This is a genomic window from Pseudomonas sp. Leaf58, from assembly GCF_003627215.1.
In the GTDB taxonomy this organism is placed as follows: domain Bacteria; phylum Pseudomonadota; class Gammaproteobacteria; order Pseudomonadales; family Pseudomonadaceae; genus Aquipseudomonas.
Genome location: NZ_CP032677.1, coordinates 2,684,159 through 2,741,569, shown reverse-complemented (window position 1 = coordinate 2,741,569; position 57,411 = coordinate 2,684,159). Strand labels below are relative to the sequence as shown.

At 62.5% G+C, this 57,411-nt stretch carries 50 protein-coding genes and 1 pseudogene (2 of these 51 only partly in view); 35 read left to right on the top strand and 16 right to left on the bottom strand.

From position 1 onward, the window contains the following. From galE to DV532_RS12730, 3 genes are all read right to left on the bottom strand, one after another. On the bottom strand, positions 1 to 25 hold the start of the coding sequence (galE, locus tag DV532_RS12740; RefSeq protein WP_056804190.1) for a UDP-glucose 4-epimerase GalE. It extends 950 nt beyond the left edge of the window; 25 of the gene's 975 nt are visible here — the first part of the coding sequence; it begins with the start codon at positions 23 to 25; its stop codon lies off the left edge, out of view. A 109-nt stretch (positions 26 to 134) separates the two neighbouring features. Beyond that, positions 135 to 2,756: a cellulase family glycosylhydrolase gene (locus DV532_RS12735; protein ID WP_372339970.1), complete on the bottom strand. Its 2,622-nt coding sequence runs from the start codon at positions 2,754 to 2,756 to the stop codon at positions 135 to 137. Then, positions 2,756 to 4,282, bottom strand: a complete 1,527-nt coding sequence (locus tag DV532_RS12730; RefSeq protein WP_056804195.1) for an O-antigen ligase — start codon at positions 4,280 to 4,282, stop codon at positions 2,756 to 2,758. Before DV532_RS12730 ends, DV532_RS12735 begins: the two co-directional genes overlap by 1 nt. A 312-nt stretch (positions 4,283 to 4,594) precedes the next feature. Here DV532_RS12730 and DV532_RS12725 point away from each other — a divergent pair, with 312 nt between their 5' ends. The 11 genes and pseudogenes from DV532_RS12725 (at position 4,595) to DV532_RS12675 (ending at position 14,346) form a co-directional block, all read left to right on the top strand. Next, complete coding sequence (locus DV532_RS12725) at positions 4,595 to 4,741, top strand: hypothetical protein (protein WP_236707547.1); 147 nt, start codon at positions 4,595 to 4,597, stop codon at positions 4,739 to 4,741. Then, positions 4,738 to 6,204 carry an FAD-dependent oxidoreductase gene (locus DV532_RS12720; RefSeq protein WP_056804197.1) on the top strand — a complete coding sequence of 489 codons (1,467 nt, stop codon included), beginning with the start codon at positions 4,738 to 4,740 and terminating at the stop codon, positions 6,202 to 6,204. Before DV532_RS12725 ends, DV532_RS12720 begins: the two co-directional genes overlap by 4 nt. Positions 6,205 to 6,309: 105 nt before the next feature. After that, entirely contained in the window at positions 6,310 to 6,927 is a 618-nt protein-coding gene (locus DV532_RS12715; protein WP_056804200.1) for an acyltransferase, read from the top strand. Continuing rightward, the gene (locus tag DV532_RS12710) at positions 6,920 to 7,876 is read left to right on the top strand and encodes a glycosyltransferase family 2 protein (RefSeq protein WP_056804204.1); all 957 of its coding nucleotides are present in this window, start codon (positions 6,920 to 6,922) and stop codon (positions 7,874 to 7,876) included. Before DV532_RS12715 ends, DV532_RS12710 begins: the two co-directional genes overlap by 8 nt. An 8-nt stretch (positions 7,877 to 7,884) precedes the next feature. Next, positions 7,885 to 8,409 carry a serine O-acetyltransferase gene (locus DV532_RS12705; RefSeq protein WP_056804207.1) on the top strand — a complete coding sequence of 175 codons (525 nt, stop codon included), beginning with the start codon at positions 7,885 to 7,887 and terminating at the stop codon, positions 8,407 to 8,409. Positions 8,410 to 8,414: 5 nt separating this feature from the next. Next, the gene (locus tag DV532_RS12700) at positions 8,415 to 9,392 is read left to right on the top strand and encodes a glycosyltransferase family 2 protein (protein ID WP_056804210.1); all 978 of its coding nucleotides are present in this window, start codon (positions 8,415 to 8,417) and stop codon (positions 9,390 to 9,392) included. Positions 9,393 to 9,397: 5 nt separating this feature from the next. Beyond that, positions 9,398 to 9,565 (top strand): annotated as a pseudogene (locus DV532_RS30910) (DUF535 domain-containing protein); the annotation flags it as partial. A gap of 37 nt (positions 9,566 to 9,602) precedes the next feature. Continuing rightward, on the top strand, positions 9,603 to 10,805 hold the full coding sequence (locus DV532_RS12690) for a glycosyltransferase family 4 protein (RefSeq protein WP_056804213.1): 1,203 nt from the start codon (positions 9,603 to 9,605) through the stop codon (positions 10,803 to 10,805). After that, on the top strand, positions 10,802 to 11,989 hold the full coding sequence (locus DV532_RS12685) for a glycosyltransferase family 2 protein (protein WP_056804218.1): 1,188 nt from the start codon (positions 10,802 to 10,804) through the stop codon (positions 11,987 to 11,989). Before DV532_RS12690 ends, DV532_RS12685 begins: the two co-directional genes overlap by 4 nt. Beyond that, positions 11,989 to 12,747 carry a WecB/TagA/CpsF family glycosyltransferase gene (locus DV532_RS12680; protein WP_056804222.1) on the top strand — a complete coding sequence of 253 codons (759 nt, stop codon included), beginning with the start codon at positions 11,989 to 11,991 and terminating at the stop codon, positions 12,745 to 12,747. Before DV532_RS12685 ends, DV532_RS12680 begins: the two co-directional genes overlap by 1 nt. A gap of 177 nt (positions 12,748 to 12,924) precedes the next feature. After that, positions 12,925 to 14,346: an undecaprenyl-phosphate glucose phosphotransferase gene (locus DV532_RS12675; protein WP_056804225.1), complete on the top strand. Its 1,422-nt coding sequence runs from the start codon at positions 12,925 to 12,927 to the stop codon at positions 14,344 to 14,346. Positions 14,347 to 15,275: 929 nt separating this feature from the next. On the opposite strand, the gene DV532_RS12670 is transcribed toward DV532_RS12675, so the two are convergent. Further along, entirely contained in the window at positions 15,276 to 16,217 is a 942-nt protein-coding gene (locus DV532_RS12670) for a LysR substrate-binding domain-containing protein (protein ID WP_056804228.1), read from the bottom strand. 146 nt (positions 16,218 to 16,363) lie between these two features. On the opposite strand from DV532_RS12670, the gene DV532_RS12665 reads away from it, so the two are divergent. Continuing rightward, positions 16,364 to 17,740 (top strand): L-serine ammonia-lyase, encoded by a 1,377-nt coding sequence (locus tag DV532_RS12665; RefSeq protein ID WP_056804232.1) that lies wholly within the window; start codon positions 16,364 to 16,366, stop codon positions 17,738 to 17,740. 85 nt (positions 17,741 to 17,825) lie between these two features. Here the strand turns inward: DV532_RS12665 and DV532_RS12660 are convergent, their stop codons facing one another. The 4 genes from DV532_RS12660 to DV532_RS12645 form a co-directional block, all read right to left on the bottom strand. After that, on the bottom strand, positions 17,826 to 18,506 hold the full coding sequence (locus tag DV532_RS12660) for a DUF3313 domain-containing protein (protein WP_056804235.1): 681 nt from the start codon (positions 18,504 to 18,506) through the stop codon (positions 17,826 to 17,828). A 131-nt stretch (positions 18,507 to 18,637) separates the two neighbouring features. Then, positions 18,638 to 19,933 (bottom strand): FAD-binding oxidoreductase, encoded by a 1,296-nt coding sequence (locus tag DV532_RS12655; RefSeq protein ID WP_056804237.1) that lies wholly within the window; start codon positions 19,931 to 19,933, stop codon positions 18,638 to 18,640. A gap of 13 nt (positions 19,934 to 19,946) precedes the next feature. Beyond that, positions 19,947 to 21,035, bottom strand: a complete 1,089-nt coding sequence (locus DV532_RS12650; protein WP_056804239.1) for a polyamine ABC transporter substrate-binding protein — start codon at positions 21,033 to 21,035, stop codon at positions 19,947 to 19,949. 166 nt (positions 21,036 to 21,201) lie between these two features. Beyond that, on the bottom strand, positions 21,202 to 22,560 hold the full coding sequence (locus DV532_RS12645; RefSeq protein WP_056804242.1) for a glutamine synthetase family protein: 1,359 nt from the start codon (positions 22,558 to 22,560) through the stop codon (positions 21,202 to 21,204). A gap of 183 nt (positions 22,561 to 22,743) precedes the next feature. Here DV532_RS12645 and DV532_RS12640 point away from each other — a divergent pair, with 183 nt between their 5' ends. Both DV532_RS12640 and DV532_RS12635 read left to right on the top strand, forming a co-directional pair. Beyond that, positions 22,744 to 23,643: a helix-turn-helix domain-containing protein gene (locus DV532_RS12640; protein WP_056804246.1), complete on the top strand. Its 900-nt coding sequence runs from the start codon at positions 22,744 to 22,746 to the stop codon at positions 23,641 to 23,643. Positions 23,644 to 23,770: 127 nt separating this feature from the next. Beyond that, a complete protein-coding gene (locus DV532_RS12635; RefSeq protein WP_056804248.1) occupies positions 23,771 to 25,681 on the top strand; it encodes an AAA family ATPase in 1,911 nt (636 codons plus the stop codon). 36 nt (positions 25,682 to 25,717) lie between these two features. Here the strand turns inward: DV532_RS12635 and DV532_RS12630 are convergent, their stop codons facing one another. Continuing rightward, positions 25,718 to 27,103, bottom strand: coding sequence for an aldehyde dehydrogenase family protein (locus DV532_RS12630; RefSeq protein WP_056804251.1), 1,386 nt, complete (start codon positions 27,101 to 27,103; stop codon positions 25,718 to 25,720). Between the two features lie 107 nt (positions 27,104 to 27,210). Here DV532_RS12630 and DV532_RS12625 point away from each other — a divergent pair, with 107 nt between their 5' ends. The 4 genes from DV532_RS12625 (at position 27,211) to DV532_RS12610 (ending at position 30,146) form a co-directional block, all read left to right on the top strand. Next, positions 27,211 to 28,077, top strand: coding sequence for a LysR family transcriptional regulator (locus tag DV532_RS12625; protein WP_056804254.1), 867 nt, complete (start codon positions 27,211 to 27,213; stop codon positions 28,075 to 28,077). Positions 28,078 to 28,201: 124 nt separating this feature from the next. Continuing rightward, positions 28,202 to 28,645, top strand: a complete 444-nt coding sequence (locus DV532_RS12620; protein WP_056804257.1) for a hypothetical protein — start codon at positions 28,202 to 28,204, stop codon at positions 28,643 to 28,645. Between the two features lie 53 nt (positions 28,646 to 28,698). Further along, positions 28,699 to 29,445, top strand: coding sequence for a phytanoyl-CoA dioxygenase family protein (locus DV532_RS12615; RefSeq protein WP_056804260.1), 747 nt, complete (start codon positions 28,699 to 28,701; stop codon positions 29,443 to 29,445). Between the two features lie 179 nt (positions 29,446 to 29,624). Then, positions 29,625 to 30,146: an acyloxyacyl hydrolase gene (locus tag DV532_RS12610; RefSeq protein ID WP_056804262.1), complete on the top strand. Its 522-nt coding sequence runs from the start codon at positions 29,625 to 29,627 to the stop codon at positions 30,144 to 30,146. A gap of 52 nt (positions 30,147 to 30,198) precedes the next feature. On the opposite strand, the gene DV532_RS12605 is transcribed toward DV532_RS12610, so the two are convergent. The 3 genes from DV532_RS12605 to DV532_RS12595 all read right to left on the bottom strand — a co-directional run bounded on the left by DV532_RS12605 (position 30,199) and on the right by DV532_RS12595 (position 34,758). Then, positions 30,199 to 31,446 carry a hypothetical protein gene (locus DV532_RS12605; RefSeq protein ID WP_056804266.1) on the bottom strand — a complete coding sequence of 416 codons (1,248 nt, stop codon included), beginning with the start codon at positions 31,444 to 31,446 and terminating at the stop codon, positions 30,199 to 30,201. Positions 31,447 to 31,534: 88 nt separating this feature from the next. Further along, positions 31,535 to 33,658, bottom strand: a complete 2,124-nt coding sequence (locus DV532_RS12600) for a TonB-dependent siderophore receptor (protein WP_056804269.1) — start codon at positions 33,656 to 33,658, stop codon at positions 31,535 to 31,537. Positions 33,659 to 33,867: 209 nt separating this feature from the next. Then, on the bottom strand, positions 33,868 to 34,758 hold the full coding sequence (locus DV532_RS12595; RefSeq protein ID WP_056804270.1) for a universal stress protein: 891 nt from the start codon (positions 34,756 to 34,758) through the stop codon (positions 33,868 to 33,870). 146 nt (positions 34,759 to 34,904) lie between these two features. Here DV532_RS12595 and hisN point away from each other — a divergent pair, with 146 nt between their 5' ends. The 14 genes from hisN (at position 34,905) to DV532_RS12525 (ending at position 49,139) form a co-directional block, all read left to right on the top strand. Continuing rightward, a complete protein-coding gene (hisN, locus tag DV532_RS12590) occupies positions 34,905 to 35,696 on the top strand; it encodes a histidinol-phosphatase (protein ID WP_056804273.1) in 792 nt (263 codons plus the stop codon). A gap of 205 nt (positions 35,697 to 35,901) precedes the next feature. Further along, on the top strand, positions 35,902 to 36,633 hold the full coding sequence (locus tag DV532_RS12585; RefSeq protein WP_056804276.1) for a hypothetical protein: 732 nt from the start codon (positions 35,902 to 35,904) through the stop codon (positions 36,631 to 36,633). A gap of 280 nt (positions 36,634 to 36,913) precedes the next feature. Beyond that, complete coding sequence (locus tag DV532_RS12580; RefSeq protein WP_056804279.1) at positions 36,914 to 37,870, top strand: AraC family transcriptional regulator; 957 nt, start codon at positions 36,914 to 36,916, stop codon at positions 37,868 to 37,870. A gap of 221 nt (positions 37,871 to 38,091) precedes the next feature. Further along, a complete protein-coding gene (gene benA / locus DV532_RS12575) occupies positions 38,092 to 39,450 on the top strand; it encodes a benzoate 1,2-dioxygenase large subunit (RefSeq protein WP_056804282.1) in 1,359 nt (452 codons plus the stop codon). Continuing rightward, positions 39,447 to 39,932, top strand: coding sequence for a benzoate 1,2-dioxygenase small subunit (benB, locus tag DV532_RS12570; protein ID WP_056804285.1), 486 nt, complete (start codon positions 39,447 to 39,449; stop codon positions 39,930 to 39,932). Before benA ends, benB begins: the two co-directional genes overlap by 4 nt. 72 nt (positions 39,933 to 40,004) lie before the next feature. Then, the gene (gene benC, locus DV532_RS12565) at positions 40,005 to 41,015 is read left to right on the top strand and encodes a benzoate 1,2-dioxygenase electron transfer component BenC (protein ID WP_056804287.1); all 1,011 of its coding nucleotides are present in this window, start codon (positions 40,005 to 40,007) and stop codon (positions 41,013 to 41,015) included. A gap of 149 nt (positions 41,016 to 41,164) precedes the next feature. Further along, the gene (locus DV532_RS12560; RefSeq protein ID WP_056804290.1) at positions 41,165 to 41,926 is read left to right on the top strand and encodes a 1,6-dihydroxycyclohexa-2,4-diene-1-carboxylate dehydrogenase; all 762 of its coding nucleotides are present in this window, start codon (positions 41,165 to 41,167) and stop codon (positions 41,924 to 41,926) included. 57 nt (positions 41,927 to 41,983) lie between these two features. After that, entirely contained in the window at positions 41,984 to 43,333 is a 1,350-nt protein-coding gene (locus tag DV532_RS12555; RefSeq protein WP_056804293.1) for an aromatic acid/H+ symport family MFS transporter, read from the top strand. 30 nt (positions 43,334 to 43,363) lie between these two features. Beyond that, entirely contained in the window at positions 43,364 to 44,278 is a 915-nt protein-coding gene (gene catA / locus DV532_RS12550; RefSeq protein WP_056804296.1) for a catechol 1,2-dioxygenase, read from the top strand. Between the two features lie 98 nt (positions 44,279 to 44,376). Continuing rightward, the gene (locus DV532_RS12545) at positions 44,377 to 45,576 is read left to right on the top strand and encodes a benzoate/H(+) symporter BenE family transporter (RefSeq protein ID WP_056804298.1); all 1,200 of its coding nucleotides are present in this window, start codon (positions 44,377 to 44,379) and stop codon (positions 45,574 to 45,576) included. A 54-nt stretch (positions 45,577 to 45,630) separates the two neighbouring features. Next, positions 45,631 to 46,881 carry an OprD family porin gene (locus tag DV532_RS12540; protein WP_056804302.1) on the top strand — a complete coding sequence of 417 codons (1,251 nt, stop codon included), beginning with the start codon at positions 45,631 to 45,633 and terminating at the stop codon, positions 46,879 to 46,881. An 80-nt stretch (positions 46,882 to 46,961) separates the two neighbouring features. After that, positions 46,962 to 48,038, top strand: coding sequence for a metal-dependent hydrolase (locus DV532_RS12535; RefSeq protein WP_056804303.1), 1,077 nt, complete (start codon positions 46,962 to 46,964; stop codon positions 48,036 to 48,038). Positions 48,039 to 48,041: 3 nt separating this feature from the next. Beyond that, positions 48,042 to 48,734, top strand: coding sequence for a TraX family protein (locus tag DV532_RS12530; protein WP_056804306.1), 693 nt, complete (start codon positions 48,042 to 48,044; stop codon positions 48,732 to 48,734). Positions 48,735 to 48,926: 192 nt separating this feature from the next. Beyond that, positions 48,927 to 49,139, top strand: coding sequence for a cold-shock protein (locus DV532_RS12525; protein WP_056804309.1), 213 nt, complete (start codon positions 48,927 to 48,929; stop codon positions 49,137 to 49,139). 92 nt (positions 49,140 to 49,231) lie between these two features. On the opposite strand, the gene DV532_RS12520 is transcribed toward DV532_RS12525, so the two are convergent. Together DV532_RS12520 and DV532_RS12515 are read right to left on the bottom strand one after the other, a co-directional pair. Continuing rightward, a complete protein-coding gene (locus tag DV532_RS12520) occupies positions 49,232 to 50,773 on the bottom strand; it encodes an FAD-dependent oxidoreductase (RefSeq protein ID WP_056804310.1) in 1,542 nt (513 codons plus the stop codon). A gap of 199 nt (positions 50,774 to 50,972) precedes the next feature. Next, a complete protein-coding gene (locus tag DV532_RS12515) occupies positions 50,973 to 52,304 on the bottom strand; it encodes an MFS transporter (RefSeq protein ID WP_056804313.1) in 1,332 nt (443 codons plus the stop codon). A gap of 163 nt (positions 52,305 to 52,467) precedes the next feature. On the opposite strand from DV532_RS12515, the gene DV532_RS12510 reads away from it, so the two are divergent. Continuing rightward, positions 52,468 to 53,565 carry a sugar diacid recognition domain-containing protein gene (locus DV532_RS12510; protein WP_056804316.1) on the top strand — a complete coding sequence of 366 codons (1,098 nt, stop codon included), beginning with the start codon at positions 52,468 to 52,470 and terminating at the stop codon, positions 53,563 to 53,565. Between the two features lie 158 nt (positions 53,566 to 53,723). After that, positions 53,724 to 54,863: a glycerate kinase gene (locus tag DV532_RS12505; protein ID WP_056804319.1), complete on the top strand. Its 1,140-nt coding sequence runs from the start codon at positions 53,724 to 53,726 to the stop codon at positions 54,861 to 54,863. Between the two features lie 63 nt (positions 54,864 to 54,926). Here DV532_RS12505 and DV532_RS12500 read toward each other — a convergent pair whose 3' ends face one another. Further along, on the bottom strand, positions 54,927 to 55,838 hold the full coding sequence (locus DV532_RS12500) for a LysR substrate-binding domain-containing protein (RefSeq protein WP_056804322.1): 912 nt from the start codon (positions 55,836 to 55,838) through the stop codon (positions 54,927 to 54,929). A 126-nt stretch (positions 55,839 to 55,964) separates the two neighbouring features. Between DV532_RS12500 and DV532_RS12495 the strand changes: the two genes are divergently transcribed. After that, the gene (locus tag DV532_RS12495) at positions 55,965 to 56,957 is read left to right on the top strand and encodes an SMP-30/gluconolactonase/LRE family protein (protein WP_056804324.1); all 993 of its coding nucleotides are present in this window, start codon (positions 55,965 to 55,967) and stop codon (positions 56,955 to 56,957) included. Here DV532_RS12495 and DV532_RS12490 read toward each other — a convergent pair. Further along, on the bottom strand, positions 56,947 to 57,411 hold the 3' end of the coding sequence (locus DV532_RS12490; protein ID WP_056804328.1) for a site-specific integrase. Its footprint extends 486 nt past the window's final position; 465 of the gene's 951 nt are visible here — the last part of the coding sequence; the start codon falls outside the window, past its right edge; it ends in the stop codon at positions 56,947 to 56,949. The genes DV532_RS12495 and DV532_RS12490 overlap by 11 nt on opposite strands.

Here is a 57,411-nt window from a genome sequence, read left to right as displayed (position 1 = left end):
CGCCGCCTACAACCAAAAACTTCATCCATGCCTCCTGGACTTCGCTGTTGTACAGCCGCAGTGAATCATCCCTGGTCAAGGCCGGGCGAGTGCTTCAGCTACAGGTCTGTTGTGAGGGTAGATGGCCACATGCCCTATTTCAAGAACAGCCAGTTGGACATGTACTTGCCATCGAACGTAATACGGTAAGCCCCGTCTTGGTAGGCCGCTGACAGCGGCTTCAATTGCGCCTGGGCATCCCGGGCAAACAGCTGCAGGCCGGCGGGCGCCTTGATGGTCAACGTGCCTGCAAGCGGCTCGACGGTGAACGGTGTCTTGTAATCGGCCTTGGGCATGGCACGGGTACCCAGCGACACCAACAGTTGGCGCGACTGGCCCAAGGGTTGGCCATCCAGGCTTTGCACCACGACGCTGGCGTACGGCGTTTGTGCCTGCACCTGGATGGCCGCTAGGTTGATCGAGCGGCCACCCAGCCAGCCGGTGGCGGCCTGGGTCAGCGCGGTGTCGATGGTGTAGATGCCCTGTTGCCAGTTGCGCTTCAGTTGGCCGGTGTCGGTGACCGATTCTGTGGCGTCGGCGGCCAGCAGTGATTGCCCTGGGTCCTGCAGCACCTGCGCATCGGCCGGGATGGCGGCGGGTTTCAGCCAGGGCAGCTCCGGTGTCTGCGGCAGGGCGATCTGCAGTTGGCCTTTTTCCATGGCCGTGCGCAGCAGCGGCGAGTTGCGCGGGGTGATTGCTTGGTTGTATAGCGTGGCTGGCGTTGGTGCGAACACATAGCGGGTGGTGGCCGGCTTCACATCCGCACGGCGATAGAGCAGGGCGGCCGCGGGCAAGGTAGCGATCATCGCCGGGTCGTTGTAGGCATGCCAGTTATCCGCCGTGCGCCAACCGGGATTGAAGGCCTGCTGGCTGTAGGCATACTGCATCATCGCGTCCCAGCCCTGGTGGCTGGCGGTGCCGGCCACATACAGCGGCAGCGAGTGGCGGTCGGGCAGGGGAAACGGCTCGGCGTTCCACTCGGTAACGGTCAGCGGTTTGCCAACCACCTGGGCGGCGGCCAGCCAGTCGATCATGCCGTCGCTGGTCAGTGGGTTTTTCTCCAGCTGGCCATTGGCACCATAGCTGTGGGCATCGATCACATCGCCTGCGGTCAGTGCTGGCAGCGCACTCAGGCCATTGCCACCCCAGGTGCTGGTAGTGGCGATCGGTACTTTCACCCCCAGGCTGCGCAGGTGCGCGATCATGTCGGCGTTGAAGCGTTGCTCCAGGTCATTCAGGAACAGCTTCGACGGGCCATGCTCCCAGGCACGCCAGGTAAGGTCGGCGGGCAGGTTGTGCTGCCGGGCGAAGGCCTTGGCCGCATCCATGTACCGCTGGCTGTGGCGGGGTACGTTCTTGTCCGGCAACAGGGCGTTGCCAAAATGCTGGGTAAGGTCGTTTTCGTTGGTGAGCAACACCGCCGCGATGGCCGGCTCGTCCTTGTAGGCCAGGCCGGTGTTGGGGTTAACGTGGGTCAGGTACTGCTCGGCAAAGCGCTTCATCGCCTGTTGGATGCTGCGGTTCACATAGGCGTAACCCTTCAGGTCGACGTGGCTCGCGCCCTTGGCCAGTTCGTTGAAATCGTCGATGTTGTCATTGGCGGTAAGCGCCCGCTGCACGTGCATGTCCAGCCAGATATAGATGCCTTCGTCCTTGAGTGCCTTGACCCACAGGTCGAGCTTGCGCAGCGACTCGGCGCTGAGCTGCTGGGTATCGCGCACCAGGGTGCCGTCGCCGAACACGTTCGGGCTGACCCAGGGCGAGTCGTGGTGGTGCAGGCGCACCAGGTTGAAACCCAGTGCCGATAGGCGTTTGGCTTGCTGGCGGATCTCTTCGTCGGGGCTCTTGAACAACGAATAGGCCGACAAGTTAGTGCCCCAGAAGCGCACCGGGGTGTTGTCCTCGAACACCAGTTGCTCGCCAACGGCCTTGACGAAACCACGCTTGCCGGCAGGTTTTTCCGGGGCATTGAGGAACGACAGGTCGACCGGTGAGGTACGCCAATCCAGTTGATCGTCGGGCCAACTGGCGGGGTCGGCCAAGCCGAAGCGTTCGCTGGGCGTAGGGCCCAGGTCGATGTCGCCGGTAATGTTCAGCACCGCCTTGATCTGCTGCCGGCCTGCGTTAATGGGGTCCTTGTAGATGAACGCACGGAGTTCGGACGGGTTGTTGCGCTCGAAATATACGTTAGCCAGCGGTGGGTCGAAGCGCATCTCGATGCGCCGGCCCTGGTCAGCCTTGCCCCACGACCAGCCGCGGTTACCGGGCAGCAACTGTGGGGCGCCCATGGCCCCGGCAATGGCGACCGGGTCGAACTGGAACACCATGCCGCCGCCCATTACCCCGGCCTGGCGGCTGTGGGCGTCGAGGTCGAAGGCCCAGCTCAGGGTTTGCGCCTGCTCCTTGCGGATATCCGCCGTTAGGTCGAAGTCCAGCGCTTTGTTCTTGCCCTGCAACGTGTAGGCGAAGGGGCCATTGACCTTGAATGTGGTTTCGAAGCCCGTCCAGCTCCAATTGGCTGCCCAGAAGTCGAACTTAGCTTGCATCACCGGCCCACCGCCGTGGGTCACCATGGGTAGGCCATTCTGTTCATCGACACTGACCTGCCATTCCGAGGCCCAGCTGGCCCACGGCAGCACGGCCAGGCCAGCAATGGCCGAAACCCGCAGCAGGGTTTGAATACCTGAGCGGCGCAGGGTGAGCACGTTCATAGACATTACCTGGGTTGAAGACCGGTTTCGGCAAGCTCGGGGGCCTGGCTGTCGTGAAGCCTGCGGACCATCTGGATATAGGCCACGCCCACCCCAGCGACAGTCCAGTACACCACCGGGATGAAGCTGATGCTGCTGACGGTAAAGATGATCACCAGAATACCGATTAGGGTTGCCAGTAATACCCGGCCAAGCTGGCGTCGTTCGTCGTCCCTGTCGGGGAAGCTGTGCATGGCCTTGCGAATGCCGTGCAGTACCGTGGCGAAGAACGCCACGAACAGGCCGAGGCCGACCAGCCCAACCCGCAGTGCCAGGTTGATATAGGTGTTGACGATGTCGATGATGCCTTCACCCTGGATCATCGATTGCATTTCGGGCGTGTTGCGGAAGTCGAACGAGCCAAACAGCGGGTTTTGCTGGATGACAATCCACGAATTGTCCATCAGCCGTTCGCGGTAGGTGATGTTTTCTTTTTCCAGGTTGCCAATGAACGGCAGCAGGTCCAGTACCTTGTCACCACCAGGCACGGCGGCCAGCAAGGGTAGGGCCAGCACGCCGGCCGCCGCGAGCAGCGCCAGGCGCCTGACCGCCCCCTTGCCCAGGGCAATGAACACCACCACGATGACCACGGTGCCGATCCACGGGCCACGGGACAGCGGCGCGAACAACCCGGCAGCCAGCAGCAGGGCGCCCATCGCCCGGTGCAGTGGGCGGCGCACATAACCCTGGACGAACAAGAACAAACCAATCGCCACGCTCATCACATAGCCCAGCGCAATGGCTTGCCCGGTGGTGACGCTGGCGCGCAGCGAACCGCCACGGCTGAGGTAGCCGGACATGCTCCACGGCACGCCCATGGCGTCGATCAGGGCGCTGTACAGCAGCCAGTGACGCACGTACTCGGCAACGCCAATCAGGGCCAGCACGAAGGAAGCAAGGACGAAGGCCAGCAGGGCGTCCTTGAAGTCGCTGATGTGGCGCAGGCCACGGCTGGCGACGTAATACGGCAGGAATACATCGACATACAAGTACAGCGTCTGGCGCAGGGTGTCGGTCAGCGTGGTTTCGCGCAGGTACAGCACGCTCATCAGCAGCAGCGCCGCCGCCAGTAGTTTGTCGGGCCAAGTGCGGCCAAAGCGCAGGTTGTCGCCTTGCCGGCGCAGGGCAAGGGCCGCCGGCAACAGTACGCACAGGGTTAGCAGGCGGATATGGTTGAGATCGACCAGGTAATTGACCACGCCAAACCCTGGCACCTGTACCGCAGCCGGCGGGATCAGGAACAGCAGCATGTAAAACAGCGCCATGGGGTTGTGCTCGCGGCGCCCGGCGATGTACAGGATGACGGCGCCTGCGCCCAGGTACAGCCAGAAACTGTGCGAGGCAAAGGCCAGCACGGTGAGCAGGAACCACAGATTGCGCCGGCGCTTGAAGTCGCCCAGCGGAATCAGGTCGGTGGCAGGCCGCCGCGCCAGCAGGAACACCACGCTTGCCAAAAACAGGATGACGATCAACGCACGGAAATGTTCAGGCATCGGCTATGTACACCTTTCCCTTGGTGGGCAACGGCTAGCATCGTGGCTAATTGAAACTATAGTGACTTTTAGCTAATCAGTCAGAGATTGAAGTCATGCCGTCGATTGATAGGTCAGCCACCGTTAGCCCGCTGCTGGCGATTTTTCCTCTGCCGCTCTACACATTGCGCTATATCTTGGCTCATCAGGCTGCTGACAGCTGTTTTCAACGGGCTGTGCTGCGGGTTGCTGCGTGAAACTTTTAAAGGTACAGGTCTCGGGATCATGGGCAAGCTTACATTTTGTACTGCGCAAACAGGTCGTAGAGGCTTTTTGCAGAGTTGTATCTTGCTGGGCGTTGGTGGCGTGGTGTTCGGTGGCGCAGCGGTGGTAGCGCGCCAACCTGCCGCCAGGTCTGAATTCGTGGTGATCAACGGCTGGGTATTGCCGTCCCGTTACTTCCGGAACGAGCGAGCATGATCAAGGATTATCAACAGCAGAAGGCACTGCGCGACGATTACGATGTCTGCATCATTGGTGCCGGCCCGGCAGGTATCACCCTGGGCCTGCGCTTGGCTGCCGCCGGCTGGAACGTACTGCTCGCCGAAGGCGGGGGGCGTGAGTACTCGCCGCACTCGCAAGGGTTGTACGCTTGCGCATCCACCGGCCTGGAACTGTATGCCGAGGAGACTCGCCTGCGTTACCTGGGCGGCACCTCCAACCATTGGGCGGGCCGTTGCCGGCCATTCACACCTTCCGATTTCACCATTGCCCCTCCAGGCGACTTGCCGGGCTGGCCTATACCGTACACCGAGATCGAAGGCTACCTGCCGGCGGCCATGGATATTGTCGACCTGCCGCCCGGGGCGGATTTCCGTGCAATGAACACCGGCCTCAACGGCGGCGACTTCGAGCCTGACCGCTTTCTGCTCAGCCCGCCCACGCGTTTCGCGCAAAAATACGCCACGGCGCTGGAACAGACCAAAGGCTTGGATGTGTTCATCAACTGCAACTGCGTGGACCTTGAGTTCGACGAGGCATCCGGCCACCTGGCTGCGGTGGTCCTGTCGGACTACGCGCGCAATCGTCAGCGCCTGGTGGCCAGGCATTTCATCCTGGCCACGGGTGCCATCGAGAATGCCCGGCAACTGCTCAACAGTGAATCGCTACGCGCAGCCGGCGTGGTGAGCAAGGACGGGTTGGTAGGGGGCTGCTTCATGGAGCACCTGAATATCGACTTGGGTACCTTCATTCTCAAGTCCGGGCAGGACCCTGAGCAGCGCCAGTACTACACCACCGATGAGTTCGTCGCCGAGTACAAAGCTGGTAAAGGCAATATCACCGCCACTTTGCTGGCAGAAGTGCAGACTTATGGGCGTACTGCCGAGGTCAAGCATTTTCTCGAGAGCCTCGCGTGCGACATGGGCATCGCCAGCAAGGTGGAATTCGTCGCCAAATTCAGCTGCCCGGGTGACGGCGTGATCAGCACTATGATCGAGCAGTTTCCCAACCTGCACAGCCGTATTTCGCTGCTGGACGAGAAGGATCAACTGGGCGTGGCCAAGGTCAACGTCAATTGGGCGTTGACAGCCGATGACCGCCACACCATCAAGTGCATCGGCAGCGAGCTGGCCAAACAGTTTGCCGACATGGACCTGGGTTTCGTCAAGCTCAACGACTTTGTCTATGACACCTCGATACCGCTGAGAATGGCACCGCATGCCCACCATATGGGTACCACGCGCATGGCGGCCTCGGCGCAGTTCGGCGTAGTCGATGCCAACTGCAAGGTGTTTGGCACCGAAAACCTGTATGTCGCAGGCAGTAGCATCTTCGCCACGGGCGGCGCTTCCAACCCGACCATGCCACTGCTGCAGTTTGCCGTGCGCCTGGCCGACCACCTCAATGCCAAGATGGCCGCGGCCAGGGGGGCAGTGGCGTGATGCAAGGTGTACACGGGTGAGTGCATAACGGTCGGCACCTACAAGAACAAGACCGCTTGCACCTCAAGGACAATCCACATCGATGTGATTGCGAGGCCACTTAGCATGAAGGGATGGATACGCAGTGCAGTGAAGCATTATGTGCAGGCGACGGGGAGAGCAAGCGCGTTCTACAAGAAGTACTGCAACCCTTCGGGGCTGGAGTGGGGCGCCTACCTGACGCGCTGGGGGGGCTTTCACTCTGTGGGTAGCAACTTCTATGTGAACCTGGGTTGCAACATCACTGACCCGTCACTGGTGCGCATTGGCAACAGCGTCGGCTTGTCCGACTGCACCTTGATCGGCCATGACGGCGTGGTGTTGTTGATCGAGCATCGCTTTGGCAGGCACCTGGACTCGGTCGGTTTCATCGATATCAAGGACAACTGCTTCATAGGCCATGGCGCGATCGTCATGCCTCGGGTCACTATCGGGCCTGAATCGATCGTGGCCGCTGGCGCTGTGGTGACCAAAGACGTGCCGCCCGGCACAGTGTATGGCGGTAACCCGGCTACCTTCATCTGCACCACCGATGCGCTGATCGAGCGGGTGGAAGCACGCTGCCAGGCCTACCCCTGGATCGACCTGGTCAGGCAGCGCCAGGGCGCCTATGACCCCGAGATAGAACCGCTGCTGATGGCGCAAAGGCGTCAGTACTTCTTTGGGGACGGAAACAATGGCTAACAAACCGGTTGATGTCATGGTGGTCAACTTCAATACCGCTGCCTTGCTGCAGCCGATGTTCGATGCGCTGCGCCAGGCCGACAGCGAACGGTTGGCCAGTTACCTGGTGGTGGATAACGCCTCGGCCGATGACTCGGTGCAGCGCCTGGCCGAGGTATGCCCGCAAGCGCTGCTACTGAGCAACAAGCAAAACGTGGGGTTTGGCCGCGCCAACAACCAACTGCTGGCGCACCTGAAAGGCAAATACGCCTTGCTGCTGAACACCGATGCCTTCGTCGCCGCCGATTCCCTGCAGAAAACCCTCGACTACATGGACGCCCACCCCGAGTGTGGGGTGCTGGGCGTGCGCCTGGAGGGCCGCGACGGCGACCTGCAGCCCAGCTGCCGCTACTTCCCCACGCCGCTCAATATGTTCGTCGGGCGCACCGGGCTGGCGCGCTTCTTCCCGGGTTTGAAGATGGTCGACGAAATGGACTGGGACCATGCTTCGGTGCGCGAGTGCGACTGGCTGCCTGGCTGTTTCTACCTGGTGCGCCGCGAAGTGCTTGAGCAGGTGGGCCTGTTCGACCCGCGCTACTTCCTTTATTACGAGGAGGTCGACCATTGCAAACGGGTGAAGGCGGCAGGCTGGAAGGTGGTGTTCTACCCGCACACCACGGTGGTGCACATTGGCGGGGAAAGCTCCAAGTCGGTGGCCGAACTGGAGGCAGCCAGCCGGCAGATTTCGTCCTACCAGATCGAGAGTGAGTTGCTGTATTTCCGTAAGCACCACGGGGCGGCAGGGCTGGCCCTGCACATGCTGCTGGTCACGTTGGGCGACCTGGTGCTGGCACTCAAGGCGCTGTTGAAACGACGCGGGTGGGGCGCGATACAGGCCTGCTGGCGTCACTGCCGGGCGACGTGGTCACTGCTGTTCAAGACCCGGTACGCCAGCCAACCGACAAGGTAGGTGAAGCCATGTTCGAGAATATACGTGCCGACCTGCGTGCCCATGGTGGCGATTGGGGCGCCCAGGGCTTCTGGGTGCTGCTGGTGTACCGCTTCGGCCGCTGGCGCTATGGCGTGCGCCCGGCACTGCTGCGCAAGCTGTTTTCGGTGATTTACAGGATCCTGTTCAAGTTCGTGCAGATCATCACGGGCGTAGAACTGCCGTGCGAGGCAGTGATTGGCCGCAACTTCGTCATCGACCATTTTGGCGGCATCGTCATCAGCGGCTATGCCCGGTTTGGCGATGACTGCCGTATCCGCAATGGCGTAGTGGTTGGTTTGAAGAACGTCAACGAACCGATTGCCCCGGTATTTGGCAACAACGTCGATATCGGCACCGGGGCCAAGGTGCTGGGCAGCATCCGCATTGGCAATAACGTCATCATCGGCGCCAATGCCGTGGTGCTGGTGGATGTGCCGGACAACTCGCTGGCGGTAGGGGTACCGGCCACCATCAAGGCCAGGCAAGTGGCCGCCACAGCGTGTGCGGAGTGAGGCCCATGGCGAACGGTATCGGTGTGGTGGTGATCGGCCGTAATGAAGGCCAGCGCCTGGAGCGCTGCCTGCGTTCGCTGGTGCACGGTGCGGACAAGGTCATGTACGTCGATTCGGGCTCTACCGACGGTTCAGTGCAGCTGGCCCAGCGCCTGGGGGTGGAGGTACTGGCGCTGGACATGGGCATCCCGTTCACCGCCGCGCGGGCTCGTAACGAAGGCTTTGCCGCGTTGCAGAGGCTACTGCCATCGATGCGCCTGGTGCAATTCGTCGATGGCGATTGTGAGGTGGAGGGTGGCTGGTTGGCCACCGCGCAGGCGTTTCTCGACGGCCATGCCGAGGTGGCGGTGGTGTGCGGCCGCCGGCGTGAGCGCTTCCCCCAGCGGTCGGTGTACAACCTGCTGTGCGACCTGGAATGGGATACCCCCATCGGTGAGGCCAAGGCGTGCGGCGGCGATGCGCTGATGCGGGTAGACGCCTTTGCCGCCGTCGGCGGTTTCCGCCCTGACCTGATTGCCGGTGAGGAGCCGGAGTTGTGCGTGCGCTTGCGAGCGAAGGGCTGGAAGGTCTGGCGCCTGGCTGCCGAGATGACCTTGCATGACGCGGCAATGACCCGTTTCAGCCAATGGTGGCGGCGCAGCCTGCGTGCCGGCCATGCCTATGCAGAGGGGGCTTACCTGCATGGTCAGCCGCCGGAGCGGCACTGGCTGCGCGAGTCGCGGCGGGCTTGGCTGTGGGGCCTGGGCATCCCCATAGTGGTGCTGCTGGCGTGTGTGCTGCTGGGTGGCTGGGGCCTGCTGTTGCTGTTGGTCTACCCACTACAGGCGGTACGCCTGGCCTGCCGCGGTGGTAAATCGGCGCGGGAGAACTGGCTACGGGCGGTGTTCCTGGTGTTGGGTAAGTTCCCGGAAATGCTCGGGCAGTTGAAGTTTTTGCGCCACCGCTTCGCGGCCGGCAAGGCGGCTTTGATCGAATACAAGTGAGAAACCGGCGTCGCCAGGCGTTGCTCGACGATGTTTTTGCCCGCTTGCAGGCATATTGCCAGGCAGTGGTCTCAACCTTGGACTACAAGGGAAACAGGGGGATGCATTTGCTAAGTGCATCGACAGTGAACAAACCGCCAGTAGTCAACAGCCTGACGTCAAGGGCTGCATGAGTGGTTTGTCATCAAGCGGGTTTGGATTTGGATTCGTATGCGCATCGCTTACTTCATCAATCAGTACCCGAAGGTCAGCCACAGCTTCATACGCCGTGAGATCTTGGCGCTGGAGCGGCAAGGGGTAGAGGTGCAGCGCATCGCCCTGCGGGGCTGGGATGCCGAGCTGCAGGATGCCGAGGACGCTACCGAACGGGGCAAGACTCGCTATGTGCTGCAAGGTGGCCTGAAGGGTTTGCTGACACCCACCTGGCAGGTGCTGTGTGCACAACCGCAACAATTTTTCCAAGCGCTGTGGCTGGCCCTGCGCCTTGGCCTGCGGGCCGACCGCGCCTGGCCCTATCACCTGGTCTATCTGGCCGAGGCCTGCCAGCTGCGGCAGTGGTTGCACGCCAGTGAGGCGCAACACGTGCACGCCCATTTTGGCACCAACTCCACCGAAGTGGTGATGCTGGCCAACGTGCTGGGCGGGCCGGCGTACAGCTTTACCGTGCACGGGCCTGAAGAGTTCGACAAGCCGCAGTTCCTGCACATGGGGGAAAAGGTAAAGCGTGCCGCCTTTGTCGCGGCGGTAAGCTCCTACGGGCGCAGCCAGCTGTTTCGCTGGGTGGCGCACGACCACTGGGCCAAGGTCAAGGTGGTGCATTGTGGGCTGGAGCGCAGCTTCCATGAAGTGCCGTCGGTCAGCGTGCCTGCCGCGCCGCGCCTGGTGTGTGTGGGCCGCTTGTGCGAACAAAAAGGCCAGCTGTTGTTGCTTGAGGCCGCGCAGATACTGGCCGCCCAGTCAATTGCCTTTGAGCTGGTGCTGGCCGGCGACGGTGAAATGCGTGAGCAGATCGAGGCGTTGATTACCCGGCACGGCTTGCAGCAGCAGGTGCGCATCACCGGCTGGATCAGCAGCGCACAGGTGCGCGAGGAAATCCTCGCCGCCCGCGCGCTGGTGCTGCCCAGCTTTGCCGAGGGCTTGCCGGTGGTGATCATGGAGGCCATGGCGTTGCGCCGGCCAGTGCTGACCACCTATGTGGCGGGCATCCCCGAGCTGGTGCGGCCGGGCGAGAACGGCTGGTTGTTCCCTGCCGGCGCCGTGGACGAGCTGGCGGCGGCCATGGCCGACTGCCTGGCACAACCCGTCGAGGTGCTGCAGGCCATGGGTGAGGCGGCCTACCAACGCGTTCTGCATCGGCATGATATCGACACCGAAGCGGCCAGGTTGGCCGGCTACTTCAAGGCATACGCATGATAAGTGTATTGGGATGGTTACTGGGCCTGGTGGCGGTCATCGCCCTTGTCCCTGTGTCAGTATTTTTCGCGCAAGTGCTACTGGCTTGCTTGCCGGCACGTGCACGGGCACTGCCCCAGGGTGGGCGCCCGTCAGTAGCCATATTGGTGCCTGCGCATGACGAGGCGTCGATCATCGGCGCAACGCTGGCAAGCATTTGCCCGCAGTTGCAAGAGGGGGACCGCCTGCTGGTGGTGGCCGACAACTGCACCGATGACACCGCGCGGTTGGCCAGCGCGGCCGGCGCCGAAGTTATCGAGCGCCATGACGCCCTGTTGCGCGGCAAGGGCTATGCACTGGATTTTGGCGTACGGCACTTGGCGCAGCAGCCACCGGACGTAGTGATCGTGGTGGATGCCGACTGCCAGGTGGCCGAGGGGGCAATCGACCGCCTGGCCCGCCGCTACCGCGAAGTCGCACGGCCGGTGCAGTCGCTGTACCTGATGCGGGCACCTGCCGGCGCCGGTTTGAAAGTGCAGGTGGCCGAGTTTGCCTGGCGCGTGAAAAACCTGGTACGCCCGCGTGGCTGGACCCGGCTGGGCCTGCCTTGCCAATTGATGGGCGCCGGCATGGCGTTTGGCTGGCGCGACCTGGCGATGGTCAACCTGGCCAATGGTCACCTGGTCGAAGACATAAAGCTGGGCCTGGACCTTTGCCAGCAGGGTAAGGCGCCGGTGTTCTGCCCGGAGGCTCTGGTTACCAGCCAGTTTCCCGCCAGCCAGCAAGGCTTGAACAGCCAGCGCACTCGTTGGGAGCACGGCCACCTGGGGCTGATACTGGCCGATGCGCCCAAGCGTGCGCTGGCGGCGCTGAAAGCGCGCAACGGCAGCCTGCTGGCCATGACCCTGGACCTGCTGGTGCCCCCGCTGGCGTTGCTGGTGCTGGCCTTGATCGGCCTTAACCTGGTTACCTGGTTGGCGTACCTGTTGTTCGGCCTGGCGGCCCCGGCCTGGATCGCTTTTGCCGCAATGGGCATGCTGGGCCTTGCGGTGTTGCTCGCATGGGTGCGCTTCTGTCGCGAACTGATCCCGTTTTCCGTGCTGTTGTACGCGCCTTTTTACGCGGCCAGAAAGGTCCCCTTGTACTTGGGTTTCCTGATCAAGCGCCAGGTCGAATGGGTGCGTTCGAAACGGGATGATGACTGATGGCTGACTGGCAGTGGCAGCAACGCTGGAAGACCCTTGTCGGCAAGCTCACGGTGGTGGCTGACCAGGCTGCGGCGCAGCACTTGGTCGAGCGCTTGGCCGCCCCGCAAACCGTCACGGTGCTTGGCTTTGTCAATGCCCATGCAATGAACCTGGTGGTGCGCGACGCCGAGTATTGCCAGGCACTGTCTGCAGCCGATGTGCTGCTGCGCGATGGCGCGGGCATGTCGATCCTGTATCGCCGCCTGGGGCTTGAGCCCGGTTTGAACATGAATGGCACCGACTTCATTCCCAGGCTTTTGGCGGCCTACCGTGGGCGAAGGGTGGCGTTCTGGGGCACCCGGCACCCGTACCTGGGCCAGGCTGTGCAGCGCAGTGAAGCCGTGTTCGGGGTGGTGCCGGTGTCGGTTCACGATGGCTTTGCCAGTGTCGAAACCTACCTGCAATTGGCCAGGCAAGAGCAACCCGAACTGATCGTGCTGGGCATGGGCATGCCCAAGCAGGAGGCTGTGGCTGCACGGCTGTCCGCCACTGGCGGGCCGTGCCTGATCGTCTGCGGTGGGGCGATCTTGGATTTTCTCGGCGGCAAGGTCAACCGGGCGCCGGAGTGGCTGCGTCGCTTTGGTGGTGAGTGGCTTTACCGGCTGTTGCGCGAGCCCAAGCGTTTGTTCATGCGTTATGTGGTGGGCAACCCGCTGTTCCTGTTGCGCACGTTGCTATGCCGCCGGGCTGTGGTTTCGGCCAGGCACACCGGATGAATCGGCCAAAACCGACATCGACGATGATTCGGGGAACGCCGAGCAGGGGGGCTGCTACAGTGAGATCAATGACTTGGGCCTTGCATAGGCCAGCCGCAGGGGTTTTGCATAAGCTATTTGCAAACCCTGTCGGTGGATGCAAAGGCACTTGCCACGCTCGAATTGATGAGGTCTGAAATGGTTTTCGAACCCAGAAGCAGTCGTTCCTTACTTCAGCGAAGAAGCAGTGTAAGTAACGCCATCCAGGCCGGCCTGGATGGTATTGCCGTGACCGGTATTGCCTGGTACCTGATCTACGAACAGTTTGGCTACATCACTTCCGATTACGTGATCATGCTGCTGTTGCTGATTGGTGCACTGGCGGTGATCTACGATCATTACGCGATTTACCGGACCAACGTCGGGCTTTCCATCAAAGCGTTCCGGCTGTTCAAGGCCTGGTCGGCAACCTTTTGCTTCCTGGTGGTCATGGCCTTCCTGACCAAACAGAGCGAAACCTATTCGCGGCTACTGGTCGGGCAGTTGTTCATCATTGGCTACATCGCGCAGTTGTTCCTGCACTTTGCCGTACGTGAATTGCAAAAGCGTTTTACCGCGCATGCGCGTCTAGACAATGCACTGATTATTGGCGCCGGTGACCTGGCCAACTTCCTGTATCAGAAAATCAGCAACAACCCCTGGTTTGGCGAGCGCGTGCTGGGTTGCGTGCTGGTCGACAAGGTCGATGAGCCGGGGCGCGAAAGCACCGAAGGCAAGCCGCGCCTGCCGGTGCTCGGGCACATTGCCGATCTGGACGAAATCCTGGCCCAGCACGGCATCCGCACGGTGTACTTGGTGACCCCGTTGGGCGGTTCGGAGGTGATCAACGATGTGTATTTCAAATTGCTCGACAAGTGCATTGCAGTGAACTGGGTGCCGGATATCTTCTCATTGCGGCTGATCAACCACAGCGTGCGAGAAATTGCCGGGATCCCCGTGCTGACCTTGTCGGAAACGCCATTGACGGGCATGAGCCTGTTCCTGAAAAACCTCGAGGACAGGGTGTTGGCGGCGCTGATTCTACTGTTTGCCTCGCCAGTGCTACTGGCCGTTGCGTTGGCCATCAAGCTCGATAGCCGCGGCCCAGTGTTTTTCCGCCAAGAACGCACCGGTTGGACGGGCGAGTCGTTCCGTATCTGGAAGTTCAGAAGCATGCATGTTCACCAGCCGGAGGAAGGCGTGGTCAAGCAGGCGCAGAGGAATGACCCGCGGCTGACCCGGATCGGAGCGTTTATCCGCCGTACCAGCCTGGATGAGCTGCCGCAATTGTTCAATGTGCTGACGGGGGAAATGTCGCTGGTTGGGCCACGGCCGCATGCGTTGCAACATGACACGCTGTATTCGCAGGACATCGTCGATTACTTTGCCCGCCACAATATCAAGCCTGGCATGACCGGCCTGGCGCAGGTGCGCGGGTTCAGGGGTGAAACCAAGGATATCGAGCAGATGATCCAGCGGGTGGACTCGGACATCGAGTACATCAACAACTGGTCACTGTGGCTGGATTTCGTGATTCTGGTGCGCACGCTGAATGCGTTTACGGGCAAGCAGGCTTATTAAGGCGCGGTGTTTTAAGGGCGCTGTGGGGTGTTCGTCTTGACAGGGATGTTGCCTGTCAGATCGAGCGCCGCCCGCGCGGCGCTTCGCGGGGCAAGCCCGCTCCCACATTTGTTTCGGGCCAATCATTCCTGTGCCAGGTGGGTTGCAGCCTGGGTGCATGGCTGGGGATGGGGGGACGCAGCTGCGTAACCTTAGATATCGAATGGAACAAGCAAGGCGGACAGGGGAGGGCTCATAGGAGTAACTGGCCCGAAACAATTTCGGGCCAATTATTCCTGTGCCAGGTGGGTTGCAGCCTGGGTGTATGGCTGGGGATGGGGGGACGCAGCTGCGTAACCTTAGATATCGAATGGAACAAGCAAGGCGGACAGGGGAGGGCTCATAGGAGTAACTGGCCCGAAACAATTTCGGGCCAATTATTCCTGTGCCAGGTGGGTTGCAGCCTGGGTGTATGGCTGGGGATGGGGGGACGCAGCTGCGTAACCTTAGATATCGAATGGAACAAGCAAGGCGGACAGGGGAGGGCTCATAGGAGTAACTGGCCCGAAACAATTTCGGGCCAATCATTCCTGTGCCAGGTGGGTTGCAGTCTGGGTGCATGGCTGGGGATGGGGGGACGCAGCTGCGTAACCTTAGATATCGAATGGAACAAGCAAGGCAGACAGGGGAGGGCTCATAGGAGTAACTGGCCCGAAACAATTTCGGGCCAATTATTCCTGTGCCAGGTGGGTTGCAGCCTGGGGGCATGGCTGAAGACTGATGAACAGTAGCCGCCCCCTAGATATCGAATGGAGCAAACAAGGCGGACAGAGGTGGCCTCACAGGAGTAACTGGCCCGAAACAAATGTGGGAGCGGGCTTGCCCCGCGAAGCGCCGCGAGGGCGGCGCTCGATCTTGGCATCACCGCAAAGCCCAAGACATCCACTGGGCTAATCCTTGCCTAGCGGGTGCAGTTCCCTGAAGCCGCGCGCTTCTTCCACCAGCCAGTCATGCACCGCCCGCGCCCCTGGCTGGTTCAACCCGCCCGGCGGGTAATGCACCACATAGCGCTTGTGGTTGGCGATCGGCACGCCGAACGGCACGATCAGCGCACCCCGCTCCAGTTCGTCGTTAAGCAGCGTGCGCCGGGCAATCGCCACACCTATGCCGGCAATCGCCGCTTCGATGGTCAGGTGGTTGCGGTTGAAGGTATGCCCGCGTCGCACATCCAGGCCGGCGGCGCCGATGCCTTCCAGGTAGAACTCCCATTCGGCATATTCCGAACTGCCGCGCCAGGCGGTGATGTCATGCAGCAACGGGTAATGCGCCAGGTCCGCCGGCCCGTGCAGCGGCGGGCGGCCACGCAGCAGGGTGGGGGAGCATACGGGGAAGATTTGCTCGTCCAGCAGCGGCGTCGAAAGCATGCCTGGGTAGCTGCCATCGTTCAGGTCGATGGCCAGGTCGAAATCGCCGGGGTGCAACGCCTGGGCACTGTCTTCGGCAACCAGGCGCAACTCGATGTCTGGGTAGCGTTGTTGAAAGCGCGGCAGGCGTGGCGTGAGCCATTTGGCCAAGAACGATGGGATTGAGCGCAGGCGCAAGGTACCGCGGATTTCACCCGCGTTCAGGCGCAGCAGTTCGGCTTCGATGTTGCCATAGGCTTCGGTCACCGTGAGTGCCAGGCGTTGCCCTTCGGCGCTCAGCTCCACGCCGCGCGCCCGACGCAGGAACAGCCGGTAGCCCAGGCGTTCTTCCAGCTGGCGCATCTGCTGGCTGACCGCGCCCGGGGTAATGTGCAGCTCTTCGGCACACCGGGTAAAGGACAGGTGCCGGGCGGCACAGGCGAACACATGCAGCCAGACGAACACCTGGCCATTGAGTTGTCGTCGCATTGTTTAGTACCACTAAAGCCTTGCTTAGGAAGTTTCGTTGGTCATCCTTGAGCCAGCGCGGCAGTATCGCGCAAATTCGCAATACCGCTCAATTTTTCCAGATAACCGTGTGCTGGTCTCATCACCGGGCACGCTCAGGCATTAGCATGGCTATCAGTGTTTTCGACCTTTTCAAAATCGGCATCGGCCCGTCCAGTTCCCACACCGTCGGCCCGATGCGGGCAGCCGCCACGTTTGCCCAGGCCCTGCGTGAACAACAGCTATTGGCTAAGGTAAGCCGTGTCGAGGTGCGGCTATACGGCTCACTGTCGGCCACTGGGGTTGGCCATGCCACCGACCGCGCCTGCCTGCTCGGCTTGATGGGGCAGTGGCCGGACCGCATTGATCCGGCCACCATCGAGTCGCGTATCGGCCAAGTGCTGCAGGAGCACTGCTTGATGCTCGATGGCAGCCACCCGCTGGCGTTCGACTATAGCCGCGACATGCTATTGCTCGACGAAAACCTGCCGTATCACCCCAATGCCATGAGCTTGGAAGCCATGGACGGGCAGGCCAGCCTGTTGCGCCAAACCTACTATTCGGTGGGAGGGGGCTTTATCGTCGAGCAAGCTGAGGTCGATGCGCCACATGGCGAAGCGAACGCGGTGGCGCTGCCTTACGAGTTCGACAGTGCTGAGCAGATGTTGGCTTTGTGCAAGGCGCATGGCCTGAGCGTGGCGCAACTGATGATGGCCAACGAGTGTGCCTGGCGCCCCGAGGCCGAAGTGCGTGAGGGCCTGCTGCGTATCTGGGCGGCCATGCGCGACTGCGTCGACAACGGCTTGCGCAACGAAGGCATCCTGCCTGGCGGGTTGCAGGTCAAGCGCCGCGCGGCGCGGCTGCATCGCAGCCTGCAGGAGCTGGGCAAGCCCAATGTGATCGGCTCCACCCTCAGCGCCATGGAATGGGTCAACCTGTTTGCCCTGGCGGTGAATGAAGAAAACGCTGCCGGCGGGCGCATGGTCACCGCACCTACCAACGGTGCGGCTGGGATCATCCCGGCGGTGCTGCACTACTACATGAAGTTCAACCCAGGCGCCTGCGACGCGGATGTGGTGGACTTCCTGCTGGCGGCAGCGGCGGTGGGCATCCTGTGCAAGAAGAACGCGTCGATTTCCGGTGCCGAGGTGGGCTGCCAGGGCGAGGTGGGCTCGGCCTGTTCGATGGCCGCTGCCGGTTTGGCCCAGTTGCTGAGCGCTACGCCAGCGCAATTGGAAAACGCCGCCGAAATTGCCTTAGAGCATAACCTTGGGCTGACCTGCGATCCGGTCGGCGGCCTGGTGCAGGTGCCGTGTATCGAGCGCAATGCGATTGCTGCGGTAAAAGCGATTAACGCCGTACAGATGGCGTTGCGGGGAGACGGTGAGCATTTCATCTCACTCGACCGGGTAATTCGCACCATGCGTGATACCGGGGCGGATATGCATGCCAACTACAAGGAAACCTCGCGCGGCGGCTTGGCCGTTGCGTTTGTCGAGTGTTGAGCGTTAATGCGGGGCAACGGTAAGCGCGGCCTTGTGTCGCGAAAGGGCCGCAAAGCGGCCCCAGCGGTTGCAGCGTCTGGTGAGGTTATTGGCGAGCTTTCTGTTTTGCTTCCAGGAAGCTCGCGCGCATGTCCTTGGCCCAGCCATCGAGCACGGGCTTGACGTCATTCAGGGTCAACTGGGTGGTCTTGTTCTCCAGCTCTTGCCCGGCGCCCTTGCGGACCACCTGGGCCAGCACCTTCTGGTTGGAACCATCGAGGAACGCAGCTTCTACACCAACATCCACATCCTGGTCACGGCCACCCATGGCGGTGTTTACACCGGCTGAAATCAGCGCGATGGGGATCACTTCATAGGGTTTGAGGCCCTCGTTGCTGGTAGACACCGCGGTGATTGCCGGGCGCACCACGATTACACCCGGGCCGGGGCCCTTGGCCAAGGGTGCTACGCTACCCATTTCGCGGCGCAGCGCTTCATTGAAATAGCGGGTGATGTCCTGCAGCGTTTGCGCCGAAATGACCGGCGTTGGCTGCGGCTTGGGATAGAACTGGCTGGGCTCGATGAACACCTGGCTGTATTGGTTGATGTTGACCTTGGGGTCGATCCAGCGCATTACCGGGTCACCCGAAGGACTCTTGGCTTCTTGGAGCCGGCTGTAGTCCTTGAGGAAGCCGGAGTAGTCCTCGGGGTCGACGCGATTGCTGGAGCAGGCGGCCACGGTAAGCAGCGCGGCGCACAACAAGGTAAGGCGGGGCAATGATTTCATGATGAAAATGCATCCATGATAGGTCGGCCAGAACAACGCTAGCAGGTGCGCGACAGAAGGCCAGTAGGTGCGTTCAATCTTGAACGATTGGCACCCAGATTATTGGGTGAATGACCCAGGCCTTGACACGCTTAACCCAGCGCCTCACGCAAGCGATACCACAGCATCCCCAACGCCAGTAGCGGCGAACGCAGTGCCTTGCCGCCGGGGAAGGTCAGGTGGGGCACCGCACTGAACACATCCAGCCCCTGGCTATGGCCAAGGGCGATGCCTTCGGCCAACAGTTTCGCCGTCCAGTGCGTCACGTTCAGCCCGTGCCCGGAATAGCCCTGGGCGTAATACACATTGGGGTGCTGGCTGAGGCGGCCGACCTGAGGGAAACGGTTGGCGGTGATGCCGATCATGCCGCCCCACTGGTAGTCGATGCGCACGTTGGCCAGTTGCGGGAACACCTTCAGCACCTTGGGCCGCATGTAGGCGGCGATGTCCTTGGGGTCGCGGCCGGAATAGTGGCAGGCGCCGCCGAACAGCAAGCGCCGGTCTGCCGTGAGGCGGTAGTAGTCCAGGCCGACCTTTTGGTCGCACAGCGCCATGTTCTGTGGGATCAGCTGGCTGGCCAGCGCTTCAGGCAATGGCTCGGTGGTCACCACGTAGCTGCCGGCCGGCAGCACCTTGCCGCTCAGGCGCGGCTCCAGTTCATCGAGGTGGGCGTTGCAGCCCAGCACCAGGCTGCTTGCCCGCACCTTGCCGCGGGCCGTGTGCAGGGTTACGCGGGGGCCATGCTCGATGCGCAGCACCGGGCTTTGCTCGAAAATACGGACGCCCAGGCCGTGGGCGGCACGGGCCTCGCCCTGGACCAGGTCGAGCGGGTGCAGGTGGCCTGAGCCCATGTCGACCAAACCGCCGGCGTACTGCTCGCTGGCGACGATTTCATGCAGCTGCTCAGCGCCGACCAGGCGGGTTTCAGGGCGATAATCGAGTGCGGCCAGGTCATCCTGTTCGTGCTTGAACGCGGCGAACTGGGCGGGTGTATTGGCCAGTTCGCAAAAGCCCCAGCGCAGGTCGCAGGCAATCTTGTATTGGGCGATGCGGCGGGCTACCAGCGCTACCGAATCAATGCCAGCCTGCTTCAGGTAATGCACGCCGTCCTGCCCAACGTGGCGGGCAAAGCCGCTGACATCATGGCCGATGCCGCGAATCAGTTGGCCGCCGTTGCGCCCGCTGGCGCCCCAGCCGATACGGCGGCCTTCCAGCAGCACCACCGACAGGCCGCGCTCGGCCAGTTCCAAGGCCGTGTTGACCCCGGTCAGCCCGCCCCCAACCACGCATACGTCGGCCGTCAGTTCGCTGTCGAGGCTGGGGTAGGGCGCCGCATCGCGTGCCGTGGCGGCATAGTACGAAGCGGTGTGTTGGGTATTGAAAGACATGGGCGTTCTCGACTTAGCGGTTGGACTTGATCTTGCTCCAGGAGCGGGTCATGACGCGCATGATCTTCGGGCTCGGGGTGCTGGAGATGTACAGCTTGTCCAGCACTTCCTGGGGTGGGTAGATCTCGGGGTTGTTCACCAGTGCTGCATCCATGTAGGCCTGGGCGTCCGGGTTGGCGTTGGCATAGCCGACCGTGGCGCTGACCTGGGCGATTACCTTGGGCTCGAGCAGGTAGTTGATGAATGCCAGGGCCTGCTCGGGGTTGTTGGCGTCTTTGGGGATGGCCAGCAGGTCGAACCACAGGTTGCTGCCTTCCTTGGGAATGCTGTAGGCGACTTTTACGCCGTTTTTTGCCTCCACGGCGCGGTTGGCAGCCTGGAATACGTCGCCGGAGTAACCGAAGGCCACGCAGACATCACCGTTGGCCAGGTCGGAAACGTACTTGGAGGAATGGAAGTAGGTAATGTAGGGGCGCAACTCCAGCAAGCGGGCTTCTGCCTTGGCGTAGTCGGCCGGCTTTTCGCTGCGCGGGTCCATGCCCAGGTAGTTGAGCATGGCCGGGAACAGTTCGTCAGGCGAGTCCATGAATGCCACGCCGCACTGCTTGAGCTTTTTCAGGTTCTCTGGCTCGAACAGCATTGCCCATGAATCGATATGGTCCACCCCCAGTGCCGCCTTGACCTTGTCGACGTTGTAGCCAATGCCGTTGGTGCCCCACAGGTAGGGCACGGCGTACTGGTTGCCGGGGTCGTTCTGTTCAAGCTGCTTGAGCAGCTTTGGGTCCAGGTGCTGCCAGTTTGGCAGTTTGCTGCGGTCCAGCGGCAGGAAGGCACCGGCCTGAGCTTGGCGCGCAAGGAAGTGGTTGGATGGCACCACCACGTCATAGCCGGTGCGCCCAGCCAGCAGCTTGCCCTCCAGGGTTTCGTTGGAGTCGAACACGTCATAGACCACCTTGATCCCGCTGCTGGCCTGGAAGTCGGCCAAAGTGGTGTCACCGATGTAGTCGGTCCAGTTGTACACGCTGACCGAGGGGGTGGCGTGGGTAGTGGTGGCGAACAGCAGGGTGAATGCAGCGGGGATCAGGGCTTGCAGATGACGCATGGGGACACCTCGTTAGTCTTGTTCTTCGCGTTCGGTGTAGGGGGCTGCATTGCAGCCCATTCGCAGGCAAGCCAGCTCCCACAGGTACAGCGCAGACTTCAGGCTCATTGATAACCTGTGGGAGCTGGCTTGCCGGCTAATGGGGTGTAAAGCACCCCTGGTTGGGTCAGACACTCAGCATCAGGAACTCACGTTCCCACGAGCTGATCACCCGCTTGTAGTTCTCGTGCTCGGCCCGCTTGACCGCCACATAGCCCTGGACAAACTGCTTGCCCAGGTATTGCTGCACGGTCTGGCAGTCTTCCATGTGCTGCAGTGCGTCTTCGATAGTGATCGGCAGGCGCAGGTTGCGGCGCTCGTAGGCACGGCCCTGGACAGGTGCGCTGGGCTCGATGCGCTCGACCATGCCCAGATAACCACAGAGCAGGCTGGCGGCGATGGCCAGGTACGGGTTGGCATCGGCGCCCGGCAGGCGGTTTTCTACACGCATCGCGTCGGGGCTGGAGGTGGGCACGCGCAGGCCGGCGGTGCGGTTTTCTTCACCCCACTCGACGTTCACCGGTGCCGAGGTATCCGGCAGGAAGCGGCGGAACGAGTTGACGTTGGGGGCGAACATCGGCAGCAGCTTGGGGATGTACTTCTGCAAACCGCCGATATGGTGCAGGAACAGCTGGCTCATGCTGCCGTCTTCGTTGGCGAAGATCGGCTTGCCGGTGGCGATGTCGACCACGCTCTGGTGCAGGTGCATGGCACTGCCTGGCTCGTCGGTGATCGGCTTGGCCATGAAGGTGGCGGCCACGTTGTGCTTGAGCGCTGCTTCACGCATGGTGCGCTTGAACACGGTGATCTGGTCGGCCAGGTCCAAGGCGTCGCCGTGGCGGAAGTTGATCTCCATCTGCGCCGGGCCGTCTTCATGGATCAGCGTGTCCAGGTCCAGGCCCTGAATTTCGCACCAGTCGTAGACGTCTTCGAACAGCGGGTCGAATTCGTTGGCAGCATCGATCGAGAACGACTGGCGGCCGCTTTCGGCACGCCCGGAACGCCCCATCGGTACCTGCAGTGGCAAGTCTGGGTCCGCGCAACGCTGGGTCAGGTAGAACTCCATCTCTGGGGCCACGATCGGCTGCCAGCCTTGCTCGGCATAGAGTTTGAGCACCTTTTTCAGCACGTTGCGCGGCGACAGTTCAATGGGGTTGCCTTGCTTGTCGAAGGTGTCGTGGATCACGATTGCGGTCGGCTCGATCGCCCACGGGATCTGGTACACCGCGGTGGGGTCGGGGCGACAGACCATGTCGATGTCAGCGGCATCGAGCAGGTTGTAGTAAATGTCATCGTCAACGTAGTCGCCAGTGACCGTTTGCAGCAGCACACTTTCGGGCAGGCGCATGCCGCGTTCGTGGAGGAACTTGGCGGTGGGCGCGATCTTGCCGCGGGCGATGCCGGTCAGGTCGCTGATCACGCATTCGACTTCGGTGATCCGGTGTTCTTTCAGCCAGGTGGACAGCTGATCGAAGGGGGCGTTCATACAGACCTCTTGGTTGGGTTTTTTGTGGGGGAGCGGGCTGTCCACGAAAGCCAGCACGCGGTTTCGACGGTGTTACGCTTCCCAGGTGACACGCTGGAGGCTATCTTGCTCGGAGCCCCCAAGGCTGATCTATCCACTTTCTTCGGCAATGAATGCACCAAAAGAGTGCAATTAGGACCCTGCGTGCAAACCGCCAATGCCCTGCAAGTCCAGGCTTTCCACACCACCGACGTCACCGAGCTGGTGCGTGCCACCCCGGGCTGGCAGCAACAGTACCGGCAGATGTCCCCCGGGCATTTCAGCGGAGAGCTGCGTTGCTTGGGGCTGGATGGCGTGGAGGTTTATGAGGAGCGCTTGAACACCCGGGTGGAACAGTTTTTTCGCGCACCAAGCGGTTCGCTGGCGTTTTGTTTCGACCGTAGCGAAAACAGCCTTTACCTGCTGAACGAACAGAGCCGTAACATCTGGATTACACCGGAGAACTACCAGGAAGTGGCGGTGGTGTTCGACCAAACCTTTTTGGCCCGTCATGGGCTCGACCTGCAGCGCCTGGAGGGGTTGTTCATGGTGCCGCTGGGCAGCGGGCAAAATGCGCTGTTCGGCAGTTGGCTGAGCGCCACACTGACCCGTCTTGGCCAGGCCAATTGCCCGCTGCAGGGGCAGACGCTTGCGGAGCAACTGCTGGAGGACTGCCTGTTTATCCTCGACAACGCCTGCCAGCGTTTGCAGGGCGTGGCGTTGGGGCGGCGGGACGAAGAGCGGGCAATCATGCGCCGGGTAAGCGAGTGGGCGGCCGACTGCCCAGAAGAAACGCTGAACCTGGTAGAGCTGGCAAAGGTTGCCGGAGTATCCCTGCGCCAGTTGCAGCAGGCATTCAAGGCCTTTACCGGGATGCCGCCGGCGCACTGGTTACGGATGCGTCGGTTGAATGGTGCGCGGCGTGATTTATTGCGTGGCGGTGGGGTGACAGTGGCTGAGGTGGCAATGCGTTGGTCGTTCTGGCATTTGGGGAGGTTTTCAGAGAGTTACCGGCAGTTGTTCAAGGAGTTTCCGAGCGAGACGTTGAAGCGGGGCAGGGGTTGAGGTGGGGGGTGAGGCTACGGGCCTCTTCGCGGGCGCGCCCGCGAAGAGGCCGGCCTAGGCAGCACACAACCCAGCGTCCCACTGCGAAAATTGCTATCGTGCCGCCCTGATTTCACCCGAGGTGCCAATGTTCTACCTGCCTTTGCCCAGCGACCAGGCCGACCGCCTAGCCAGCGCGGCCAACACCGACTTCTTCACCACCGCCAGCTTCCTCGAAGCCGCTGCAGTGTTGTTCGTGCAAAACCTGCCCCGCCAGCCTGCCACCGCCTCGGCAGACGCGCAGGAGCGCCGCTTTGCGGAAATCGTGCGCATCGCCAACGACGTTGAGCGCGCAGCGCCCGGGCGCTTCCAGGGCCAGGTGGCACGGCACTTCGATAGTGAAGCTTTTGCCATGGGCCTGGGCATGCTCGGCGAAAACGGTATCGCACTGCTGTCCAGCGAGGCGGCGTACACCGCCGACGAGCTGCTGGATGACCAAGGCCAGTGGAACTTCCAGTTTGCCGACACCTACCGCCAGCGGGCAACGCCGCTGCACCCGGTGTATTTGCCGTCGCTGGCCAGCGACCTGATGCTCAGTGACCAACAGAACCGCCTGTTGCGCGAATTTATCAGCGGTATCGACGAGTCGGTGGCCGTGCAGGGGTTCGCCGGCACCGGCAAGACCTTTCTGATTAACCAGTTCGCCCGCTTGCTTGAGCCACAACGCACGTTGCTGCTGGCATTGACCGAGGGCCAATTGCGGGCCTTGCAGGCGCGGGTCAAGGACGCTGCTGCCTACACCGCACTGACCTTTGGCCAACTGGCCGATGAACTGCTCAACCGCGATCTCACCAGCAACGGCTGGCGCCTGCGCGACCCCTATCGCACCAAGCTGTCGTGGCGCCCGCAGGACGCGCAGGTGGTGCGCTGGCTGGCCATCCCCGACATCGGCCCGCTCGCTGCGCGCGATGTGGTTGGCTTGTGCATCCGGGCGGTGCGCACGTTCTGCCACAGCGCCGATACCCAGCTGCAGTTGCACCACCTGCCTTGGGCCGGGCCTGGGACCATGCCGCTGGACCAGGAAGTGCTGCTGGAAAAGGCGCGGCTGTACTGGCAGGAGCTGATTCGCCCATCGGCGCGAGAAATCCAATTGCCCGTGCGCGACTACCACCGGGTCAAGCTGTTGTCGCTGACCGGCTATGTGATCGATAGCCGCTACACCCATGTCATCGTCGACGAGGCCCACGAGCTGTCGGCCCCCATGCTTGCCGTGCTTGACCGCAGCCCGCAGTCGATCATTACCTTGGGTGATGAGCTGCAGAACCTCAACGGCCTCAGCCCGCACCATGGCGGCTTCATCCGCCAGCGCTACATCGACCACTCACTGCGCGCCGGGCCGGCGATGGACAACGTACTCAACCCGCTGATCCAGGCACACCCAGCGGCGATTCAGGCGGCATTCAGCGGCAGTGCCGAGCATTACACCCGGGTCAGCTTCTTCGATACGGTGACAGTGCCTGAACAGCCCACGGCGCTGATCGTCGACGATGAATGGGGCCTGTTCGGCTGGTTCCAGCGCTTGACCCACCAAGGCGTGCCGTTCGTGCTGCTGAAAAGCGCGCGCAAGGACTTTGAACTGTTCGTCGAAGACTGCATCGAGTTGTACCGCTACGGCACTCGCCCGCGCCACCCGATGCTGTTCCGCTACGCCAGCTGGCAGGCGCTGGAGCAAGACAAGGGCGACGACAAGGCGTTCATTGCCGTGGCCAACATGTTGCGCAAGGGCTACACGCCGGAGCACTTTGCCAAGGCCAAAAGCCGTTACCGCTGGGACAAGGCGCCCAAGCTGTTCCTGGGGCGCGTGCGGGATGTGAAGAACATGGAGTTCGCCCGGGTAATGGTGTCGCCGGAGCTGATGGTGGTGCCACAGGTGGCGGGCAACCGCAATGAGCGGGCGCGAATGCTGGCGGGGTTGTACACCGCCTGCTCACGGGCGCGGCACGAACTGATCGTGCCGGGGGGGATGCTGGACTGGGTCAAGGACCAGGTTCGCGATTGAGGCCCCTGGGGCCGCGTTGCGGCCCCAAATTGCCAATCAGCTACGGTCCAGCCATACGGTCTGGGCATTGGTGAACTCTCGTACACCAAAGTGCGACAGCTCCCGCCCGAACCCGCTCTTCTTCACGCCACCAAAGGCCACACGGGGGTCGGAGGCGCAGTAGCCGTTGATGAACACACCGCCGGTATCCAGCGCTGCAGTCATGCGCTCGGCCAGCGCGTAGTCAGCCGTGTAGATGGTCGAGGCCAGGCCAAATTCGCTGTCGTTGGCCAGCTCCACCGCGTGCTCCGCATCCCGTGCGCTGATGATCGCCGCCACCGGCCCGAACAGCTCCTGCTTGAACGCGGTCATGGCCGGGGTGACGTTGGCGAACACGGTCGGTGCGTAGAAGTTGGCCACGCCATCGACCTTGTGCCCGCCCAGCAGCAGGGTAGCGCCCTCGGCGAGGGTCGCCTGCACCTGGCCATCCAGCTCGTCGCGCAGGTCATAGCGGGCCATCGGGCCGATGTAGGTGTCATCTTCCAGCGGGTTGCCGACCTTCAGTGCACGGGTAGCCTCGACGAACTTGCGGGTGAATTCCTCGACGATGCTTTCTTCCACGATCAGGCGCTTGGCCGCAGCGCAGACCTGGCCGGTGTTCTGGTAGCGGCCGATCACCGCAGCCTTGACGGCGGCATCCAGGTCGGCGTCGGCCAGCACGATGAACGGGTCGGAACCGCCCAGTTCCAGCACGCACTTCTTCAGCGCGGCACCGGCCTGCGCGCCAATCGCCATGCCGGCACGCACGCTGCCGGTCAGGGTCACCGCGGCGATGCGGGGGTCGTTGATGGCGCGGGTGACGCCGTCCGGGGTCACGTTCAACACTTCGAACACACCTTCCGGCAGGCCCGCATCCTTGAACAGCTCACCCAGCAGGTAGGCGCTGCCCATTACGTTCGGTGCGTGCTTGAGCACATAGGTGTTGCCAGCGAGGATCGCCGGTACGGCGCCGCGCAGTACCTGCCAGATGGGGAAGTTCCATGGCATCACCGCCAGGATCGGGCCCAGCGGGCGGTATTCGATGCGGGCTTTTTCGACTTGGGTCGGCTCGGCGGCGAGCATCGCCGGGCCGTGTTCGGCGTACCAGCGGCACAGGCCCACGCACTTGCTGACTTCGCCACGGGCCTGGGCGATGGGTTTGCCAATTTCGCGGCTGATCATTTGCGCAAAGGCTTCTGCCTTGGCTTCGAGGGTGCTGGCCAAAGCGAGCAGGTACTCGCTGCGCTGACCCAGCGACACCTGGCGCCACTGGCGGTAGCCAACCTTGGCGCGTTGCAGCGCCGCTTCCAGTGCGGCGTCGGTGTCGAACGGGTAGGCGCCGATCTGCTCGCCGCTGTGCGGGTCGAGGGAGATGGCGTGGGTCAGGCTGCTGATCGCGCTCATGGCGGGACACTCTCGTTGTTGTTGAACCGTGACGCCAGACTAGTGGGCTAGGGGTTTATTGAAAACTGAATAATAATGAGCGAAACATTCACGTTTGGAGAAAGGCTGTGGACCTGGTGCAACTGGAGATCTTCAAAGCCGTGGCAGAGCAGGGCAGCATCAGTGCCGCCGCGCAGCACATCCATCGGGTGCCGTCGAACCTGACTACGCGCATCAAGCAACTGGAAGAAGACCTTGGTGTGGAACTGTTCATTCGTGAAAAAAGCCGGCTACGCCTGTCACCCGCAGGTTGGAACTTCCTTGAGTACACCCGACGCATTCTCGACCTGGTGCACGAGGCGCGGCTGGCTGTAGCCGGCGAGGACCCGCAGGGCACCTTCGCCCTGGGCTCGCTGGAAAGCACAGCAGCGGTGCGTATCCCGGCATTGCTGGCGGCCTATAACCAGCGCTACCCCAAGGTTGACCTGGACCTGTCCACCGGGCCGTCGGGGACCATGCTCGAAGGCGTATTGTCTGGCCGCCTGGTAGCGGCGTTCGTCGACGGGCCGGTGCTGCACCCGACCTTGGAGGGCATCCCGGTGTTCGAGGAAGAGATGATGGTTATCGCGCCGCTCAACCACGCCCCGGTAACCCGCGCCCAAGACGTCAATGGTGAAAGCATCTACGCCTTTCGCGCCAACTGTTCGTACCGCCATCACTTTGAAAACTGGTTTGTGCAGGACCAGGCGGTGCCGGGCAAAATCCACGAGATGGAGTCGTACCACGGCATGCTGGCCTGCGTTAGCGCCGGTGCCGGCTTGGCGATGATGCCGCGCAGCATGCTCGACAACATGCCGGGTTGCAGCACCGTCAGCGTCTGGCCAATGTCGGAAGACTTTCGTTATCTGAAAACCTGGCTGGTCTGGCGCCGGGGCACGGTGTCACGCAGTTTGAGCATGTTCGTGAAATTGCTTGAAGAGGGTCGTGCAACTTGATGTTTTTGCACAACATTGATCTTGGTAAAGCGAATTTCATCCAAACGACCATGCATCAGCACGAACACCGCTGCGCCTGAAGGATCAGATAATAGGTAAACCATCCTCAAAGGAGGGTCATACCATGCGTAACCATCATTACGCGCTCGGCGCGGCGCTGCTGATCGCAGTGGCCATGCCATGGACCCTGGCGGCCGCGGCCGACCTCAATGCCCCTATCGACATGCAGGGCGTGCAACTGCAACCGCAGGAGCAAAACGGCATCCGCTACCTGCAAGGCGGTATCGGCCAAGATGAAGCCAACGCCCTGCGCAAAACCAAGGGCTACGACCTGCACGTCGAGCTATCGGCAGGCCCTGGCGGCGAGTTCCAGAGCGGTGCCACCGTTGACATTCAGAGTGCCCAGGGCAAGCAGATGCTCAACGTCACCGATGCTGGGCCGCTGCTGTATGTGCAGTTGCCACCGGGCCAATACAAAGTCATTGGCAGCGCCGAAGGGGAAACGAAGCAACAATTGGTGACGGTTAACGGCAAGGTGCCGGCCACCGTCAACCTGCACTGGCGTTGATGAAAAGACGGGCGGGGTACAAATGTACTCCCGCCTGGAAGGAGCGCATCGCCATGAGCCTGGACCTACAGCTGGAGATGTTGGACGAGCGGGGCTATGTGCTGCTCCCCGGTGTGCTCGAACCGTTGCGTATCGCCTTGTTGCGCTGCGCCATCGATGACCTGCAACCCATTCACTGGGACTACCAGGGGTTGTTGGAACATTACAAATGCGTGTTCAACCGCAACCCGTTGTGGTTGCCCTTTCTTGACCTGCCACCGCTGATTACCCTGGCCGAAGCGGCACTGGGCGCGGACTGCCATGTGATCGGGCAAACCGCCTGGCGCAGCCACCCGGGCTACCCCGGCATGGCCCTGCACCTGGACTACCTGCCCCTGCAGTTGCCCGACTGGCTCAGCGAGCGGGGGGATTTCACCCAACCCGCGCAGATTCTTACGGCACAGCTGTATCTGAGTGATATCGACCATCACATCGGGCCAACCTGGATTGTGCCCGGCAGCCACCGCGCGGCGCGCCCGCCGCGAGTTGGCGAGAACCACTGGCAGGGCCGTGAGGCCTTGCCGGTGCTGTGCAAGGCTGGGGATGCGCTGGTGTTTCGCAGCGATGTCTGGCACAGCGGTGGGTCCAACTGCACCCAGTCACGGGAGCGCGACATGCTGCAAGTGCACTATGGCCGGCGCATGGTCGCGCAGAAGTTTTCGCCGTACTTGAACTGGCGTTTCAATCCGCAGGTGCTGGAGGAAGCCAGCGCCCGGCAAAGGCGCCTGCTGGGCGAGCACGAAGAGGCCGAATACGACTGACCTTGGCCGGGCCGCCAGACATTCAGCCAATAGTGGCGAATTGGCTATCAACTTTTTGATTATCTGGACAATAATCAAAAAATATTACTTCGTGTGACCGGTTTGGATGCACCCGGCCACCGCAAAAATCGAGGGGCCCAAGCCCCCGCTTGCCGTGTAGACCATCAGGAGAGTCGTTGATGAAAACCCGTCTAGCCGCTTCGCTGGCCGCTGCAGTGCTGGCCTTTGCCGGGGCGAATTTGGCCCAGGCAGCGCAGATGTCTGGCGCCGTGGGCGCAACTGGTCAAGGCGACATGACCTACCGTATTGGCATGTCGTTCGACTTTGACAAAAAATGGTTGCAAAGCAGCACCGGTTATCTGACGGGCTACTGGGATGCTGCCTACACCTACTGGGAAGGCGGTGAGGCCAGCGGCGCGCATTCGCTGTCGTTCAGCCCAGTGTTCACCTACGAATTCAGCGGGTTCACCTACACCCCGTACATCGAAGCCGGCATTGGTTTGGCGGCGTTCTCCAAGACCGAAGTGGGCGACCATCGCTTGGGGTCGGCGGTCAACTTCGAAGACCGCATCGGCTTTGGTTTGAAGTTGCCGCGGGAGCAAAAGGTGGGGATCCGCGCGATGCATTATTCCAATGCCGGGCTCAAGCAGCCTAACGACGGGATCGAGTCGTACTCGCTGTTCTACAGTAAAGGGTTCTGAAACAGCAAACCCAAGGCTCGCGTGACGTGAGCCTTGGGTTACCTTCAGGCGTTCACACGTGCAGCCGAACGGCGAAATGCTCATTAGCACGACGTGTCAGTAACTTCAGTTCGCCTTCATTGAACAGCAATTTCTCCAGCTGTAGGCCAGCGATCTGAAAATGCCCCTGAGTGCCAAAGTTCGTATCCAACTCCCCGTCCTCCAATAGCCGTGTAACGGTAGCGTCAATCGTGTCTTGAATGCCTTTTCGCTGCTCGGTGGCAATAATGACTCGCTGTTCGGCGTCTATGCTTATCCCGCTGACCCTATTCCATTCATAGTCCATGTACACATTCACCAGTCCGTTCCCGCCAAAGTCAGTATCGGGTTGACCGTTGTACATGAACCGCCGCACCACCAGTGCAGACCTGTCACCGAAGTTGCGGGGGGTGCCGGCGACCGTGACGATTCGCTCATTCACAAGATCTACCGAAACGTTGACCGTTTTACGGTAAGCGGCAACCTGGAGAATGCCGAAAGAGGCGTCCAACAATCCATCGGCATTGAACTTAGCGATCACTTGGCGCCAATCGGCAGAGCCTGCCAAAAGAAAGCTTCCGTCATCAAAAAAGTAACTGTCAGTAATGTCCAGAGGGTACTTCGGAGTGCCCGGTTCGACGTCCAGAATGGGCAGCGCCAGTTGCGTTTGATTACGGTCCTGGCCTAGCCCCTTCAGGGGGGCGCCAGTGAGCGGATCAAGCAAGGCAATCCAGGCGGTCGGTGCGCTATCGGTATCACGCTGGGCCATGTACAACGACCTGATCGCGCCGCCGGCGTGTACACTTCGCAGTACTTTGACCCCACCGATACTGTTGGGGGCTGTCGGCGCATCATCCGGCTTGTGAAGCGAAATGCCCACTGCACCAAAGCTGGGGCTTGCAGTGAAACGTTGGTCGTAGAGACCGACAGCGGCGGTTTCAACGGAAACTCCGCCCTCAGCGTAATACGTCGTAGCTTGCGCGATGTTGCTGTTGTCCGTTCGGTTTTGCGTGAGCATTGCGAAGTGGCCGGCGGTCGCATCCTGCCCCGCTGGCACAGCGATCAATTTATGCCCCGTCTCACTGTCCCATTTCCCTTCGGGGGTGAGGCGCATGAAGTAATTGCTTGGCGGCGAATCTTGAGTCGACCAGCAAGCGGCAAGGCTCCCGTCGGGGGCTTGGGTGATCGCAGCGATGTAGGCGCTTTCGCCAGGCTGTATAGCTGGAAATTTCGCATAGCCATTTTCGCCGTAGCGAGTATCGAGTTCTCCTGCCTTGAACATATTATGTGCTCCTGTCTGCCATGTGTCGGAAACGATATTTCACATTGGCAGCCAGGAGTACTGGCAAATCTGTCAGTAGCTTGGTCTATTAGAATGTGTACGCAACCCCAGCCTGCACCGTACGCGGCGCTCCCGGGTAGGCGTAGAAGTTGAACGCCCCCTCGTCGTACTCTTTGTTGAACAGGTTCTTCACGTCCAGGTTTAGGCGGACGTGGTCGTTGACCTTGTAGAAGGTCAACAGGTCGACAACGGTGTACTGCGCCATGTTGTAAGTGACTGCCTCGGTCTGGCCATTGCGGTCATCGACGTACTTCACCCCAACCCCCAGCCCAAGGCCTTTGGCGAATCCGTCCTGGAATTCATAGGTATTAAGCAGGCTGAACGTGTTCTGCGGAATGTTCGCCAGGCGCGTGCCGGTGGGGATACGCTCGTCCTTGGTCACTTCGGCGTCTACGTAAGCGTAACCACCGATCATCCGCCACTCTGGCGTGATATTGCCAGCGATGTTGATATCCAGGCCACGGCTACGTACTTCACCTGCGGCAATGCTGTAGTTGGGGTCTGCCGGGTCACGGGTCAACACATTCTCCTTGACGATGTGGTAGATCGCCGCGTCAACGCTCAGTTGCCGGTCCAACGCTTCCCATTTCACACCCAGTTCATAGGACTTGCCTTTTTCCGGGTCGAAACCCGAGCCTTGCAGGCTGGCGCCAGTGTTGGGCTTGAACGAGCGAGCGGTGTTGGCATAGACCGCGACGGTGTCAGTCAGGTCGTAGATCAGGCCAAAGCGCGGGGTGACGCCATTCTCGCCCTTGTTGAAGTCGCGGTTGGCGGCCCGGCGGTCGTCATAGTCGTGCTCGAAGCGCTCGAAGCGCACACCGGCCAATGCCTTCAGGCGCTCGGTCAGGGCCACCTGGTCCTGGATGAAGAACGCCCAGGTCTCGAGCTGCTCGCTGTCCCAGGTGGTTGGTACTGCTGCCAGCGGCGGCCTCGGCTGGCCCAGTACCGGGTTGTAGATATCGATCGCGTAGGGCGCAGTGGAACGTTGGATGATCGAGCTGTAGTGGTAGTTTTCGTACTCGACACCGGTCAGCAATGTATGGCTGAACGCACCGGTATCGAAATGCCCGGTCAGGTTCAGCTGCCAGTCGCGGTCGGTCCACTCCAGCTTGCGGTAATTGAAGTTGCGCTGCAGGGTGCGGCCATCTGCGGGGGCCATGGTGCCTTCCACGGCATTGCCTTTGAGCGAGCCATCGAGGTACTGGAAGCCACCAGCCAACGTCCAGTCGTCGTTGAGCAGGTGCTCGAAGCGCAACTGGGCCATGTTGTTGTCGTTGTGCAGCAGGTTGTCGCTGCCTTTTTCCCAGATGTAAGTATCGCGCGAGGCACTGCCAGCCTGGGTGGGGTAGCGGGTCAGGCCGCGGTCCAGCGGGTGGTTGTTACGCATGAAGTCGCCCTCGAAGACGATCTTCGTGTTGTCGTTGACCTGCCAGCTGAGCACCGGTGCCACGTCATAGCGCTCGCTTTCCACATCGTCGCGGAAGCTCTCGCCACCTTCGCCCAGCAGGTTCAGGCGGTAGGCCAGCGAGCCGTCCTGGTTCAGCGGGCCGGTGGCATCGAGGGTGGCGCGCTGCATGCCTTGGTCATCGAACTGGCTGCCCAGGGTGACCTTCGATTCTGGCAGCGGCTGCTTGCTGACCACGTTGAAGGTGCCGCCGGGGTCGCCACGCCCGTACAGGCTGCTGGCCGGGCCACGGATCACTTCCAGGCGCTCGACCGTATTGGCATCTGGGGCGTTGGGGTAGCCGCGGTTGATCGGGAAACCGTTACGGTAGAACTCGCCAGTGGTGAAGCCGCGCACAGTAAAGGTGGTCAGGCCCTGGCCGCCGAAGTTGTTGGCGCGGCCGACACCGCCGGCATAGTCCAGGCCGTCCTGCAGGCGTGTGGCGCCGGTGTCCTCCAGTACATCCTTGGGTACCACGCTGACCGACTGCGGGGTTTCGTGCAGCGCCGTGTCGGTGCGGGTAGCGCTGGCCGAGCGGGTCGCCTTGTAGCCGTCGACGGGGCCATCGGCACGTTCGCTGTCGGCGAGGCTGGTAATGCTCAGGGCCTGGAGTTCGATCTGGGCGGGAGCGCCGAGCGGCTCAGGCTCGGCAAACGCCAGCGGGGAGACAGCATGAAGCACACAAAGTGAAACGAACGTGCGACGCATCGACGGGACGATCCTGGAGTAAGGCGCTGAAGGTAGGGTGGAAAAGCGCCGAAAAACTACTACGAATCATTATCAAATGCATTCTTTTTATATGGCACTGCCGTGCCAGATTCTGCAGGAAAATCTACGCCGCGCCGCAGGCAAGCCGCCCCCCAGGCCCTGTAGGAGCGGGCTTGCCCGCGAAGAGGCCGGTTCAAGTATTCCAGCACTCAGCGAATGGCCTTGATCGCCAACACATTGCACAGTGGATGTTCCAATACATGCGCCGTGGTCCCGCCCAGGAATGTCTGCATGGCGTCATGCCGGTGGCTGCCCATCACGATCACATCCGCCCGGCTGTGGCTGACGAACTGGGCGATGGCCTTGATCGCTGCTCCTTCCAAAAAGTGCCTGCGCTCCAGCGGAATCTGCTGGAGGTCGCCCAGGCGGTTGAAAGCCGCACGCTGTGCATTGCGCACGCTGCCATCGAAGCCGGGCATGGTCACCGTGCCTGCACCAAAGTCGGCGATATGGGTTTTGGCCGCGTCGCAAACATGCAGCAGGTGCAGTTCGGCGTTGCATTGCAGGGCCAGGGCATGCGCGCAATGGATCACCTGCTCATCCAGGTGCTCGCCGGCGCCATGGCTGTTCAGGTCCACAGCGGCGGCAATCTGCCGGGGCAAGGGCAGGCGGATGTCGCTGACCAGGTGCACGGCGACCGGGCTGTCCTTGAGCAATTGCCAGTCCAGTGGCGTTACCAGCAGGCGCTTGAGGACCGGTTCGTGTTGCACGTCCTTGATCAGCAGGTCGCACCCCAGCCGTTCGACCCGCTCCAGTACGCTGCCCAGCGGGTCACGGGTCAGCAGCAGTTCGGTGGACACATCCAGGCCGGCGTTACCCAACTGTTCGGCTTCATCCGCCAGCCATTGGCGGTTGTCGCTGAGCAGCCGTTCACGTTCGCGGCCATCGCTCATCAGGCCGAAGGTATCGACATCGTCGACGAACACGTTGATATCCAGCAAGGCACCACAGGACTCCGCCAACGCCGCAGCGCGTTGCAGCGCCGGCGTGTGACGCATCTGCGGGCCGAGCATGACGAACAGACGCTTGAATTGGCTCATCTCACACCTCCACGTGTGGCAGCCCCCCGGTGTTCTGGCCCTGTTCAGTCTAGACCGCCCCAAGCGGCATGAGCGGCTGACAGAGGCTGGCGCAGCACGGCGTGTCGGGTATGATGCGGGTCCATCATTTTCACGAGGCCCGCCCCATGTCCCTGAGTGCTGAACAGATCGGCGAGTTTCGCGCGTTCGCCGAGCAGCTGGCCGATGCTGCCGCTGCGGCGATCAAGCCCTATTTCCGTGCCAGCCTGGACGTCGAGGACAAAGGCGGGCGGCTGTACGACCCGGTAACCGTGGCCGACAAGGCGGCCGAGGACGCCATGCGCGAGCTGATCCAGGCCCGCTACCCGGCGCACGGCATTCTCGGTGAAGAGGCGGGTGTGGCTGTCGGCAGCAGCCCGCTGACCTGGGTGCTCGACCCGATCGACGGCACCCGCGCCTTCATTACCGGCCTGCCGCTGTGGGGCACGCTGATTGCCTTGAACGACGGCACGCGCCCGGTGGTGGGGGTGATGAACCAGCCGTTTACGGGTGAGCGCTTTGTCGGCACCCCGGAAGGTGCCTGGCGCAGCGGCACGTCGCTCAAGACCCGCGCCTGTACCGACCTGGCCGCCGCCACGCTGATGTGCACCACGCCGGACATGTTCGATACCGCCGAGCGCAAGGCGGCGTTCGAGGCCGTTGCCGGCCAGGCGCGGCTGATGCGCTACGGTGGCGATTGTTATGCCTATTGCATGCTGGCATCGGGTTTTGTCGACGTGATTGTCGAAGCCAGCCTGCAGCCGTATGACGTGCAGGCATTGATGCCGATCATCGAAGGCGCGGGCGGGGTGATTACCGCCTGGGATGGCAGCAGTGCGCAGAATGGCGGGTGCGTGGTGGCCTGTGGTGACCCGGTGCTGCATGCGCAGGTGGTGCAGATGTTGCGTCACGCCATGTAGTTCAGGGGGCGCCTGTGCCGGCCTCTTCGCGGGTAAACCCGCTCCTGCAAGATCATCGTAATGTGTAGGCGCGGGTTTACCCGCGAAGAGGCCAGTACAGGTATCCAATAGCGCCAAACACTGCACTTTTTCCGATTTCCGGGCTCTATGCATGGCCAGGCTGCTCTGATCCCCACTGCAGCCGCCGAATATCGACCCGGTGCCGATGGTTGCAAGCTACCCGAATTTCTTCCCCCGTCTGCTGCTGGCAGGCGCCTTCACTTGCCTGTGCGCCTGCACCCAGGAGCAAGGCCGCGACATGCTTGACCAGTTCGGCAATGGCAAACCCAGCGAGCTGTTTCAGACCAGCGTCGACCGCCTGGCCACGCTGTCCATGCGCGACAACCTGCAGAGCTTGTACCTGTTGATGAACAAGCTGTACCTGCGCAACCCCAACCAGTGGAAGATGTCCGGTTATGTGGACGCCGCCACTGCCGAGCGGCAAATCCGTACCGCCATCGAACAGCGCCAGCCGCTGCCGCAACTGGGTAATCGGCGCGATCTGGCAGCCTTGAGCTATGCGCTGAGCCCGGAGTTTCGCGGTGACCGTGTGGGCGCGTTCATCTATGCCATCGGTAGCATGCTGATCACCGCCCACGGCGGGCGTACCGAGTTCTACATGACCGATACCCTCGACCCGCTGTTCATCAACAACGCCGCGCGCAACATCGAGAAGGCCACTTGGATGTTGAGCCAGCGGCAAGATGCCAATGGCGTGTTGCTGTTGTTTTCCAACGAGATTTCCGAGGAGGGCAGCAACCTGAGTTTTGCGGTGGAGTTTGGCAAGATCGTGGCGCGGCTGGACCTGCTAGCGGAGTTGCTGGATGAGCGCTACCGACGGATTGGTTTAAATTATGCGCAAAGCCTGCTGTTGATGAACTTTCTGCCGGTGCAGTAACCCAGTAGGAGCGGGTTCAACCGCGAATAGCCCAGCACAGCAAAAACCGTTCGATAAACGAACGCTAGGTGCCGCCCACCTGTCCGCTATCCGCCCATCCAATGCGACAACCGCATTGCCCAACCCCCGCCTTTTTTGCTTAAGTGTGCCAGCCACCGGTTGTCGCCTACCCACGCGACCCGCGAGTGGCTCGATAGAATAATCGTGACGACTGCAACCACAGCCCACAAGGCTGCAGGTTGCGGCGACCAGAACAATAACGACACCGAGTGCCTTGCCTATGGAAAGCCGCCTGCTGAGCGAGCGCAGTAGCGTGTTTCATCACGCCGACCCTTATGCTGTGTCTGACTATGTCAACCAGCATGTCGGCCAGCATTGCATCGGCTTGTCTCGCACCACTCACCCCCAGGCCAGCCTCAGCCACCGCAAGTTAGCCGAACTCGACCTGTGCCGCATCAGCTACGGCGGCAGCGTGCGCGTTACCTCGCCAGCACTGGAGAGCATTTACCACCTACAGGTGCTGCTCAACGGCAACTGCCTGTGGCGCGGGCACAAGCGTGAGCATCATCTGGTGCCAGGCGAGCTGTTGCTGATAAACCCCGACGACCCGGTTGACCTGACCTACTCGGAAGACTGCGAAAAATTCATCCTCAAAGTGCCTACCCGGCTACTGGATTCGATCTGCGACGAACAGCGCTGGCACCGGCCCGACGGCGGGGTGCGGTTCTTGCGTAACCATTACCGGCTGGATGAGCTGGATGGTTTCGTCAACTTGCTGGCGATGGTGTGCCATGAGGCGGAAGTGAGCGATTCGCTGCCGCGGGTGCAAAGCCATTACAGCCAGATCGTCGCCAGCAAGCTGCTGACGCTGATGAATACCAATATCCGCCGTGAAAGCCTGGGCTCGCCCGGCGCAAGCCTTGAGCGGATCATCGAGCACATTGATCGCAACCTGAAGCTTGAGCTAACCGCCGAAGTGCTGGCGGAACAGGCGTGCATGAGCCTGCGTTCGTTGTATGCGCTGTTTGACCGGCATCTGGGCACCACGCCCAAGCAGTATGTGCGCCAGCGCAAGCTGGAGCAGGTGCATGCTTGCCTGGCCGATGCCCGCTGCGCTGTACGCAGCGTGACCGAACTGGCCATGGACTATGGCTTCCTGCACCTTGGGCGGTTTTCCGAGGTGTATCGCCAGCAGTTTGGCGAACTGCCCTCGGAAACCTTCCGTAATCGGCGCTGAACCGCACCGGCCTCTGCGCGGGCACGCCCGCTCCCACAGCAATTCCCAACGCTTGAGCCTTGCACAATACCTGTGGGAACGGGCGTGCCCGCGCAGAGGCCCTTGAGCCTGCCCCATCAGCCTGCACAAAACGGATAGCACCTCGCACAAACCGGATATTGCCGGCCAATACCAACCCCTAACCTGACCAGGTCTAAACAATAACAAGGGAGACCCTGGCCATGTCCCTGGGATTCGACTACATCAATGCCATGCTCGAGGACGACCGTGAAAAGGGCATCTACCGCTGCAAGCGCGAGATGTTTACCGACCCACGCCTGTTCGACCTGGAAATGAAACACATCTTCGAAGGCAACTGGATCTACCTGGCTCACGAAAGCCAGATCCCCGAGAAAAACGATTTTCTCAGCCTGACCATGGGCCGCCAGCCGGTTTTCATCGCGCGCAACAAGGACGGTGAGCTCAATGCCTTCCTCAACGCTTGCAGCCACCGCGGCGCCATGCTCTGCCGGCACAAGCGCGGCAACCGCTCCAGCTACACTTGCCCGTTCCATGGTTGGACCTTCAACAACAGCGGCAAGCTGCTGAAAGTGAAGGACCCAAGCAACGCCGGTTACCCTGACAGCTTCAACTGCGACGGCTCCCACGACCTGACCAAGGTGGCGCGCTTCGAGTCGTACCGGGGCTTTTTGTTCGGCAGCCTGAATGCCGACGTCAAGCCGCTGGTCGAGCACCTGGGCGAGTCGGCGAAGATCATCGACATGATCGTCGACCAGTCGCCGGAGGGCCTGGAAGTGCTGCGCGGGGCCAGTTCGTACATCTACGAAGGCAACTGGAAGCTCACCGCTGAGAACGGCGCCGACGGCTACCACGTCAGCTCTGTGCACTGGAACTACGCCGCCACCCAAAACCAGCGCAAGCAGCGTGAGGCGGGCGACGAGATCAAGACCATGAGCGCTGGCGCCTGGGCCAAGCAGGGCGGGGGCTTCTACTCCTTCGACCACGGCCACCTGTTGCTGTGGACCCGCTGGGCCAACCCCGAAGATCGCCCGGCCTACGAGCGCCGTGACCAGCTGGCCGCCGACTTCGGCCAGGCCCGCGCCGACTGGATGATCGAGAACTCGCGCAACCTGTGCCTGTACCCGAACGTGTACCTGATGGACCAGTTCAGCTCGCAGATCCGCGTCGCCCGGCCAATTTCGGTGAACAAGACCGAAATCACCATCTACTGCATCGCCCCTAAAGGTGAGAGCGCCGACGCCCGCGCCAAGCGCATTCGCCAGTACGAAGACTTCTTCAACGTCAGCGGCATGGCCACCCCAGATGACCTGGAAGAGTTCCGCTCGTGCCAGACCGGCTATGGTGGCGGCACCGGCTGGAATGACATGTCCCGAGGTGCTACGCACTGGGTGGAAGGCGCCGATGAGGCAGCCAAGGAAATCGAACTCCAGCCGTTGTTGTCTGGCGTGCGTACCGAGGACGAAGGCCTGTTCGTGCTGCAACACAAGTACTGGCAGGACACCATGATCCAGGCCCTCAAGGACGAGCAGCAACTGATCCCTGTGGAGGCCGTGCAATGAGCCTGTATGAAACCGTGCGCGACTTCCTCTACCGCGAAGCGCGCTACCTGGACGACGGCCAGTGGGACCAGTGGCTGGAACTGTATGCCCACGACGCCACCTTCTGGATGCCGAGCTGGGACGATGACGACACCCTCACCGAAGACCCGCAAAGCGAAATCTCGCTGATCTGGTACGGCAACCGTGGCGGCCTGGAAGACCGCGTGTTCCGCATCAAGACCGAGCGTTCCAGTGCGACCGTGCCCGACACCCGCACCTCGCACAACATCAGCAACATCGAGATCGTCGAGCAGAGCGAGGGGCAATGCCAAGTGCGCTTCAACTGGCACACCCTGAGCTTCCGCTACAAGACCACCGACAGTTACTTCGGCAGCAGCTTCTACACCCTCGACCTGCGTGGCGAGCAGCCGCTGATCAAGGCCAAGAAGGTGGTGCTGAAGAACGACTACGTGCGCCAGGTCATCGACATCTACCACATCTGATCCAGGGTTTTGCGAGCGCTGCCCGGTGCGTCCTGCGACGCGCTGTGGCCTGGCTCGCCCGCGAGGTGCAACATGAGCTACCAAATCGCACTGAATTTCGAAGACGGGGTTACCCGCTTCATCGACGCCGCCGGCCATGAAACCGTGGCCGACGCCGCCTACCGCCAAGGCATCAACATACCGCTGGACTGCCGCGACGGCGCCTGCGGTACCTGCAAGTGCAAAGCCGAGTCTGGCCGTTACGACCTGGGCGACAACTTCATCGAAGACGCCCTGAGCGAAGACGAAATTGCCCAAGGCTACGTACTGACCTGCCAGATGCGCGCCGAAAGCGACTGCGTCATCCGCATCCCGGCTTCGTCGCAGCTGTGCAAGACCGAACAGGCCAGTTTCGAGGCCGCCATCAGCGATGTGCGCCAGCTCTCGGCCAGTACCATTGCCCTGTCGATCAAGGGCGAGGCCCTCAGCCGCTTGGCGTTCCTGCCAGGGCAGTACGTCAACCTCAAGGTGCCGGGCAGCGAGCAGAGCCGCGCCTATTCGTTCAGCTCGCTGCAGAAAGACGGTGAAGTCAGCTTCTTGATCCGCAACGTGCCGGGTGGGCTGATGAGCAGCTTTCTGACCAACCTGGCCAAGGCTGGCGACAGCATGAGCCTGGCCGGGCCGCTGGGCAGTTTCTACCTGCGGCCAATCCAGCGCCCATTGCTGCTGCTGGCCGGCGGCACTGGCCTGGCGCCGTTCACGGCGATGCTGGAGAAGATCGCCGAGCAGGGCAGTGAGCACCCGCTGCACCTGATCTATGGCGTGACCAACGACTTCGACCTGGTCGAACTCGACCGCCTGCAAGCGCTGGCAGCGCGCATCCCCAACTTCACCTTCAGCGCCTGCGTGGCCAACCCCGACAGCCAGTACCCGCAGAAGGGCTACGTGACCCAGCACATCGAGCCGCGCCACCTCAACGATGGCGATGTGGATGTGTACCTGTGTGGCCCGCCACCTATGGTCGAGGCGGTGAGCCAGTACGTGCGTGAGCAGGGCATTACCCCGGCCAACTTCTACTACGAGAAGTTCGCGGCTGCGGCCTGATCGCTTCTCTTTATTCCAAGCAATACGCCGACCCTGTGGGAGCGGGCGTGCTCGCGAAGCGGCCAGCAGGTTCAACAACGCTGCCTGGTCGGACGCATTCGCGGGCATGCCCGCTCCCACAGGGACTGTGGCGAACCGGAGAGATGGATATGAACAACCGATTCCAAGGCAAGGTCGCCCTGGTCACCGGTGCCGCCCAGGGCATCGGCCGTGGCGTGTGCTGGCGGCTCAAGTCCGAAGGCGCGCAAGTGGTCGCGGTAGACCGCTCCGAACTGGTCCACGAACTGGCCGGCGAGGGCGTGCTCACGCTCACCGCCGACCTTGAACAACACGCCGACTGCGCCCGAGTCATGGCCTGCGCAGTGGATGCCTTTGGCCGCCTCGACATCCTGGTCAACAACGTGGGCGGCACGATCTGGGCCAAACCCTTCGAACACTATGAAGTGGACCAGATCGAAGCCGAGGTACGCCGCTCGCTGTTCCCCACGCTGTGGTGCTGCCACGCCGCGTTGCCGTACATGCTCGAACGCGGCAGCGGCGCCATCGTCAACGTCTCGTCCATCGCTACCCGCGGCGTCAACCGTGTGCCTTACGGTGCAGCCAAGGGTGGCGTCAACGCCCTTACTGCATGCCTGGCCTTTGAAACGGCTGGCCGTGGCATCCGCGTCAACGCCACCGCGCCTGGCGGCACTGAAGCGCCACCCCGGCGGGTGCCACGCAACAGCGCCGAGCAGACCGAGCAGGAAAAGCACTGGTACCAGCAGATCGTCGACCAAACCCTCGACAGCAGCCTGATGCACCGCTACGGCAGCATCGACGAGCAGGTGGGCGCGATTCTGTTCCTCGCTTCCGACGAAGCCTCGTACATCACCGGCGTAACCCTGCCAGTAGGGGGCGGTGACCTCGGCTGAGCACTACCTGCAGGCAACGAGCTTTCTTTCACAACAAAAACAAGAGTGACAGATGCCATGCGAACCCTTGACGTACACCCGATCATCGATAATGCGCGCTTTACCCCGTTCCACTGGATGGTGATGGCCTGGTGCGGCCTGCTGCTGATCTTCGACGGCTATGACCTGTTCATCTACGGCGTGGTACTGCCGGTCATCATGAAAGAGTGGGGCCTGACCCCGTTGCAGGCCGGTGCGCTGGGCAGCTATGCGCTGTTCGGCATGATGTTCGGCGCCCTGGCATTCGGCAGCTTGGCCGACCGCATTGGGCGCAAGAAGGGTATCGCCATCTGTTTCGCCTTGTTCTCCACAGCGACCATCCTTAACGGCTTTGCCAGCAGCCCCAGCGAGTTTGGCATCTTCCGCTTCATAGCCGGCCTGGGCTGTGGCGGCCTGATGCCCAATGCCGTGGCGCTAATGAACGAATACGCCCCCAAGCGCCTGCGCAGCACCTTGGTGGCGATCATGTTCAGCGGTTACTCGCTAGGCGGCATGCTTTCAGCGGGCGTGGGCATTTTCATGCTGCCGCGTTTTGGCTGGGAATCGATGTTCTTCGCCGCTGCGGTGCCGCTGCTGCTGTTGCCGGTGATTCTCTACTACCTGCCCGAGTCGATCGGTTTTCTGGTGCGCCAGGGCCGTACCGAAGAAGCGCGCAAGCTGCTCAAGCGGCTGGACCCGGGCTGTGACGTGCAGGCCGATGACCTACTGACCGCCCCTGTGGGGGCGGGCTCGTCCCGCGACAGGGCCGGCAAATTCACCGCTGTTGCCGAGCTGTTCCGCAACGGCCTGGCCATTCGCACCCTGGCGCTGTGGCTGGCGTTTTTCTGCTGCCTGCTGATGGTCTATGCGCTCAGCTCCTGGCTGCCAAAACTGATGGCCAACGCCGGCTACAGCCTGGGATCGAGCCTGTCGTTCCTGCTGGCGCTGAACTTCGGCGGCATGGCCGGGGCGATTCTGGGGGGCTGGTTGGGCGATCGCTACAACCTGGTCAAGGTCAAGGTGGCGTTCTTCATCGCCGCCGCGCTGTCGATCAGCCTGCTGGGGGTCAACAGCCCGATGCCGGTGCTGTACCTGCTGATCTTCATTGCCGGTGCCACCACCATCGGCACGCAGATCCTGCTGTATGCCGGTGCGGCGCAGATGTACGGGCTGTCGGTGCGCTCCACCGGCCTGGGCTGGGCCTCGGGCATCGGCCGCAACGGTGCCATCGTCGGCCCGCTGCTGGGCGGGGCACTGATGGGCATCAACCTGCCCCTGCAACTCAATTTCATCGCCTTCGCCATCCCTGGCGCAATCGCCGCACTGGCCATGGCTGTGCACCTGGCCAGTGGCCGGCGGCATGCCCAGGCGATTGCGGCGCAGGCGTAAACCCAGAAAAACAACATGAGGTAAGCCCACATGACCGTGAAGATTTCCCACACTGCCGAGGCACAGCAATTCTTCGAGCAGGCCGCAGGCTTTGGCAACGATGCCGGTAACCCGCGCCTGAAGCGCATTGTGCAGCGCCTGCTGCAGGACACCGCCCGGCTGATCGAAGACCTGGAAATCAGCGAAGACGAGTTCTGGCACGCCGTCGACTACCTCAACCGCCTGGGCGCGCGTGGCGAGGCCGGGCTGCTGGTGGCAGGGCTGGGCATCGAGCACTTCCTCGACTTGTTGCAGGATGCCAAGGACGAGCAGGCCGGGCTGGTCGGTGGTACCCCGCGCACCATCGAAGGCCCGTTATACGTGGCCGGTGCGCCCATCGCTGAAGGTGAGGTGCGCATGGATGACGGCAGCGAGGAGGGGGTAGCCACTGTCATGTACCTGGAGGGCCAGGTGCTCGACCCGCAAGGCCAGCCGCTGGCAGGGGCCACGGTCGACCTGTGGCATGCCAACACCCGTGGCACCTACTCGTTCTTCGACCAGAGCCAGTCCGAGTACAACCTGCGCCGGCGCATCGTCACCGACGCTGAAGGGCGCTATCGGGCGCGTTCCATCGTGCCGTCGGGCTATGGCTGCGATCCGCAGGGGCCAACCCAGGAGTGCCTGGACCTGCTGGGCCGCCATGGCCAGCGCCCGGCGCATGTGCACTTCTTCATCTCGGCACCGGGGTACCGGCACTTGACCACGCAGATCAACCTGGCCGGGGACAAGTACCTGTGGGATGACTTTGCCTATGCCACCCGCGATGGGCTGGTGGGCGAGGTGGTGTTTGTCCACGGTGAGGCGGGGCGGCATGCCGAGTTGAAGTTCGACTTCCAGTTGCAGCAGGCCCAAGCCGGTGCGGCTGAGCAGCGCAGTGGGCGACCGCGGGCTTTGCAGGAGGCCTGATACACCGCGTTGCCTTTTTCGCGGGCTTGCCCGCGAAGAAGGCAACACAAGAACAAGAGCCAGCCACCAAGGCCGGCCGCTGCCTTGCGAGAAGCGTCATGAAAACCCTGATCAAGGACTGCTCCCTATCAGCCATCGTCGCCGGTTGCATCGCCACGATGATCTCCTACGCCGGCCCCTTGGTGATCATCTTCCACGCCGCCGAGGCCGCCGGCCTGTCCCACCAACAGTTGTCTTCCTGGGTCTGGGCAGTGTCCATGGGTAGCGCCGTGCTCGGTGCGCTGCTCAGCCTGCGCTACCGGGTACCGGTCGTGATCGCCTGGTCCATCCCCGGTTCGGCGCTGCTGGTCAGCGCTTTGCCGCAACTCGGCCTGGAACAGGCCGTGGGTGCCTATCTGGTGGCCAACCTGGTCTTGCTGCTGATCGGCATCAGCGGGGCCTTCGACCGCATCATCGCGCGCCTGCCGGGCTCCATTGCCGCCGGCATGCAGGCCGGCATCCTGTTCAGCTTCGGCACCGAAGTGTTTCGTGCTTTGCCGGCACAGCCGCTGCTGGTACTGGCGATGTTCGTCACCTACGTGCTGATGCGCCGGGTACAGCCGCGCTACGCCGTGGCGGCGGTGCTGTGCGTGGGTACCGTGGTGACCGTCGCCAGTGGTGCATTGCGCAGCGAGGCGTTGGTGCTGGAACTGGCGTCGCCACAGTGGATTACCCCGCAGTTCAGCCTGTCGGCGGTGTTCAGCCTGGCACTGCCAATGGTGCTGGTGGCCCTGACCGGGCAGTTCATGCCGGGCATGGCGGTGCTGCGCAGTGCCGGTTACCCCACGCCGGCCAGCCCGATCATCAGCGCCAGCGCCTTGGCAGGTGCCGTGCTGGCGCCGTTCGGTTGCCACGGGCTGAACCTGGCTGCGGTAACCGCCAGCCTGTGCACTGGCCATGAAGCCCATGAAAACCCCCGGCGGCGCTATGTCGCGGCGCTTGCCGGCAGTGCGCTGTACCTGCTGCTGGGGATTGCCGGGGCCACGCTGATGTCGCTGTTCGCCGCGTTCCCCGCGGCACTGATTGCTGCCCTGGCCGGGTTGGCCCTGTATGGCGCCATCAGCGAGGCCCTGGCCCGCAGCCTGGCCGAGCCGGCCGAGCGCGATGCCGGGTTGTTCACCTTCCTGGTCACCGCTTCGGGGGTGGCCTTCCTTGGCCTGTCGGCAGCGTTCTGGGGCTTGCTGTTCGGCCTGCTGGCCCATGCGCTGCTCAAGCTACGCCCGTCACGGGCCGGGGAGGTGCTGCGCCGGGCCCCATGAACTGCCGTACTTCCAACGCTTTACCCATAAAAACAAGATCAAGAGAGCTTCGGAATGAACCACACCCCTTGCGTCGCCCTAGGCCTGACTTTGCTCAGCCAACCGTTGCTGGCCGCCGAAGGCGGTTTCTTCGAGGATTCGAAGGCCAGCCTGAGCGCCCGTAACTACTACTTCAGCCGCGATTTCTCCGACATTGTCGGGGCTAACCAGCAATCCAAGGCCGAGGAGTGGGCCCAGGGTTTCATCCTCGATTTCAAGTCGGGCTACACCCCGGGCACGCTCGGCTTTGGCGTGGATGCCCTGGGCTTGCTGGGCATCAAGCTCGACAGCAGCCCCGACCGCACCAACACCGGCCTGTTGCCGGTGCACGGCGATGGCCGCGCTGCCGACGAGTACAGCCGCCTGGCGCCCACCTTCAAGGCCCGTCTGTCGAAGACCGAATTGCGTGTTGGCGAACTGCAGCCGAACCTGCCAGTGCTGACCTTCAGCGACATCCGCCTGCTGCCGCCGACCTACCAAGGCGCCAGCCTGAGCATGGCGGAAATTGCCGGGCTGACCGTGCAGGCCGGGCACCTGAGCAGCACTCACCTGCGCAACGAAGGCGGCGACGGCAAGATGAACGCGATGCTCGGCCATGTGCCGATGCGCCAGGCCGACAGTGATGCCTTCAACTACATGGGCGGCGATTACGCGTTCAATGCCAACCAGAGCAGTGTCAGCCTGTGGTACGGGCAGTTGCAGGACATCTACCAACAAGGCTTTGTCGGCCTCAAACACAGCAAGCCAATGGGCGACTGGGTGCTGAGCGCCAACCTGGGCTATTTCACCGCGCGCGAGGATGGCGATGCGTTGCTCGGCAACATCGACAACCAGGCGTTGTTCTCGGTGTTCACCGCCCGCCATGGTGGGCACAGCGTGCATGTCGGCTACCAGGGCATTTACGGCGAAAGCCCGTTCCCACGGGTATTCGCCAACGTCTCGCCGCTGGGTAACGAAGTGCCCACCTATGAGTTCGCCTACACCGACGAACGCTCTTACCAAGTGCGTTACGACTACAACTTCGCGGCCATGGGGGTACCGGGGCTGACCGCGACCCTGCGCTATATCACCGGTAACAATGTCGATACCGGTCAGGGTTATGAAGGGCGTGATCGTGAGCGTGACCTTGACCTCGGCTATGCGGTGCAGAGCGGGGTGCTGAAGGGGCTGGGGATCCGGGTGCGCAACGCCATGGCCCGGTCCAACTACCGCAGTGACATCGACGAGAACCGCGTGACGCTGGTGTACACCTGGCAGCTGTTCTAGATCACCCTCAGGTGCAGAGAATTGCGTATCAGGGTTAGATAAGGGTAGCTTCCAGAGACCCCGTCTTCAGGAATGCTACCTTGGACTCCATTACCCAAGCCGTTCTCGGCGCCGCCTTGCAAGGTAGCGTGCTCGGGCGCATCCAAGGCCGCCGATCGCTGTTGTATGGCGCGGCACTGGCCACGCTCCCCGACCTGGATGTGATCATTCGCTACGCCGACCCGGTGTCGCAGATGACCTACCATCGCGGCTTTTCCCACTCACTGTTGGTGCTCACCGGGCTGGCCTGGCTGCTGGCCTGGTTGGTCAACACATGCTGGCCTGGCAAGGGCTACACCGTGCCCAGGCTGTTCCTGGCGTTCTGGCTGGTACTGATCACGCACCCGCTGCTCGACGCCTTCACGGTCTACGGCACACAGCTGTTGTGGCCGCTGCAGAGCACACCGCAAAGCTGGGCTGCAGTGTTCATCATCGACCCGGTCTACACCTTGCCGCTACTGGCGGCAGTCATCTACGCAAGCGTCACAGGCATCACGCTCAAGAGCACGCGGCTACTGACCTTGGCTCTGCTATTCAGCACGGCCTACCTGGGTTTTGGCCTGGCCGGGCGCATGGCGGCCGAGCAGCGCTTTCAGGCGGCGCTAGACCAGCAAGGTATCGCCGTCAGCCAGCTCCGCGCCGTGCCGATCGCCTTCAACAGCTTGGTCTGGCGAGTGCTGGCCAAGACCCCGGATGGCGACTATTACGAAGGCATCAGCAGCGGCTTTGACCAACAAATGCCAGAGATGCAGCGGTTGCCACGCCACCTGGAACTGGCGCATGCACTGGCCGGTAGCCCGCTGCACCAGCGCTTGCGTTGGTTTACCGATGACTGGCTGCGTTACGACCAGATTGGCGATGCGCTGGTGGTCAGCGACCTACGTATGGGCATTCCTGGGAACTACACGTTTCGCTTCAACATGGCCCACCGCGACAGCCAGGGGCACTGGATTGCCGATGTGCCGACAGTGTGGCAGGGCGCCGGGCCTAGGTCGATGTTCAATGGCGACGACTTGGTGCTGATCTGGCGGCGTATCGTCGACCAGCAGCCGCCTTTGCCGCTGGCTGTGTGGACCAACCGCTACCTGGGCGTCAGCGCGGCCGAGCGCGGGCGCTAAGGCATGCGCTCGGCCGGTTTGGACCTGGTCAAGTGGACGGCGATGCTGACCATGGTGGCCGACCACCTTCGTTTTGTGTGGCCACATGCTGAAGGCCTGTTCGTGCTTGGCCGGCTGGCGTTTCCGCTGTTTTGCCTGGCGATAGCGGTGAACGTGGGACGCGCCAGGGCAGGGGCGCTGTATACCCGCGCTCATGTGCGCTATGTGGGGCTAATGCTGCTATTCGCAGTGCTGTCGGAGCCGGTGTATCGATGCCTCGACAGTGGCTCGTCAACCTTCAGCGTCATGCCGACGCTGGTGTTGGGTTTGCTGGTTGCCTGGGGGGGGCATCATCCATTGATGTCGGCGCGAGTGCTAGGCGCAGCTGGGTTGCTCGCAGGGTGGGTGTTCAGTGAACAGCTGATGTACGGATTGCCTGGGGTGATGCTGCCGGGCGCCTGGCTGATGGCACGCCGGCAGGGTGGTGCGACCTGGCTGCTGCCTGGCCTGCTGGCCATGGGCGGGAACCTGACCAATAACTGGTTGCTGGCACACCTATTGGCGCCCATTACCCTGCTGACGCTGATGGCGGCCGCGTTGGCGGTGCCGCTTGGCGAGCGGTTGTTGCGTCATGATGATTGGCGGCTGCCTGCGGTGGGGCGCTGGGGTTACCTGTTCTACCCAGTGCATTTGCTGGTGATCAAAACGTTGGTTTGACCGGTTAAAAGCCAATCGAAGGTCCCTGCAATCGGCACATCCAGGTTGTTAACGGCGTACAGGGGTATTGGTAAAACTGCCAGTGGCTAGATTGCCCCATATCGCCCACTCTATAGTGTGTGCAGGCCGGTCGATCAACCTGGCCTCACGCTCCGCGCAAATCGCATTTATTAGCATTCGAGGATTCAGAGCATGTCCAACAGACAATCCGGAACGGTCAAATGGTTCAACGATGAGAAGGGGTTTGGTTTTATCACCCCGGACGGCGGTGGCGATGACCTTTTCGTTCACTTCAAAGCCATTGAATCGGACGGTTTCAAGTCGCTGAAAGAGGGCCAGAAGGTTTCTTTCGTCGCTGAAAAAGGACAGAAAGGCCTGCAGGCCGCGCAGGTGCGTCCAGAGTAGTTCTAGCATTGGGCCTGTATGAACCGTGTCAGCGCAAGCGCGGACGCAGTTCGTACAGGCCCTTGCTCATTTCATCAGGCACAGGGCGCTACCTACGCCTTGAAAGTCGGTCCTAAGCTGACGAGCGCCAAAGCCTCCTGCAGGCTCATTGGGCGCTTCATACGCTGTGACAGCGTCGCCATCGCATCGCAATAGCCCTGGGCGATGACTGCTTCGACCCGCTCATCCACGCATTGCAGGGCAATGAAGTCGCCTGTTTCCGGCTCGCCGACGAACTCGATACGGTTCCAGTCCCGCGCGTGGCCCAGTACTTCGTAGGTGCGGCCGTGCTGGTAGGTCCAGAAAAACGGCACGTCTGCGTAGCGGCGCTGTTCGCCAAGCATGTTGGCAGCGGCGATCACCCCGTGCTGCTGGGCCAGGCGCCAGTGCTCGATGCGCACGGGGCGCCCGCCAAGCGGGAAGGTGGCGATATCACCCGCGGCCCACAGGCCATCTGCAGCGCGCATTTCGGCATCGACTTGCACCGATTTGTCTTCGGTTAGCAAAACACCCTGGATAAACGCGGTCGCTGGTTCTACCCCGGTGCCCAACAGCACCAGCGACGTCTGCAGGCGTTCACCGTTGGCCAGCAGCACGGCTTCAACCTTGCCCTGGCCTTCGATGCGCTGGACCTCGGTGGGGCCGTGGAAGGTGGCCCCCTTGCGTTGGTGCAACGCGCGGATGCTACGGCCGATGCGTTCGCCCAGCTGCCGGGCCAGGGGGACTGCGTGGCGAGTGACCAAGTGCACCTGCGCGCCGTACTTGCGCAAGGCCGAGGCGGCTTCCAGGCCGATGAAGCCATCGCCGACAATCACGACCGGCTGGCCGGGTTCGGCAGCATCCAGTAGCTGCGCGGCATCTTCCCGGGAGCGCAGGGTGAACACACCGGGCAGCTCGACACCTGGGATATCAGGCCGCAGCGGCTTGCCGCCGGTGGCCAGCAGGCAGGCGTCGTAGTCGAACTGCTGGCCGTCAGCCAAGGTTACCTGGCGTTTCTGGCTGTTCAGTGTGCGCACCTTGCCGTGTTTGCGCTCTAGCCGGCCCTTGCGCAGGGTGTCGGCGCCGAGCAGGGCGGGCACTTCATCGGGCGGCATCTGCCCGGCGATCACGAATTTGCTCAGCGACGTACGGTCGTAGGCTGGCTGGCGTTCCTGATCGACCCACACCAGCCGGCCAGCGAAGCCATGGGCCAGCAGGGTGGCGACGGCGGCGCTGCCGGCAGCACCGGCGCCGAGCACCACGAAGCAGCGGGCATCGCTGTGCCTGGGCGGCTCGATGGCTGGCAGGGGCTGGTCGTCGACCCAGACTTCATCGCCTTGGACCCAAGCCTTGTAGCGGCGCAGGTCGGCCAGCGCCGGCGGCTCGCAGACCGCGCCCTCGTCCACGGCGAATGCAGCCTTGTGCCACGGGCACACCAGCAGCCCCCCGCAGACCACGCCCTCATCGAGTGGCGCACCAGCATGCGGGCAATTGCCTTGGTAGGCGTGCACCTGGTCGCCCTGGCGGATGAGGATGAGTTCTTCGCTGCCGGCCTGGACGCGCAGCGGGCGGTGTTCATCAAGTTGGGCCAGGCGGGCCACGGCGTGCTGGGTCATGGGGGTCTCCAAAAAGGGCCTTTGGAACCATTTGACGCCTGGGCTGGGGCGGGGGGGCGTTGAGCTGACGATCGGAAGGGGAAGGCAGTTTTTGTGTGGCTTAGGCTGGCCACTTCGCGGCTGAACCCGCTCCCACAGGTTTGGCGCTGGCCTTGAAACCTGCGCTGTCCCTGGGGAGCGGCGTTACCCGCGAATGGGCTCAATTGGCCCGGGCAGCAGTACTCAGCGCACCGGCACGCGTCACGCGCAACGCCACCAGGCTACCCAGCACGATCAACGCTGCCAGCGAATACAGCGCAGCATCGGTGGAGCCGGTCTGGTCCTTGATGAAACCGACCAGGTACGGGCTGAGGAAACCGGCCATCTGGCCCACCGAGTTGATGATTGCCAGACCCGCCACCGCCGCACCGGCGCTGAGCAGCGCGGTAGGCATCGGCCAGAACATCGGCAAGCCGGTGAGGGCGCCCATGGTGGCGATCGACAAGCCGAGAATGGCAAGGGGCGGGTTGCCGGCGAAGTTCACCGCGATCAGCAAGCCGATGGCCCCCATCAGCATCGGCACCACAAGGTGCCAGCGGCGCTCGTTGCGCAGGTCGGCCGAACGCCCGCAGAGGATCATGAACACGCCGGCCAGCAGGTACGGAATGGCGCTGAGCCAGCCGATCAGCAGCGGGTTGTCGAAGCCCATGCTCTTGATGATCGACGGCAACCAGAAGTTGATCGCGTACACGCCGCTCTGGATGCAAAAGTAGACGAAGCCGAAGGTCCAGATCAGCGGGTTGGTCAGCACCGCGAGCACACCGTCGCCAGTGGTACTTGGCTTGCTGGCAGCATCGGCGTCGAGGTCAGCGGCAAGCAACTGGCGTTCGGCTGGGCTCAGCCAGGCGGCTTTCTGGTAGCCGTCACTGAGCAGGAACACCGCCAGTGCCCCCAGAGCAACGGTTGGCAGGCCCTGGATGAGGAACATCCATTGCCAGCCGGCCAGGCCGTGCTGGCCGGCGGCGAAGTGCTGCAGGATCCAGCCGGAGAACGGCCCGCCAAGCAAGCCCGATACCGGGATCGCTGACATGAACAGGGCCATGATGCGGCCGCGACGGGCCGCCGGGAACCAGCGCGACAGGTACAGCACCACGCCTGGGAAGAAGCCGGCTTCGGCAGCGCCGGTCAGCAGGCGCAGGGCGTAGAACTCGGTGGGCGTGGTGACGAACAGCAGGCAGGTGGAGAGGCTGCCCCAGGCGATCATCATCAGCGCGATCCAGCGCCGTGGGCCGAAGCGGTTGAGCGCCAGGTTGCTTGGCAGGCCGCAGAGCACATAGCCGATGAAGAAGATGCCAGCGCCAAGGCCGTACACCGTTTCGCTGAATTTCAGCGCGTCGAGCATCTGCAACTTGGCAAAGCCGACGTTGACGCGGTCCAGGTAGTTGAACAGGTAGCAGATGAAAATGAACGGAATCAACCGCAAGGTGACGCGCCGGTACAGCGCGTTGCGGGTGGTGTCCGTGCCTTGGTCAGGGGCGGGGCTGTGTGCCATGATCGGGTTCTCTGTTGTTATGGTTATCACCGCGTCGCCTGTGCCGGCGCTCGCCCTGACGAGTCTCGGCGACCTCAGCGTGCCTGTCTTTGTGCTTTTGCACAGCGTGTCGGGCAAGCTGCTGTGCCCGAGCCCAAAAGCCTAACACCCAAAGGACCGTTCAATGTTCGAACTCGACCATGACCTGGCACAGGATATCGTTGACCGGGCGATGGCCATTCTGCCGTGCAACGTCAATGTCATGGACAACCAAGGGTTGATCCTTGGCAGTGGCGAACCGGAGCGCATCAACACCCGTCACGAGGGGGCGCAACTGGTCCTGGCCAACGGCCGGATCGTCGAGCTGGACAGCGACGCAGCCAAATGCCTGAAAGGCGTGCAACCGGGGGTGAACCTGCCGTTGATGCTCGATGGCCGGCTGATGGGTGTACTGGGCCTGACCGGCGACCCACAGCAGCTGCGTACCTTTGGCGAACTGGTGCGCATGACCGCAGAAATGCTGCTGGCCCAGCGCCATTTGCAAGCAGACCAGCAATGGCGGCGGCAGCGCTGCGATGACTTGCTGGCGCTACTTTTGGGGGGCAGTGGCGATTCCCCGCGGCTGCTTGACGAAGCCCGCCAACTGGGGCTGAAACCCCAGCTACACAGGGTGCCGTGCTTGTTCGAACTGGCCTCTGGGGCACCCGCCGAGGCGCTGTCTGCCTGGTTGATGAGCCGTTATCCGGACAGTTGGTGCGTCAGCCCCGCGCGCCAGTCATTGCTGTGGTGCCGCCCCGCTGGCGTGGCGCTGGACGAACCGCGCCTGCTGGAGCGCCTGCAACGCCATGGTTGGGTGGTGGAGCGCTTGGCGCTGGGCAGTGCGGCGCAAAGCCTGGAGCAATTGCGCCGGGGCTACCGCCGGGTACGCGACTTGTTGGCTTATGGCCGTGAGGTGCTGCCTGGCGAACGCCTGCTCAGCCTGCAGCGCTACCGGTTGCCCGCGCTGTTGTGGCGGCACCGCAACGATGATGCGCTGGATGAGCTGCTGGAGCCGTTGCAGCGCATTCGCGCCAAGGACAGCAGCGGCCAGTTGCTCACCACCCTGCGCACCTGGTGTGCGCATGACGGTCAAAGCCAGGCCTGTGCCGATGCCCTGGGCATTCACCGCAACAGCCTGCGCTACCGCCTGGAGCGGATTGCCGAGCTGGGCGAGGTCGACCCTCTGCGCATGGAAGGCATGCTTAGCTTGTACCTGGGGTTGCAGTTGCTGCCCGCTGACTGATTTTCAGGCTGACACGTTCTTTGTCGGGCCCCCAAGGAGCATGATCGTAGGCGAAAAGGCATTTGCCCAAACAACCCCGCCAGCGTTTTGTGCATTCGACCGAGGCCACCTGCGCAGCCACCTGTCAGCATGCCGCTCATCAGGACAGGAGAATCCCCATGAAGATCGTCATCGCCCCCGATTCGTTCAAGGACAGCCTCGACGCTGCCGGTGTCGCCCGTGCCGTCGCAGCGGGCTTGGGCGAGGCCTGGCCTGAGGCGCAGCTGGTCGAATGCCCAATGGCCGACGGTGGCGAAGGCACCATGCAGGCCATTCTTGCCGCCAGCCACGGTGAACTGCGCCGCCAAACCGTGCGTGGGCCGCTGGGGCAAAGCGTCGAAGCTGGCTGGGGCTGGTTGCCACAAAGCCGCACGGCGATCATCGAAATGGCCGAAGCCAGTGGCCTGCAATTGGTGCCGACGGGGCTGCGCGATGCCTGCCGCAGCAGCACGTGGGGCACCGGCGAGCTCATTGCCGCCGCCTTGGCCGCCGGCGCGCAACGGGTGGTGCTGGCAATCGGCGGCAGCGCCACCAACGACGCCGGCAGCGGCATGTTACGGGCGCTGGGCCTGCGCCTGCTGGATGCAGACGGGCAAGCGCTGGAAGAGGGCGGCCTGGCCCTTACCAGGCTGGCGCGCATCGATGCCAGCGACCTCGACCCGCGCCTGGCCGAGGTGCAGTTCGAAGTCGCTGCCGACGTTGATAACCCGCTGTGCGGGGCCAATGGCGCATCGGCAATCTTCGGCCCACAAAAGGGCGCCAACCCGCAGCAGGTGCAGGCGCTGGAGCAGGCGCTGGGGCATTTTGCCGACCATTGTGCGCAACTGCTGGGCGAGGATGTGCGGGACCACCCTGGCTGTGGCGCTGCCGGTGGCATGGGCTTTGCGGCCCGGGCGTTCATGGGCGCGCAGTTCCGCCCTGGAGTGGACGTGGTGGCCGAGTTGGCCGGGCTGGACGCCTTGGTACAGGGCGCGGACCTGGTGGTAACCGGCGAGGGGCGCTTCGATGCCCAGACCCTGCGGGGCAAGACACCGATGGGCGTGGCCCGGATTGCCAAGCGCCATGGGGTGCCGGTAGTGGTGCTGGCTGGGACCTTGGGTGAGGGTTATCAGCAGCTGTATACCCATGGGGTAAATGCCGCCTTTGCCTTGGCCAGTGGGCCGATGAGCCTGGAACAAGCGTGTGCCAATGCTGCCGAACTGCTGCAAGCGCGGGCTGGTGACATTGGGCGCTTGTGGCGCTGCGCAACGCGAACTTGAGTGAGATCCAGATGCGTGCGGTGAGCCCTGTGGGGGCGGGCGTGCCCGCGAAGCAGATTTTGATTAGTGGGCTGCGCAGTCCGGGCTTTCGAACATGGCAATGAAATTGGCCAGCGCCGGTGAGGCATTCTGGGCGTTCCATTTCATGTACAGCCCCAGGCCAGGCGCAGGCTGGTCGTCAAACGGGCGAATCGCGCAGAAGCGCACGCGCTCGCGCGGGATCGAACCGATGAACGAGGCCGGCACCAGGGCCACGCCAAAGCCACAAGCCACCAGGCCGAGCAAGGTATGGATCTGCGCCGCTTCCTGCACCACCCTGGGGTAGAAGCCCGCCGCCTCGCACAGCGCAGTCAGCTGCGCGTGGTAGCCGCCGCCCAGGGCTTGCGGGGTGAACACAAAATCCTCATCGGCAAATGCGCGCAGGTCTATCGCGCCCTCTTGCGCCTTCGCATGGCGGGCGGGCAGGGCCATGACGATCTGCTCATCGAGCAGCAGCCGTGATTCGAGGGTGCCAGCCGGCAACGGTAACCTGCGCATGAAGCCAATGTCCGCCTCCCCAGCCAGCAACGCCTTGGCCTGGGAGGCCGACGGCATCTCGCGAATGGTCAACTGCACGTTCGGATACGCCTCGCGAAAGCGGCGCAAGGTGCTGAGCAGCGACTCGTAATAAGCAATGGAAATGGCGGTGATGGTCAGCTTGCCGCTGATGCCGGCGGACACATTGCGCGCATACTCGATGCCCTGTTCCAGCTCACCCAGCGTGCGGTAGGCGGTGTCGAGAAAAACCGTGCCCGCTGCAGTCAGCCGCACCCCACGCTTGTTGCGCAGAAACAAGCTGAAACCGAGTTTGTTTTCGAGGCGGCTGATCGCCTGGCTTAGCGGTGGTTGCGCCATATGCAGGCGCTCGGCAGCCTTGTGGAAGTGCAGTTCTTCGGCCACGGCAATGAACTGCCGCAGCAAGCGTGTCTCGATCATCCAGCGGTCCTTCAGCCCGGTGACCCGGCGGTGATATCCATTAGATATCAAAGTTACATGCTTTTAATATTAAGTCATTGATTTTTTTGTTGTTATCGTAGGAAGGAGAATCGAAGGTAACCGCAAATGCCCGTCACAGAGCCTTTTCCCGAAAACGTTGCGGTCACCGATGCCGCACGGGGCCTAGGGCTGCCCTATCCCATAGCGCTGGCGGCGGTGAGCGAGCCCTGCGCCGGCATCAAGGCATGCAGCTATGTGCCCGTCAAAGTCGCCGAAACCCGCGCCGACCTGGGCGAAAGCCTGGTCTGGGATGAGCGCAGCGGCGTGTTGTACTTCGTCGATATTTCTGGCGGGCGCATCAACCGCCTGGCGCCCGATGGCGAAGTGCAGTGCCTGTACGAATCCGCTGCACGCATTGGTGCGCTGGCGTTGACCGATCAAGGCAACCTGATTTTCACCGAGGATGCCAGTGTGGCCATCTTCGACGTGCGGTTGCGCAAGGTGCGCCAGCATTCGGCCTCGGTGCACCCGCGCCCGACCTATCGCTTCAACGATGGCGCCTGCGACCCGCTTGGCCGGTTCGTCACAGGGCTGATGGACGATGCCTTGAGTGGCAACACCGGGGCGCTGTTCCGCTTTGACGAGCAGTTGAGCGACCAGGTGATCCATGACGACATGGCGTTGCCCACCGGCCTTGCCTGGTCGCAGGATGGCCACACGGTGTACTTCGTCGATTCGGCGGCGCGCGCGATCTACCGCGCCCGTTACCTGGCCGAAGGGCGCCTGGGCGCGGTCACGCTGTTTGCCGAAACCCCCGCTGAGCTGGGGCGGCCGGACGGCCTTGCCCTGGACCGCGAAGGTGGGCTATGGGTGTGCCAATACCATGGCAGCTGCCTGCTGCGCTACGACCGCCACGGTTACTTGACCGACCAGGTGCTGATGCCGGTGCCATGCCCCACCAGTTGCTGCTTCGGCGGGGCGGGCATGAATACCCTGTACATCAGCACTGCGCGTTTTGGCATGAGCGCTGAAGGCCTGCACCATTACCCGGACGCCGGCGACGTGTATGCCATCCGCCCGGAAGTGGGCGGCGTCGCTCGGCACTGCTTCAAGGAATAAGCTGTTGCGCCTGGCTGGCCGGTAGCACGGCCAGTTCGCCAAAGCGCTGCGCCGCGTCGATGTAGCGCAACGCCGACTTGGCGTCTTTCCAGCCCACGTAGCTCATCAGCGACTTCAGTTCCCAGCCGTTAGCCGTGGCCCAGGTGGCAAAGCCGCGCCGCAGTGAGTGGCCGGTGTACAGCGCCGCTGGCACCCCGGCGCGTTCCAGCATGCGCCGCAGCAGGCCGACCAGGCTGTTGCTATTGAGCGCGGCATCGCCCAGGTTGCCCCAGCGATCGAGCTTGCGAAACACGGGCCCATGGGCGATGCCGGCCACCTCTAACCACTGCAGGTAAGCTGTGACCGGGCACAGGGCCTTGAGAGCCGGGGTGCGGTGCTGCACGCCCAAGGCCTCACGGTCGCCCTTGCTGTGCGGCAGGAACAGGGTAATGCCGACGCCGGCTTCGGCTTGGAT

Coding starts and splice junctions, on each gene's coding strand:
- DV532_RS12630 (WP_056804251.1), bottom strand. CDS start 27,103: ATGAGCGCGATCAGCAGCCTGACCCACGCCATCTCCCTCGACCCGCAC.
- DV532_RS12580 (WP_056804279.1), top strand. CDS start 36,914: ATGGAAAGCCGCCTGCTGAGCGAGCGCAGTAGCGTGTTTCATCACGCC.
- DV532_RS12525 (WP_056804309.1), top strand. CDS start 48,927: ATGTCCAACAGACAATCCGGAACGGTCAAATGGTTCAACGATGAGAAG.
- DV532_RS12690 (WP_056804213.1), top strand. CDS start 9,603: ATGCGCATCGCTTACTTCATCAATCAGTACCCGAAGGTCAGCCACAGC.
- DV532_RS12655 (WP_056804237.1), bottom strand. CDS start 19,933: ATGTCTTTCAATACCCAACACACCGCTTCGTACTATGCCGCCACGGCA.
- DV532_RS12710 (WP_056804204.1), top strand. CDS start 6,920: ATGGCTAACAAACCGGTTGATGTCATGGTGGTCAACTTCAATACCGCT.
- benA (WP_056804282.1), top strand. CDS start 38,092: ATGTCCCTGGGATTCGACTACATCAATGCCATGCTCGAGGACGACCGT.
- DV532_RS12500 (WP_056804322.1), bottom strand. CDS start 55,838: ATGATCGAGACACGCTTGCTGCGGCAGTTCATTGCCGTGGCCGAAGAA.
- DV532_RS12720 (WP_056804197.1), top strand. CDS start 4,738: ATGATCAAGGATTATCAACAGCAGAAGGCACTGCGCGACGATTACGAT.
- benC (WP_056804287.1), top strand. CDS start 40,005: ATGAGCTACCAAATCGCACTGAATTTCGAAGACGGGGTTACCCGCTTC.
- DV532_RS12545 (WP_056804298.1), top strand. CDS start 44,377: ATGAAAACCCTGATCAAGGACTGCTCCCTATCAGCCATCGTCGCCGGT.
- DV532_RS12610 (WP_056804262.1), top strand. CDS start 29,625: ATGAAAACCCGTCTAGCCGCTTCGCTGGCCGCTGCAGTGCTGGCCTTT.
- DV532_RS12595 (WP_056804270.1), bottom strand. CDS start 34,758: ATGAGCCAATTCAAGCGTCTGTTCGTCATGCTCGGCCCGCAGATGCGT.
- DV532_RS12735 (WP_372339970.1), bottom strand. CDS start 2,756: ATGTCTATGAACGTGCTCACCCTGCGCCGCTCAGGTATTCAAACCCTG.
- DV532_RS12700 (WP_056804210.1), top strand. CDS start 8,415: ATGGCGAACGGTATCGGTGTGGTGGTGATCGGCCGTAATGAAGGCCAG.
- DV532_RS12620 (WP_056804257.1), top strand. CDS start 28,202: ATGCGTAACCATCATTACGCGCTCGGCGCGGCGCTGCTGATCGCAGTG.
- hisN (WP_056804273.1), top strand. CDS start 34,905: ATGTCCCTGAGTGCTGAACAGATCGGCGAGTTTCGCGCGTTCGCCGAG.
- DV532_RS12520 (WP_056804310.1), bottom strand. CDS start 50,773: ATGACCCAGCACGCCGTGGCCCGCCTGGCCCAACTTGATGAACACCGC.
- DV532_RS12680 (WP_056804222.1), top strand. CDS start 11,989: ATGGCTGACTGGCAGTGGCAGCAACGCTGGAAGACCCTTGTCGGCAAG.
- DV532_RS12600 (WP_056804269.1), bottom strand. CDS start 33,658: ATGCGTCGCACGTTCGTTTCACTTTGTGTGCTTCATGCTGTCTCCCCG.
- DV532_RS12670 (WP_056804228.1), bottom strand. CDS start 16,217: ATGCGACGACAACTCAATGGCCAGGTGTTCGTCTGGCTGCATGTGTTC.
- DV532_RS12730 (WP_056804195.1), bottom strand. CDS start 4,282: ATGCCTGAACATTTCCGTGCGTTGATCGTCATCCTGTTTTTGGCAAGC.
- catA (WP_056804296.1), top strand. CDS start 43,364: ATGACCGTGAAGATTTCCCACACTGCCGAGGCACAGCAATTCTTCGAG.
- DV532_RS12665 (WP_056804232.1), top strand. CDS start 16,364: ATGGCTATCAGTGTTTTCGACCTTTTCAAAATCGGCATCGGCCCGTCC.
- benB (WP_056804285.1), top strand. CDS start 39,447: ATGAGCCTGTATGAAACCGTGCGCGACTTCCTCTACCGCGAAGCGCGC.
- DV532_RS12540 (WP_056804302.1), top strand. CDS start 45,631: ATGAACCACACCCCTTGCGTCGCCCTAGGCCTGACTTTGCTCAGCCAA.
- DV532_RS12510 (WP_056804316.1), top strand. CDS start 52,468: ATGTTCGAACTCGACCATGACCTGGCACAGGATATCGTTGACCGGGCG.
- DV532_RS12585 (WP_056804276.1), top strand. CDS start 35,902: ATGGTTGCAAGCTACCCGAATTTCTTCCCCCGTCTGCTGCTGGCAGGC.
- DV532_RS12505 (WP_056804319.1), top strand. CDS start 53,724: ATGAAGATCGTCATCGCCCCCGATTCGTTCAAGGACAGCCTCGACGCT.
- DV532_RS12705 (WP_056804207.1), top strand. CDS start 7,885: ATGTTCGAGAATATACGTGCCGACCTGCGTGCCCATGGTGGCGATTGG.
- DV532_RS12635 (WP_056804248.1), top strand. CDS start 23,771: ATGTTCTACCTGCCTTTGCCCAGCGACCAGGCCGACCGCCTAGCCAGC.
- DV532_RS12645 (WP_056804242.1), bottom strand. CDS start 22,560: ATGAACGCCCCCTTCGATCAGCTGTCCACCTGGCTGAAAGAACACCGG.
- DV532_RS12660 (WP_056804235.1), bottom strand. CDS start 18,506: ATGAAATCATTGCCCCGCCTTACCTTGTTGTGCGCCGCGCTGCTTACC.
- DV532_RS12715 (WP_056804200.1), top strand. CDS start 6,310: ATGAAGGGATGGATACGCAGTGCAGTGAAGCATTATGTGCAGGCGACG.
- DV532_RS12560 (WP_056804290.1), top strand. CDS start 41,165: ATGAACAACCGATTCCAAGGCAAGGTCGCCCTGGTCACCGGTGCCGCC.
- DV532_RS12495 (WP_056804324.1), top strand. CDS start 55,965: ATGCCCGTCACAGAGCCTTTTCCCGAAAACGTTGCGGTCACCGATGCC.
- DV532_RS12530 (WP_056804306.1), top strand. CDS start 48,042: ATGCGCTCGGCCGGTTTGGACCTGGTCAAGTGGACGGCGATGCTGACC.
- DV532_RS12650 (WP_056804239.1), bottom strand. CDS start 21,035: ATGCGTCATCTGCAAGCCCTGATCCCCGCTGCATTCACCCTGCTGTTC.
- DV532_RS12555 (WP_056804293.1), top strand. CDS start 41,984: ATGCGAACCCTTGACGTACACCCGATCATCGATAATGCGCGCTTTACC.
- DV532_RS12675 (WP_056804225.1), top strand. CDS start 12,925: ATGGTTTTCGAACCCAGAAGCAGTCGTTCCTTACTTCAGCGAAGAAGC.
- DV532_RS12515 (WP_056804313.1), bottom strand. CDS start 52,304: ATGGCACACAGCCCCGCCCCTGACCAAGGCACGGACACCACCCGCAAC.
- DV532_RS12685 (WP_056804218.1), top strand. CDS start 10,802: ATGATAAGTGTATTGGGATGGTTACTGGGCCTGGTGGCGGTCATCGCC.
- DV532_RS12615 (WP_056804260.1), top strand. CDS start 28,699: ATGAGCCTGGACCTACAGCTGGAGATGTTGGACGAGCGGGGCTATGTG.
- DV532_RS12605 (WP_056804266.1), bottom strand. CDS start 31,446: ATGTTCAAGGCAGGAGAACTCGATACTCGCTACGGCGAAAATGGCTAT.